Origin of the sequence: Agrobacterium leguminum, from assembly GCF_015704895.1 — a bacterium.
GTDB classification, from domain to species: Bacteria; Pseudomonadota; Alphaproteobacteria; order Rhizobiales; family Rhizobiaceae; genus Agrobacterium; species Agrobacterium leguminum.
The window spans coordinates 227,600-285,270 of the sequence record NZ_JADQWB010000002.1 but is presented as its reverse complement, the minus strand read 5'-3'; the positions used below and the strand labels follow the sequence as shown (position 1 = coordinate 285,270).

The 57,671-nt window shown below is 60.1% G+C and carries 52 protein-coding genes and 2 tRNA genes (2 of these 54 running past the window's edge); 35 read left to right on the top strand and 19 right to left on the bottom strand.

What is annotated here, in order from left to right:
* Positions 1–552: the beginning of a DNA recombination protein RmuC gene (locus I3J13_RS04285; RefSeq protein ID WP_031234343.1), read on the bottom strand. 642 nt of this gene lie to the left of the window's left edge; only the first 552 of its 1,194 coding nucleotides appear in the window; it begins with the start codon at positions 550–552; the stop codon falls past the left edge of the window.
* Positions 553–700: 148 nt separating this feature from the next.
* Here I3J13_RS04285 and def point away from each other — a divergent pair, with 148 nt between their 5' ends.
* Genes def through truA form a run of 3 tightly spaced genes read left to right on the top strand, consistent with a single transcriptional unit; the run spans position 701 to position 2,997 of the window.
* On the top strand, positions 701–1,213 hold the full coding sequence (gene def / locus I3J13_RS04280) for a peptide deformylase (protein ID WP_003503724.1): 513 nt from the start codon (positions 701–703) through the stop codon (positions 1,211–1,213).
* 45 nt (positions 1,214–1,258) lie between these two features.
* Positions 1,259–2,194, top strand: a complete 936-nt coding sequence (gene fmt, locus I3J13_RS04275; protein ID WP_196378087.1) for a methionyl-tRNA formyltransferase — start codon at positions 1,259–1,261, stop codon at positions 2,192–2,194.
* On the top strand, positions 2,194–2,997 hold the full coding sequence (gene truA / locus I3J13_RS04270; protein WP_080852738.1) for a tRNA pseudouridine(38-40) synthase TruA: 804 nt from the start codon (positions 2,194–2,196) through the stop codon (positions 2,995–2,997). The genes fmt and truA overlap by 1 nt, the downstream gene beginning before the upstream one ends.
* A gap of 22 nt (positions 2,998–3,019) precedes the next feature.
* Here the strand turns inward: truA and I3J13_RS04265 are convergent, their stop codons facing one another.
* Genes I3J13_RS04265 through dapD form a run of 3 tightly spaced genes read right to left on the bottom strand, consistent with a single transcriptional unit; the run spans position 3,020 to position 5,666 of the window.
* Positions 3,020–3,616: a hypothetical protein gene (locus I3J13_RS04265; protein WP_003520047.1), complete on the bottom strand. Its 597-nt coding sequence runs from the start codon at positions 3,614–3,616 to the stop codon at positions 3,020–3,022.
* Positions 3,600–4,796, bottom strand: coding sequence for a succinyl-diaminopimelate desuccinylase (dapE, locus tag I3J13_RS04260; RefSeq protein WP_196378086.1), 1,197 nt, complete (start codon positions 4,794–4,796; stop codon positions 3,600–3,602). Before dapE ends, I3J13_RS04265 begins: the two co-directional genes overlap by 17 nt.
* A gap of 15 nt (positions 4,797–4,811) precedes the next feature.
* Positions 4,812–5,666 carry a 2,3,4,5-tetrahydropyridine-2,6-dicarboxylate N-succinyltransferase gene (gene dapD, locus I3J13_RS04255; protein WP_196378085.1) on the bottom strand — a complete coding sequence of 285 codons (855 nt, stop codon included), beginning with the start codon at positions 5,664–5,666 and terminating at the stop codon, positions 4,812–4,814.
* Positions 5,667–5,804: 138 nt separating this feature from the next.
* Here dapD and I3J13_RS04250 point away from each other — a divergent pair, with 138 nt between their 5' ends.
* Together I3J13_RS04250 and I3J13_RS04245 are read left to right on the top strand one after the other, a co-directional pair.
* Positions 5,805–6,671: an LOG family protein gene (locus tag I3J13_RS04250; RefSeq protein ID WP_031234344.1), complete on the top strand. Its 867-nt coding sequence runs from the start codon at positions 5,805–5,807 to the stop codon at positions 6,669–6,671.
* Between the two features lie 166 nt (positions 6,672–6,837).
* Entirely contained in the window at positions 6,838–9,171 is a 2,334-nt protein-coding gene (locus tag I3J13_RS04245) for a methyl-accepting chemotaxis protein (RefSeq protein WP_196378084.1), read from the top strand.
* Positions 9,172–9,242: 71 nt separating this feature from the next.
* Here the strand turns inward: I3J13_RS04245 and I3J13_RS04240 are convergent, their stop codons facing one another.
* On the bottom strand, positions 9,243–10,187 hold the full coding sequence (locus tag I3J13_RS04240; protein ID WP_174055947.1) for a nucleoside hydrolase: 945 nt from the start codon (positions 10,185–10,187) through the stop codon (positions 9,243–9,245).
* A gap of 206 nt (positions 10,188–10,393) precedes the next feature.
* On the opposite strand from I3J13_RS04240, the gene I3J13_RS04235 reads away from it, so the two are divergent.
* Positions 10,394–10,819, top strand: coding sequence for an Hsp20 family protein (locus tag I3J13_RS04235; protein ID WP_080791469.1), 426 nt, complete (start codon positions 10,394–10,396; stop codon positions 10,817–10,819).
* Positions 10,820–10,875: 56 nt separating this feature from the next.
* Positions 10,876–11,133, top strand: coding sequence for a BQ00720 family protein (locus I3J13_RS04230; RefSeq protein WP_003520040.1), 258 nt, complete (start codon positions 10,876–10,878; stop codon positions 11,131–11,133).
* A 41-nt stretch (positions 11,134–11,174) separates the two neighbouring features.
* Here I3J13_RS04230 and I3J13_RS04225 read toward each other — a convergent pair whose 3' ends face one another.
* Both I3J13_RS04225 and I3J13_RS04220 read right to left on the bottom strand, forming a co-directional pair.
* On the bottom strand, positions 11,175–11,792 hold the full coding sequence (locus I3J13_RS04225; protein WP_196378083.1) for an EF-hand domain-containing protein: 618 nt from the start codon (positions 11,790–11,792) through the stop codon (positions 11,175–11,177).
* A gap of 100 nt (positions 11,793–11,892) precedes the next feature.
* Complete coding sequence (locus tag I3J13_RS04220) at positions 11,893–12,606, bottom strand: pyrimidine 5'-nucleotidase (protein ID WP_035263943.1); 714 nt, start codon at positions 12,604–12,606, stop codon at positions 11,893–11,895.
* A 106-nt stretch (positions 12,607–12,712) separates the two neighbouring features.
* On the opposite strand from I3J13_RS04220, the gene I3J13_RS04215 reads away from it, so the two are divergent.
* Positions 12,713–13,630 carry a DMT family transporter gene (locus I3J13_RS04215; protein WP_196378082.1) on the top strand — a complete coding sequence of 306 codons (918 nt, stop codon included), beginning with the start codon at positions 12,713–12,715 and terminating at the stop codon, positions 13,628–13,630.
* A gap of 46 nt (positions 13,631–13,676) precedes the next feature.
* On the opposite strand, the gene argB is transcribed toward I3J13_RS04215, so the two are convergent.
* Positions 13,677–14,561 (bottom strand): acetylglutamate kinase, encoded by an 885-nt coding sequence (argB, locus tag I3J13_RS04210; RefSeq protein WP_003503698.1) that lies wholly within the window; start codon positions 14,559–14,561, stop codon positions 13,677–13,679.
* A 270-nt stretch (positions 14,562–14,831) separates the two neighbouring features.
* Here argB and I3J13_RS04205 point away from each other — a divergent pair, with 270 nt between their 5' ends.
* Positions 14,832–15,209, top strand: coding sequence for a hypothetical protein (locus tag I3J13_RS04205; RefSeq protein ID WP_020812283.1), 378 nt, complete (start codon positions 14,832–14,834; stop codon positions 15,207–15,209).
* A gap of 12 nt (positions 15,210–15,221) precedes the next feature.
* Here I3J13_RS04205 and yihA read toward each other — a convergent pair whose 3' ends face one another.
* The 4 genes from yihA to rpmH are packed head-to-tail and all read right to left on the bottom strand — an operon-like array spanning position 15,222 to position 18,231.
* Entirely contained in the window at positions 15,222–15,875 is a 654-nt protein-coding gene (gene yihA / locus I3J13_RS04200; protein WP_196378081.1) for a ribosome biogenesis GTP-binding protein YihA/YsxC, read from the bottom strand.
* Positions 15,872–17,674, bottom strand: coding sequence for a membrane protein insertase YidC (gene yidC / locus I3J13_RS04195; RefSeq protein WP_003520032.1), 1,803 nt, complete (start codon positions 17,672–17,674; stop codon positions 15,872–15,874). Before yidC ends, yihA begins: the two co-directional genes overlap by 4 nt.
* Positions 17,674–18,057, bottom strand: a complete 384-nt coding sequence (rnpA, locus tag I3J13_RS04190; RefSeq protein WP_065654558.1) for a ribonuclease P protein component — start codon at positions 18,055–18,057, stop codon at positions 17,674–17,676. The genes yidC and rnpA overlap by 1 nt, the downstream gene beginning before the upstream one ends.
* A gap of 36 nt (positions 18,058–18,093) precedes the next feature.
* Positions 18,094–18,231, bottom strand: coding sequence for a 50S ribosomal protein L34 (gene rpmH, locus I3J13_RS04185; RefSeq protein WP_003493611.1), 138 nt, complete (start codon positions 18,229–18,231; stop codon positions 18,094–18,096).
* A 351-nt stretch (positions 18,232–18,582) separates the two neighbouring features.
* Between rpmH and I3J13_RS04180 the strand changes: the two genes are divergently transcribed.
* From I3J13_RS04180 to I3J13_RS04100, 17 genes are all read left to right on the top strand, one after another.
* Positions 18,583–20,631 (top strand): methyl-accepting chemotaxis protein, encoded by a 2,049-nt coding sequence (locus I3J13_RS04180; RefSeq protein ID WP_196378080.1) that lies wholly within the window; start codon positions 18,583–18,585, stop codon positions 20,629–20,631.
* A 249-nt stretch (positions 20,632–20,880) separates the two neighbouring features.
* The gene (locus I3J13_RS04175) at positions 20,881–22,299 is read left to right on the top strand and encodes an ATP-binding protein (RefSeq protein WP_003520029.1); all 1,419 of its coding nucleotides are present in this window, start codon (positions 20,881–20,883) and stop codon (positions 22,297–22,299) included.
* Between the two features lie 217 nt (positions 22,300–22,516).
* Positions 22,517–22,593, top strand: a tRNA-Arg gene (locus I3J13_RS04170).
* Positions 22,594–22,767: 174 nt separating this feature from the next.
* Positions 22,768–23,580 (top strand): class I SAM-dependent methyltransferase, encoded by an 813-nt coding sequence (locus I3J13_RS04165; protein ID WP_196378234.1) that lies wholly within the window; start codon positions 22,768–22,770, stop codon positions 23,578–23,580.
* A 216-nt stretch (positions 23,581–23,796) separates the two neighbouring features.
* Entirely contained in the window at positions 23,797–24,942 is a 1,146-nt protein-coding gene (locus tag I3J13_RS04160; protein ID WP_196378079.1) for an ABC transporter ATP-binding protein, read from the top strand.
* The gene (locus I3J13_RS04155; RefSeq protein ID WP_196378078.1) at positions 24,939–25,865 is read left to right on the top strand and encodes a carbohydrate ABC transporter permease; all 927 of its coding nucleotides are present in this window, start codon (positions 24,939–24,941) and stop codon (positions 25,863–25,865) included. Before I3J13_RS04160 ends, I3J13_RS04155 begins: the two co-directional genes overlap by 4 nt.
* Positions 25,865–26,686, top strand: a complete 822-nt coding sequence (locus I3J13_RS04150) for a carbohydrate ABC transporter permease (protein ID WP_003520023.1) — start codon at positions 25,865–25,867, stop codon at positions 26,684–26,686. Before I3J13_RS04155 ends, I3J13_RS04150 begins: the two co-directional genes overlap by 1 nt.
* A 42-nt stretch (positions 26,687–26,728) precedes the next feature.
* Entirely contained in the window at positions 26,729–28,021 is a 1,293-nt protein-coding gene (locus tag I3J13_RS04145) for an ABC transporter substrate-binding protein (protein WP_003503651.1), read from the top strand.
* Positions 28,022–28,086: 65 nt separating this feature from the next.
* A complete protein-coding gene (locus I3J13_RS04140) occupies positions 28,087–28,887 on the top strand; it encodes a phosphodiesterase (RefSeq protein WP_196378077.1) in 801 nt (266 codons plus the stop codon).
* Positions 28,888–29,175: 288 nt separating this feature from the next.
* Complete coding sequence (locus I3J13_RS04135; RefSeq protein ID WP_196378076.1) at positions 29,176–30,672, top strand: acetyl-CoA hydrolase/transferase family protein; 1,497 nt, start codon at positions 29,176–29,178, stop codon at positions 30,670–30,672.
* 186 nt (positions 30,673–30,858) lie between these two features.
* Entirely contained in the window at positions 30,859–32,181 is a 1,323-nt protein-coding gene (locus I3J13_RS04130) for an alpha/beta hydrolase (protein WP_196378233.1), read from the top strand.
* A 126-nt stretch (positions 32,182–32,307) separates the two neighbouring features.
* Positions 32,308–33,345, top strand: a complete 1,038-nt coding sequence (locus I3J13_RS04125) for a 4-hydroxyproline epimerase (protein WP_196378075.1) — start codon at positions 32,308–32,310, stop codon at positions 33,343–33,345.
* Positions 33,346–33,458: 113 nt separating this feature from the next.
* Positions 33,459–34,496 (top strand): dihydroorotase, encoded by a 1,038-nt coding sequence (gene pyrC / locus I3J13_RS04120; RefSeq protein WP_080856948.1) that lies wholly within the window; start codon positions 33,459–33,461, stop codon positions 34,494–34,496.
* A 167-nt stretch (positions 34,497–34,663) separates the two neighbouring features.
* On the top strand, positions 34,664–35,362 hold the full coding sequence (locus I3J13_RS04115) for an orotate phosphoribosyltransferase (protein WP_003520012.1): 699 nt from the start codon (positions 34,664–34,666) through the stop codon (positions 35,360–35,362).
* A 100-nt stretch (positions 35,363–35,462) separates the two neighbouring features.
* A complete protein-coding gene (locus I3J13_RS04110; RefSeq protein ID WP_196378074.1) occupies positions 35,463–36,389 on the top strand; it encodes a carbohydrate kinase family protein in 927 nt (308 codons plus the stop codon).
* Positions 36,390–36,513: 124 nt separating this feature from the next.
* Positions 36,514–37,479, top strand: a complete 966-nt coding sequence (locus I3J13_RS04105) for an acetylxylan esterase (protein WP_196378073.1) — start codon at positions 36,514–36,516, stop codon at positions 37,477–37,479.
* Positions 37,476–38,204 (top strand): esterase family protein, encoded by a 729-nt coding sequence (locus I3J13_RS04100; protein WP_196378072.1) that lies wholly within the window; start codon positions 37,476–37,478, stop codon positions 38,202–38,204. The genes I3J13_RS04105 and I3J13_RS04100 overlap by 4 nt, the downstream gene beginning before the upstream one ends.
* Positions 38,205–38,265: 61 nt before the next feature.
* Here the strand turns inward: I3J13_RS04100 and pgi are convergent, their stop codons facing one another.
* Both pgi and I3J13_RS04090 read right to left on the bottom strand, forming a co-directional pair.
* Positions 38,266–39,891, bottom strand: coding sequence for a glucose-6-phosphate isomerase (pgi, locus tag I3J13_RS04095; RefSeq protein ID WP_196378071.1), 1,626 nt, complete (start codon positions 39,889–39,891; stop codon positions 38,266–38,268).
* A gap of 139 nt (positions 39,892–40,030) precedes the next feature.
* Positions 40,031–41,743: a long-chain fatty acid--CoA ligase gene (locus tag I3J13_RS04090; RefSeq protein WP_078051306.1), complete on the bottom strand. Its 1,713-nt coding sequence runs from the start codon at positions 41,741–41,743 to the stop codon at positions 40,031–40,033.
* 359 nt (positions 41,744–42,102) lie between these two features.
* On the opposite strand from I3J13_RS04090, the gene I3J13_RS04085 reads away from it, so the two are divergent.
* The 6 genes from I3J13_RS04085 to I3J13_RS04060 all read left to right on the top strand — a co-directional run bounded on the left by I3J13_RS04085 (position 42,103) and on the right by I3J13_RS04060 (position 49,956).
* On the top strand, positions 42,103–43,158 hold the full coding sequence (locus tag I3J13_RS04085; RefSeq protein ID WP_196378070.1) for an ABC transporter ATP-binding protein: 1,056 nt from the start codon (positions 42,103–42,105) through the stop codon (positions 43,156–43,158).
* Between the two features lie 149 nt (positions 43,159–43,307).
* The gene (locus I3J13_RS04080) at positions 43,308–44,324 is read left to right on the top strand and encodes an extracellular solute-binding protein (RefSeq protein ID WP_196378069.1); all 1,017 of its coding nucleotides are present in this window, start codon (positions 43,308–43,310) and stop codon (positions 44,322–44,324) included.
* 73 nt (positions 44,325–44,397) lie between these two features.
* Positions 44,398–46,074, top strand: coding sequence for an ABC transporter permease (locus I3J13_RS04075; RefSeq protein ID WP_020810553.1), 1,677 nt, complete (start codon positions 44,398–44,400; stop codon positions 46,072–46,074).
* 179 nt (positions 46,075–46,253) lie between these two features.
* Positions 46,254–48,443: a TonB-dependent siderophore receptor gene (locus I3J13_RS04070; protein WP_196378068.1), complete on the top strand. Its 2,190-nt coding sequence runs from the start codon at positions 46,254–46,256 to the stop codon at positions 48,441–48,443.
* Positions 48,444–48,552: 109 nt separating this feature from the next.
* Entirely contained in the window at positions 48,553–49,434 is an 882-nt protein-coding gene (locus tag I3J13_RS04065) for a helix-turn-helix transcriptional regulator (protein ID WP_196378067.1), read from the top strand.
* Positions 49,435–49,563: 129 nt separating this feature from the next.
* A complete protein-coding gene (locus I3J13_RS04060; RefSeq protein WP_020810556.1) occupies positions 49,564–49,956 on the top strand; it encodes a PRC-barrel domain-containing protein in 393 nt (130 codons plus the stop codon).
* 95 nt (positions 49,957–50,051) lie between these two features.
* On the opposite strand, the gene I3J13_RS04055 is transcribed toward I3J13_RS04060, so the two are convergent.
* The 4 genes from I3J13_RS04055 to I3J13_RS04040 form a co-directional block, all read right to left on the bottom strand.
* Complete coding sequence (locus I3J13_RS04055; RefSeq protein WP_003519998.1) at positions 50,052–50,294, bottom strand: DUF982 domain-containing protein; 243 nt, start codon at positions 50,292–50,294, stop codon at positions 50,052–50,054.
* Positions 50,295–50,611: 317 nt separating this feature from the next.
* Positions 50,612–50,770: a YqaE/Pmp3 family membrane protein gene (locus tag I3J13_RS04050; protein WP_020811433.1), complete on the bottom strand. Its 159-nt coding sequence runs from the start codon at positions 50,768–50,770 to the stop codon at positions 50,612–50,614.
* Between the two features lie 803 nt (positions 50,771–51,573).
* A tRNA-Thr gene (locus I3J13_RS04045) sits at positions 51,574–51,649 on the bottom strand.
* A 136-nt stretch (positions 51,650–51,785) separates the two neighbouring features.
* Positions 51,786–52,748, bottom strand: coding sequence for an NAD(P)H-dependent flavin oxidoreductase (locus tag I3J13_RS04040; RefSeq protein WP_020811427.1), 963 nt, complete (start codon positions 52,746–52,748; stop codon positions 51,786–51,788).
* 255 nt (positions 52,749–53,003) lie between these two features.
* Here I3J13_RS04040 and I3J13_RS04035 point away from each other — a divergent pair, with 255 nt between their 5' ends.
* Positions 53,004–54,149, top strand: a complete 1,146-nt coding sequence (locus I3J13_RS04035) for a hypothetical protein (protein ID WP_196378066.1) — start codon at positions 53,004–53,006, stop codon at positions 54,147–54,149.
* 48 nt (positions 54,150–54,197) lie between these two features.
* Here I3J13_RS04035 and ppk2 read toward each other — a convergent pair whose 3' ends face one another.
* Positions 54,198–55,079, bottom strand: coding sequence for a polyphosphate kinase 2 (ppk2, locus tag I3J13_RS04030; protein WP_196378065.1), 882 nt, complete (start codon positions 55,077–55,079; stop codon positions 54,198–54,200).
* A gap of 233 nt (positions 55,080–55,312) precedes the next feature.
* Here ppk2 and phoR point away from each other — a divergent pair, with 233 nt between their 5' ends.
* Complete coding sequence (phoR, locus tag I3J13_RS04025) at positions 55,313–56,584, top strand: phosphate regulon sensor histidine kinase PhoR (RefSeq protein ID WP_196378064.1); 1,272 nt, start codon at positions 55,313–55,315, stop codon at positions 56,582–56,584.
* A gap of 195 nt (positions 56,585–56,779) precedes the next feature.
* On the top strand, positions 56,780–57,671 hold the 5' portion of the coding sequence (locus tag I3J13_RS04020; protein WP_035265067.1) for a substrate-binding domain-containing protein. Its footprint extends 143 nt past the window's final position; the window shows 892 of its 1,035 coding nt (coding positions 1–892); the start codon lies at positions 56,780–56,782; the stop codon falls past the right edge of the window.

Sequence of the window (57,671 nt, the reverse complement as noted above, 5' to 3'; positions counted from 1 at the left end):
GGTGCAGTCAGGCCGATAACCGTTCGAAAGCGTCGGCTGCAACTGGAAGGCCCCGGCCGGAAGCGCATCGGCAATCAGCGTCTCCATGCGGGCCTGTCCGAAGGCGCCGCGTGTCTGCTTGTTGGAAAGGATGGCCTGCAGCCCGACTACATCCTTGGCCAGATCCTGAATATTGCCCTGCGCGGCGTCGATGACCGCGAGGCGCTCCTGCAGGCGGCTCAGATTCTCATGCGTCGACCGGGTCTGCTCCGTCAGTGTTTCGCCAAGGCGCTGCGACATGCCGTCGAGGCGCTGGTTCAGCGTCTGGCTCATCTCGGTCTGGCGGGTGCCGAGCGTTTCCGCCATGGCGGCGATGCGGCCATGCAGTTCGGACTGTGTTTTCAGGAGGTCGGAGATTTCGCCATCGGCACCCGCTTTTTTCGCGCGGCTCGCCGTCACCAGCCAGGTGGTGACCAGACCGAAAACCAGAGCCGCGAGCAGCGCGCCGAAGCTGATGTCGACGGAGCCGGCCCGTAACGCGGGATCGAGGAGAACGGAGAAATCTATGCTCATGATTAAATCTAGCAGGTTTCTTGTGATTCGGAAGATCAAAACAAGAACATTCCTGCGGCGGAAATGAGTCGGGCGGGGCGGATGCCGGAGGCGGTTTGAACCTCGTGTTTTTTATTTCCTCCGCGCAAGAGATACGTTATGGGAAGCCATGACCATCAAACCGCTTATCATTTTGCCCGATCCCGTGCTGCGCCAGCAATCGAAGCCCATCGAAAAGGTGGATGCCGAGGTGCTGCGTCTTGCCGACGACATGCTGGAAACCATGTACGATGCGCCGGGTATCGGCCTCGCCGCCATTCAGATCGGCGTGGCGCGCCGCATGCTGGTGATCGATGTTGCGCGTGAAGGCGAGGAAAAGACCCCGATCGTCTTCATCAATCCGGAAATCCTCAAGGTGTCGGACGATGTCTCGACCTATGAGGAGGGTTGCCTCTCCATCCCCGATTATTACGCCGAGGTGGAGCGTCCCGCGTCGCTCACGGTGCAATATGTTGGCCGTGACGGCAAGCAGCAGACGGTCGAGGCGGATGGCCTGCTCGCCACCTGCCTGCAGCATGAGATCGATCACCTGAACGGCGTTCTCTTCATCGACCATATTTCGCGGCTGAAGCGCGACATGGTCATCAAGAAATTCACGAAAGCGGCCCGCGCAAAGATCTGATCCGTCCTCTCTGGACCGGAATGGACGATAGGGCAGGGGGCGACGATGGCTCTTCGCATCATTTTTATGGGTACGCCGGAATTTTCCGTTCCCACCCTGCGTGCACTGGTGGAGGCCGGCCACGAGATCGTTGCGGTCTACACCCAGCCGCCGCGTCCCGGCGGCCGTCGTGGCCTCGATCTGCAGAAGTCCCCGGTGCATCAGGCCGCCGAATTGTTGGGCCTGCCTGTGCTGACGCCGGTGAACTTCAAGGCAGAGGAAGACCGCCAGCAGTTCCGGGATTTCAATGCCGATGTCGCGGTTGTGGTGGCTTATGGGCTGCTGCTGCCGGAAGCGATCCTCAGCGGCACGCGCCTTGGCTGTTATAACGGCCATGCCTCGCTGCTGCCGCGCTGGCGCGGCGCTGCCCCCATTCAGCGGGCCATCATGGCCGGCGATGCCGAGACCGGCATGATGGTCATGAAAATGGAAAAGGGGCTCGATACCGGCCCCGTCGCGCTGACCGCCAAGGTCGCGATCGATGAGAACATGACCGCCGGAGAATTGCATGACAGCCTGATGCTGGCCGGAGCGCGGCTGATGCGGCAGGCTATGGACGAGCTGGAATCCGGCGACCTGCCGCTTGTCACGCAGGCGGAAGAAGGCGTGCTCTATGCCGCGAAGATCGACAAGGGCGAGACCCGCATCGATTTTTCGAGGCCGGCGCAGGACGTGCATAATCACATTCGCGGCCTTTCGCCGTTTCCCGGCGCATGGCTGGAAATGGACATCGGCGGCAAGGCGGAACGCGTGAAGGTTCTGGCCTCCGAACTGGCAAGCGGCATGGGAGAAGCGGGCGCGGCGCTCGATGACGCCCTTACCATTGCCTGCGGCAGCGGCGCCGTGCGGCTCACCCGTCTGCAGAAGGCGGGCGGCAAGCCGATGTCGGCGGCAGATTTCGTGCGCGGCACACCGGTTCCGACCACAACGAGGCTCGGCTGATGCCACGTTTCCGCATGACCGTCGAATATGACGGCACGCCTTATTATGGCTGGCAGAGACAGGATAACGGCCCCTCGGTTCAGGGTGCGCTGGAGGCTGCGGTTCGCTCGTTGACGGGAGAGAGCGTCTCCATTCGCGGCGCCGGCCGCACCGATTCCGGCGTGCATGCCGTCGGGCAGGTCGTCCACGTCGATCTTTCCCGAGACTGGGAGCCCTACAAGCTTCGCAACGCCCTCAATGCGCATCTCGCCATGGCGGGCGAAGCCGTGGCCGTCCTCGATACCGCTTCCGTGACCGAGGATTTCGACGCCCGGTTTTCCGCCCTTCGTCGGCACTACCTTTACCGCATCATCTGCCGCAAGGCCCGGCTGGCGCTGGAGCACAAGCGGGCATGGTGGGTGTCGAAGGACATGGACCATGAGCGCATGCATGAAGCCGCCCAGATGCTTGTCGGCCGGCATGATTTCACGACCTTCCGCTCCGTGCATTGTCAGGCGAACAGCCCGGTGCGCACGCTCGACCGGCTGGATGTGACGCGCACCGGCGATCTCATCGAGATACGTGCGACCGCGCAGAGCTTCCTGCATAACCAGATCCGCTCTTTCGCCGGCACGCTGAAACTGGCGGGCGAAGGCACGATGACGCCCGAGGATGTGCGTGCCGCACTGGAGGCGCGGGATCGCAAGGCCTGCGGCCCGGTCGCGCCGCCGGACGGTCTCTATTTCATGCAGGTCGATTATCCCGACGTCATTCCGCCGCGTCGCAGGTACCCTGAAGCCGATATGGCTGAGGACGCGGACTGACCGCTAAAACCGAGGCAGGTTCTCAGGCCGGATAAACGCCGAGAAAACGCTGCAGCGCTTCCGACAGAAGCATGCCGGGCACCAGCAGCGTCATGACGATGGCCGAGACGAGCAGCGACTGGTCGCGGATGAAGAACCGCACGATCCGCGAGAAGGCGAAGACCAGCGACAGAAGCAGCGCCAGCCAGAGAATGGCGATCAGCCCCTGCAAGGGCGGCAGGAAGAATGCGATCAGGATCAGAACCGCATAGGCGTAGGAAAACGGCAGGGACAGCCAGTTCATGGTGGTGACGAGCGGCGCGAATTTTTCCCGTGCGCCGAAGGCAAACAGCAGCATGCCGATCAACAGCAGCGGCACGATCCAGCAGATGGCCTCAACCATTGCCAGACGGAAGAAGAAGATGAAGCCCGTTCCGGTGCCGGGCGGATAGCTGGCGAGGAAGGCGGCGCGCAGCCACAGCCAGGAAACCAGCATGGCCGGCAGGCACCAGAGGGCGGAATAGAAGGACCGCCACATGCCGCGCTCGGAGAGGTCCAGATAACGTGCGCCATTATGGTCGCCGAGCAGCAGAAGCCACAGACCCGTCAGATAGAGCCTTATTTCACTTGCCGTCGGCATGGGCGAACCAGCGTTCGATAAAGGTCTCGTAAATGCGCGTCAACGTCTCGAGATCCGCAACCGCCACACGCTCGTCGACCATATGCATGGTCTGCCCGACGAGGCCGAATTCCACCACCGGGCAATAATCCTTGATGAAACGCGCATCCGAGGTGCCGCCGGTGGTCGAAAGCTTGGGTTCCTTGCCGGTCACGGCTTCCACCGCGCCGGAAAGCGACGAGATGAGGGCATTGTTCCGGGTAAGAAAGACATGGGCCGGGCGGTCCGCCCAGACGATGTCGTACTTCACCGGTGCACGGTCGGGGCGAAGCTCGCCTTCTGCTGCGGCGGCATCGAGGCGGCGGATGATTTCCGCGCGCAGGCTCTCTGCAGTCCACGTATCGTTGAAACGGATGTTGAAGGAGGCTGTCGCCCGCGCCGGGATCACATTGGTGGCGGCATTGCCGGTATCGACTGTCGTTACTTCCAGATTGGAGGGCTGGAAATTGTCGGTGCCATGATCGAAGGGCGGATGCATCAGCGCATGGGTCAGTTGCAGCAAACCGCGAATGGGGTTGTCGGCGAGATGCGGATAGGCGGCATGTCCCTGCACGCCATGGACCGTGATGCGGCCGGAAAGCGATCCCCGGCGGCCGATCTTGATCATGTCGCCAAGCTGGTCGGGATTGGTCGGTTCGCCCACCACGCAGGCATCCCATGTCTCGCCCTTGGCGGCCGCCCATTCCAGCAGCTTGGAAGTGCCGTTGATCGACGGGCCTTCCTCATCGCCTGTAATCAGGAAGGAAACGGAGCCCTGCGGCTTGCCGTGTTTTTCGATATGGCGGGCAATGGCGGCAACGAAACAGGCGATGCCGCCCTTCATGTCCACTGCACCGCGACCGAACATTTCGCCGCCGGCGATTTCGGCCGCAAAGGGCGGATGGCTCCATGCGGCCTCATCGCCCACCGGAACGACATCCGTATGGCCCGCAAACATCAGATGCGGGCCCTCGGTGCCGAGCCGGGCATAAAGGTTCTCCACGTCAGGCGTTCCCGCCTCGCTCGCCACCATCCTGTCCGCCTGGAAACCAAGCGGCGAAAGCAGGGTGTCGAGCAGGGAAAGCGCGCCGCCTTCCGCAGGCGTCACCGAAGGGCAACGGATGAGGGCGGCGAGATTGGCAACGGGATCGGTCGTGGTCATGGCAGTCGCTTTATATCAGTCGCGCAGAAGCTCGTTGATGCCGGTCTTGGAGCGGGTCTTTTCATCGACGCGCTTGACGATGACGGCGCAATAGAGGCTCGGGCCCGGTTCGCCGTTCGGGAAAGGCTTGCCCGGCATGGTGCCGGCAACCACGACGGAATAGGGCGGCACTTCGCCATAGGTGATCTCGCCGGTGGCGCGGTCGACGATCTTGGTGGACTTGCCGATGAACACGCCCATGCCGAGAACCGCGCCTTCACGCACGATGCAGCCTTCGACGACTTCCGAACGGGCGCCGATGAAGCAATTGTCCTCGATGATGGTCGGGCCGGCCTGAAGCGGCTCCAGAACGCCGCCGATGCCGACGCCGCCGGAGAGGTGCACATTCTTGCCGATCTGCGCGCAGGAGCCGACAGTTGCCCAGGTGTCTACCATCGTGCCTTCATCGACATAGGCGCCGAGATTGACGAAGGAAGGCATCAGCACCACGTTCTTGGCGACATAGGCGGAGCGGCGCACGACGGCGTTAGGCACGGCACGGAAACCGGCGGCGCGGAACTGGTTTTCGCCCCAGTTTTCGAATTTCGACGGCACCTTGTCCCACCAGGTGGATTCGCCCGGTCCGCCGGTGACGATCTCCATGTCGTTCAGGCGGAAGGAGAGAAGCACGGCCTTTTTCAGCCACTGGTTCACCTTCCAGTTTCCGCCAGCCTGCTTTTCGGCCACGCGTGCCTTGCCGCTATCGAGAAGTTGAAGAGATGTGTCCACGGCGTCGCGAACCTCGCCCTTCGTCGATACGTTCACACCATCGCGGTTGTCGAAGGCGGTTTCGATGATGGTTTCGAGGGAGGTGAGATCCGTAAGGCTCATGGAAAATTCCTTAAAGTCGCGTGGTGTTCGTGGTCACGGATGGTCCCGCGCCGCTGGAAGGCTTTGGTCATTTGATCTAAGGGAGTGTTGGAAAGGCGTCAATGTGATTTGGGTGATTTGGCGCGTCAGACGAAAGGCATGGAAATGACACGACTGAAAAACGGCAAGTTGCGGCGCAAGGACGGGGTATGGGACCCGTTGAAGCGCAGTGCCGTGGACAAGCAGCAGGCCGAGGTCGTTCAAAAAACACCGCAGTCGGATTCCCCGTCCTATCGCCTCGCCTATGTGGACATGGATTTTCTCTGCCGCGAGGAATTGCGCCCCGTCAGGCTTCAATTGGAACTGCTGAAGACGGAAATGGCGCTGACCGAGCGCGGCATCAAATCCACCGTCGTCATGTTCGGCGGCGCCCGCATTCCCGAACCCGGCGGCGAAGCCTGGGCGGCGCGCAACGAGACGCAGAAGCGCAATCTGGAGCAATCTTCCGTCTATTACGACGAGGCGCGTAAATTCGCCCGTCTCTGCACCGACTATGCCGCGAAATCCGACCATCTCGAATATGTCGTGGTCACCGGCGGCGGTCCCGGTGTCATGGAAGCGGGCAATCGCGGCGCTGCCGATGCCGGCGGCCCGTCCATCGGCCTCAACATCGTCCTGCCGCACGAGCAGGCGCCGAACCCCTATGTGACGCCGGAGCTGAGCTTCAACTTCCACTATTTCGCCATTCGCAAGATGCATTTCCTGATGCGGGCGAAGGCGGTGGTGATCTTCCCCGGCGGTTTCGGCACGCTGGACGAATTGTTCGAGGCCCTGACGCTCATCCAGACGAAGCGCATGGAGCCCATTCCGCTCATCCTGTTCGGCGAGAAATTCTGGCGATCAGTGATCAATTTCGAATTCCTGGCGGATTTCGGCACCATCGCGCCTGAAGATATGAATCTTCTGCATTTCGCCGAAACGGCCGACGATGCATGGAAAATCATCTCGGCCCACTACGAACACTGATTATGCTTGGCGCGACGAAGTAATTTTAGGGCTTAATTAGCAATCTTCTTCTAATTTTGCCCCGTCGCGCTGCAGCGCACTGTCCCCTGCGGACGGGCCTCCATGACGGAGATTTATCATCCGTTGACGTCAGCCTTTTCGGGCGGGCGATTTGATCGAGGCCAAAATGTTCAATTTCCAAGTGAAGTCGCTTGCGACCAAGCTGATCCTCGTAACCGGCTGCGCCATCACCACGGTTCTCGTTGCATCGAATTCCTTCCTCATTTCCCAGACGAGTGAGCGCGTGCACGCGCTGACCATGGATCAGGCCAATACCGAAGCGCGCGCCATCGCCAACGTCATCGCCGCCGATGTCGGTGAACTCGGCAGCGCCGCGCGCTCCATGGCCGGCGTCATCGGCCGTGCGCATCAGGCGAAATCGATGGATCGCCCCGGCATCGTCAACATCCTCAAGGCCAATGTCGAGCAGAATGCCTTTGCTTTCGGAAGCTGGTTCTGCGAGCAGCTCGGTCTCTTTGACGGACAGAGCAAGGAGATTGCGGGCAGGCTCGATCTCGGCACCAATGAAAACGGCGCGTTTGCGCCCTATTGGTCGAAGACCCAGAAGGGCGACATCCAGTTCTCGACCTTCAAGAATGATTACGCGGCGGAATGGTATGCGCTTGCCTCCAAATCCGGCAAGGGCGCCATTACCCAGCCCTATCTCGCGGAAGGCACGGAAGTACCCACAACCATGACCTCGCTTGCCTATCCGGTCATGTCGGACGGCAAGATGATCGGTGTGGCGGGTGTGGATATCTCGTTGGCCTCGCTGTCGCAGAAGCTGCAGGCGCTGCATCCTTTCGAGACCGGCCGTGTAACGCTCGTTTCGCAGGGCGGCCAGTGGCTGGTGCCGCCGACGCCCGCGCAGAACATGAAAGCCTATGACGGAGACGGTGCGAGCACCGTTCAGGCGGCGATCACGTCAGGCAAGCAGGGCCTTATCGAAAATCTAGGCCTCGATACGGACGCGCCCTATAATCGTCTCGTTTATCCCTTCGCCGTTCCGGGTCTCAACGCGACCTGGGTGGTGCTGGTGGATATTCCCCATCAGGCCCTGAACGCACCGGTTCAGGAACAGACCTATATGATGATCATCGGCGCGATTGTCATTCTCGCCGCCGTCATCACCGCGCTTTATTTCGCCGTGCGCCATTTCGTCCGCAATCCGCTTGCCTCGCTGGTTTCCGACGTCAGGACGCTGAGCGACGGTCGCTACGATGTGCCGGTTTCCGGACAGGAGCGCCGGGATGAGACGGGTGCGGTGGCTATCGCGCTGGAAGGTTTCCGTGCAAAGCTTGCCGGCATCCGCGAGATGGAGGCCGAAGCCGAGGCCCAGCGTGGTCACGCGGAAACGGCGCGCCAGCGCTCGGAATCCGAGCGTACTGAAAACAGCCGCATGCAGCAGCACATTGTCGGCGTGCTGGGTGCTGGTCTCAATGCGCTTTCGCAGGGCAATCTCACCTACCGTATCGAGGACGAGTTCCCCGGCGAATATGCGAAGCTGCGCGAGGACTTCAACTCGGCGCTGGCGAGCCTCGAGGAAACCGTTTCCACCGTCAACGCAACCGTCGTCAGCATCGGCAACGGCACGGGCGAGATCACCCGCGCCGCCAGCGATCTTTCGCACCGCACGGAACAGCAGGCCGCAAGCCTGGAAGAAACCGCTGCCGCCCTCAATGAGCTGACCGCGCAGGTTAATTCCAGCGCGGAAAACGCCGCAGAGGCGGCCGGAGCCGTCAGCCATGCCTGCGACGATGCGGGTAAGTCGGGTGAGGTCGTGCAGCAGGCCGTAAACTCCATGGAAGGCATCGCGCAATCATCGGCCGAAATCTCGCGCATTATCGGGGTTATCGACGAGATCGCCTTCCAGACCAATCTTCTGGCGCTGAATGCGGGCGTGGAAGCCGCCCGCGCCGGTGATGCCGGCAAGGGCTTTGCCGTCGTCGCACAGGAAGTCCGCGAACTGGCGCAGCGGTCCGCCACCGCCGCCAAGGAGATCAAGGGTCTCATCAACACCTCGGCCATGCAGGTGGGCGAGGGCGTCCAGCTGGTCGGCAAGGCCGGTGAGACGATGAAAAAGATCGCCGATCAGGTTCTGCAGATCAACCAGCTGATACGGCAGATTTCCGCTTCCGCCAGCGAACAGGCGGTCGGCCTCAAGGAGATCAATTCCGCCGTCACGCAGATGGATCAGGTCACCCAGCAGAATGCGGCGATGGTGGAAGAAACCACGGCGGCCAGCGTGACGCTGAACAGCGAAGCCGAAACGCTGAAGTCGCTCGTTGCCGGTTTCTCCGTTTCCGGTGGCCATTCCAGCCAGCAACTGCGCGCCACGGCGGCGGCAATGCGCGCACCCGCCGCTCCGGCGCAGGCGTCGGGCCGCCCGGCCACGCCGCGCTCCCGTCCGAGAACCAGCGGTGCAAACGCTTTGGCGCAGGATGACTGGACGGAATTCTGACGCGCCATTTCAGCCTCAAATGAAAAGGGCCGCTGGTATCGCCAGCGGCCCTTTTTTAATGTCCGCTTCCATCAGAGACGGGCGAAACGTTCCGTCAGCAACTCGAAGAAGCCGTCGGCATCCACATTGCGCATCACGCGGGCATTGGCGGGCCGTTCGGTAACATTCCACCAGTCCACCACGGTCATGCCCATGGTGAGTTCCGAATGGACCTCGATTTCGACATTGCACTCGCGACCCTGAAACAGTTCGGGTTTGACGAGATAGGCAATGACGGTCGGATCATGCAGCGGGCCGCCGTCCGAACCGTATTTCTCGATGTCGAAACGCTCGAAGAATTCCAGCATTTCCGCCATGGCTATGGCCGGCCGCGTGCCAATGTCGCGAATGCGGTTGACCCGAGCCTTGGTCGTCAGCAACTGATGGGTGACATCGAGCGGCATCATGACGATCGGCATACCGGAGCGGAAGACGATATCGGCGGCCTGCGGGTCGACATAGATGTTGAATTCCGCCGCCGGCGTGATGTTGCCGCCCTCGAAGAAGCCGCCGCCCATCATCACCAATTCCTTGACGCGGTCGGCGATTTCCGGCGCCTTCAGGAGCGCCAGCGCCACATTGGTCAGCGCACCGAGCGTGCAGAGCGTTACGGTGCCGGCGGGTTCCCGCATCAGCGTTTCGATGATGAAATCGACCGCGTGCTGCTTTTGCGCTTCCATGGTCGGCTCATCGAGAACCGGGCCGTCGAGGCCGGTGCTGCCGTGAACGTGCTCGGCGGTGATGGGCTTGCGCACCAGCGGCTTCTCGGCGCCCTCATAGACGGGAATATCGGTGCGGCCGCACAATTCGCTGATGATGCGGATGTTGCGACTGGTGAGCTTCAGCGGAACGTTGCCGGCGACGGCGCACAATCCGAGAATGTCGATTTCCTCCGGGCTTGCGAAGGCGAGCATGATTGCCGCCGCGTCGTCCTGGCCCGGATCGGTGTCGATAATGATTTTTCTGCGTTCTGCCATGTCTTGCCCGCCGTTGAGATGAGCGCTTTTTTCGAGCGGCGGGTGCTCACTTGTCAAGCCTCATTCCCCGGTGTCCCCTTTGCTCGTCGCCGCGTCTTGCGTATTGCGGTTGTGCTTCCCATATTGCAGGGGCCGGTGTGATTGACCGGCGAGGTTGCCGGAAGCGGGACCGCGAAACGTCGCTTGGTTGCAAGGACAAAAGAGACATGAGCCGCATGACGCCATTCACCCACCCGCTTTTGCTGGGTTTTGATGCCATGGAAAAAACGCTGGAGCGCATGGCGAAGGCCAATGACGGCTATCCTCCCTATAATATCGAGCGCCTGCCGGGCAGTGACGATGTGCCGGAACGTCTGCGCATCACCATCGCGGTTGCCGGTTTTTCGCAGGACGATCTGGATGTGACGACGGCCGATAATCAGCTCGTCATTCGCGGACGCCAGCAGGAACAGGAGAAGCGCGATTTTCTCTATCGAGGCATCGCGGCGCGCCAGTTCCAGCGGGTTTTCGTGCTTGCCGATGGCATGCAGGTCAGGGAAGCGCGCCTGCGCAACGGCCTTCTTTCCATCGATCTGGTCCGGCCGGAAATTTCAAACGTGGTGAAGAAAATTAATATTTCCGTCTCAGAGTAGAACGTGAACGCCGGAATCCGACACGAATCGCTCGGCGTGAAGAAGGAGGCTGAAATATGCTGTTGAAAGAAGCGCATGCGCGTCTCACCCAATCCCAGCTCGCCCATATCGGCGAAGGAGAAGTGGGATATATCCGCAAGATCCGCGCGGAAGACGTCAGCCGCTGTTTCCCGGAAGCGCCCGATCTCGATCCGCAATTGGACCTTTGGGCGCTGTTCGGTGCAGATGGTACGCCGATCCTCCTGACGGACAACCGGTCCAGTACGTTTTTCAAGGCTGCCGAAGACGATCTCCAGACCGTCAGCCTGCATTGAAGAAAAAAGCCCGCTTTTGAGCGGGCTTTTTCTTTGGCGGGTTAAAGGAACGGGCGGTCCGGCATGTCGTCGATGGAAATGACGCCGTCCTTGTTCTTGTCCAGCCGTTCGAACATCTTTTCGCCGGCGGCGGTGAATTCGGCCTTGCTGACCTGACCGTTCTCGTCGGTATCGGCCCAGCGGATCAGCGCGAAACCTGCGCCCTTGCCGCCATGCTTGCCCCAGCCCTGATGGCCGAAACGGCCGCCATGTTCGCGCTCGGCATGTCTTTCGGCGCGCTTGCCCTCGGGGCCTTTGCCGTCTTCGGCTTTGGCGTCCTCACGCTCGGGGCGCGGGTTGGCGGCGCGGAAAGCTTCCATCTTCGCCTGGCGATACTCACGCATTTCCTTCGGTGTGATCGAGCCGTCTTTGTCCTTGTCGATCTCGGTGAAGAGCGCGTCCTGACGGGCGGCGAATTCCTCCTTGGAAATCTTGCCGTCCTTGTCGGTGTCAGCTACCTTCAGCAGGTGAACGAAGGCCGCTTCCTGGCGGATCGGCATGCGCTCGCCATGGCCTTTGCCCGGAGCGGGCGGGGCGGCAAAGCTTGCCGTCGCGGCCGTGCCGATCAAAAGGGCTGCGCCAAGAGCAGACAGGGCGATTTTTCGTGTGGTCATCGTCATTACCTTTCTTTGGTGTCCCTGAAGAGAAGATAGTGACGTCCAATGCGCCTCACCACTTAAACATCCGTAAGGTGCATGAAGCTTCGGTAATGTTCGCTGCTCAGCCTGCGATGGTTTTCGTCAGGAAACCGGTTAGGTCGTCGGTGATGTAGTCGATATGCGCATCCGTAACGGCGGGGATTTCCCAGCGTTCCATGATGATGCCCTCGAGATTGGCGGGGACGAGCAGAACGGTCTTCATGCCGAGCGCCTTGGGCGCCGCGAGATTGCGCGGCAAATCCTCGAACATGGCGGCTTTTTGCGTGTCGAGTTTCGCAAGCGCCGCGAACTTCTCATAGGTCGCGCTGGCCGGTTTCGGCAGATAGCCTGCGGCGACGATATCGAAAATATCCTCGAAATGATCGAGAATGCCGAGCGCACCGGCGGCCGCCTGCGCATGTTTGACGCTGCCGTTGGTAAGGATGAATTTGCGGCCCGGCAAAGCCTTGATTGCCTCGCCGAGTTCCGGATGCGGCTTCAGCGCCGAATAATCGATGGCATGGGCGCGTTCCAGAAACTCGTCCGGGCTGATGCCGTAGTGGATCATCAGCCCCTGAAGCGTCGTGCCGTGGTCGTGATAATAGCGTTTCTGCAGCGCTCGGGCCTCGTCGGGATCGAGCTTCAGAAGCTCCGCCACATAGGCCGTCATGTTACGGTCGATCTGCGAAAACAGATTGATGTGATGCGGATAGAGCGTGTTGTCGAGATCGAAGACCCATTCGCTCACATGGTCGAAATCGGCGGCTTCGGGCAGGTTTTTCGGCTTTGTGTCCATGGGCTGCTTTATGCCCGTTTCGAAGGCCGAAGAAAATCGAAAAGACGACGATTGATCAGAAAATCGGGCTTGGCTGCGGCCTCCGGTGCATGATACCGCCAAAGCCATGGAACTCTGGATAGGCATCACTTTCGCAAGCGCGTTCTTGCAGAACCTGCGCTCGACCCTGCAGAAGCACCTCAAGGGCATGATGGGCACAACGGGCGCGACCTTCGTGCGCTTCGTGTTCGGCATGCCTTTCGCTCTCGCTTATCTTGCTTTCCTGCATTTCGGGCTCGGTCGCCCTCTGCCGGTGCCCAACACGTCCTTCGCCGTGTGGGCGACGGTCGGCGCCATGGCGCAGATCGCCGCCACCTTCCTGCTGGTGCACCTGTTCTCGTTCCGCAACTTCGCGGTTGGAACGGCCTATTCCCGCACCGAGCCGGCGCAGGCAGCGCTGTTCGCGCTTATTTTCATCGGGGAAAGCGTCAATGGCGGCACATTGGCGGCCATCGCCATCTCGGTTGCCGGCGTCATGCTGATTTCGGTGGCGCGCACGGAAGTAACGCCCGCTTCCTTCTTCACGTCGATCTTCAGCCGGACAGCGGGTATCGGCCTTGCCTCGGGGGCTTTCTTCGGCCTGTCATCGGTCGCTTATCGATCGGCCTCGCTTGCGCTTGCGCCGAGCCTTCCCGCTCCGGACGCGATGATACAGGCGGGCTTTACCCTCGTTGTCGTCATCGTCATGCAGACAGTGTCGATGTTCCTGTGGATCGTCTGGCTCGAGCGGGAAGAGTTGCGGCGCATCGCCAGGGTGTGGAAACCATCGCTTGCGGTCGGTTTCGTGGGCGCTACGGCCTCGTTCGGCTGGTTCACGGCGATGACCCTGCAGCAGGCCGCCGTGGTGAAGGCATTGGCGCAGGTTGAGATGCTCTTCGCCTTCGCCTCGACCGTGCTTTTCTTCAAGGAGAAAATCAACCGGCTCGAACTCTCCGGCTGCCTGCTGATTGTCGTGGGCGTGCTGTCGCTTCTGGCATTCGGCTGAATGCCTGTCGTGGCGGACAGGCTTGCCGTCCGCCACCTGAAGCCTATCAGGGCACGATGAGCGTGCCGGCGCCTTCCGTGAAGATTTCCAGAAGGACGGAGTGGGGCGTCTTGCCGTTGAGGATCACCACGCCCTGAACACCGGCCTTGATGGCGTCGATGCAGGTCTCGACCTTCGGGATCATACCGCCGGAAATCGTGCCGTCCTTGATGAGCGCACGCGCCTGCGAGACGGTGAGTTCCTTGATGAGTTCCTTGTTCTTGTCGAGAACGCCGGGAACGTCGGTGAGAAACAGCAGACGCGAGGCGTGAAGCGCACCCGCAATCGCGCCGGCGAAGGTATCGGCGTTGATATTGTAGGTGGCACCATCGCGGCCAGGCGCGACCGGGGCGATGACCGGGATCATTTCCGACTTGGCGAGCAGGTCGAGCAGGGTGCGGTCGACTTCGGTGACTTCGCCGACGAAGCCGAGATCGAGCACACGTTCGATATTGCTGTCGGGATCGATGACGGTCTTTTTCGCCTTTTCGGCGAAGACCATGTTGCCGTCCTTGCCGCACAGGCCGATGGCCCATTCGCCCGTCTGGTTGATGAGGGCGACGATTTCCTTGTTGATCGAACCGGCCAGAACCATTTCGACGATCTCGACCGTCTTGGCGTCGGTGACGCGCAGTCCGCCCTCGAATTTCGATTCGATGCCCATCTTGGTCAGCATCGCGCCGATCTGCGGGCCGCCGCCATGTACGACGATGGGGTTAATGCCCGATTGCTTCAAAAGGGCGATGTCTTCCGCGAAAGCCTTGCCGAGCGTGGAATCCCCCATGGCGTGACCGCCATATTTCACCACGATGGTCTTGTTCTCGTATTTCTGCATGAAAGGCAGAGCCTGTGCGAGCAGCCGCGCCTGAGTTTCGCTTTCGGAAGACGTCATCTAAAAACCTCGGTCTGTGGTTGCGGCCGTTGAAAGCCTGTCACCGCTCTAAAGCAAGTCTTTGACGGATGAAATAACCTCCTGGCCTTATTGTGTCGGCAGCGGTCAAATTTCTTTTTTTTGGCTGTCCCGGCCCCGTAATGAGATTGACATAAAGGCCCAATGGGACCAGCCTTGCAGGGGAAAGGGGAGGGGTTAATTCAGGGCGACATGGATGTCGCGCGCCGCGGGAGCGATGCTGACCTGAACGACCGAGGAGCGAGAGACCACATGACGGCACCCGATCGAGACAAGCAAAGCGGTTTGCGGGATGAAGTCCTTGCGGGCGAATATGTGCTGGGTGCCCTGCCGCCGGAAAGCATGGCGGAACTTGCCAAGCGCGTCAAACGCGACCGCCAGTTCGCGGCCATGGTCAGGCGCTGGCGGGACAATCTGGCGGAAACCGAATATCGCGAAAACGCGACCGTCGCCGCGTTGCTGGAACGGGACCCAAGCCGCTCCGGCCTGCCATTCAGGGGCCAGCCGCTACGGGGTGGCAGCATGTTCGCAGCCATGCTTTCGGAGGTCTGGCATTCCGTGCGCTTCTGGCGCCTTCTGGCGTTGACGGCGACGCTCTGGACCGCCGTTCTGCTTTTCACCATCGCCTGAGAGGCGTGCCTCTCAAAGAGAGATCGTTCTGACGATCTCGGCCCGCAGGCTATCCAGCCCGAATGATTTTTCCGAGGATGTGGCGAGAACTTCCGGATAGGCGGCGGGACGCTTGCGGATTTTCTCCAGCGTTTCGCCGATCAGCCGCGGAACGCCGGCATCCTTGATCTTGTCCGTCTTCGTCAGCACGATCTGGTAGGAAACGGCCGCCTTGTCGAGCAGGGTCAGAACCTCCTCGTCGTTCTTTTTCACGCCGTGGCGGGAATCGATCAGCACGTAAACGCGCTTCAGCGTCGCACGGCCGCGCAGATAATCGAAGACGAGCTTCGTCCAGGCGTCGACCTGATCCTTGGGGGCCTGCGCATAACCGTAACCGGGCATGTCGACTAGCGCCATCGGCGGCAGATCGCCCGCTTCGCCGGAATACCCATCCGGAACGAAATAGTTCAGTTCCTGCGTGCGTCCGGGCGTATTGGACGTGCGGGCAAGCCCCTTGTGGCCCACCAGCGCATTGATGAGCGAAGACTTGCCGACATTCGAACGACCGGCGAAGGCAATCTCCGGCGGGCCTTCGGGCGGCAGGAATTTCATTGCGGGAACGCCGCGAATGAAAATCCAGGGTCGCCCGAACAGGGGCTTTTCGGTTGCCGTGCCGGTCTCATTCATTTCGATTGCACCGGCTTTCGCTTGAACAGCCCCTTGATGTTATCGAACAGCTCGATCTTGGCGCCCTGGCGCTTCATGATGACGGCCTGCTGGGTGATGGAGAGCGTATTGTTCCATGCCCAGTAGATGACCAGACCGGCCGGGAAGGAGGCCAGCATGAAGGTGAAGATCAGCGGCATCCAGTTGAAGATCATCGCCTGCGTCGGATCGGGCGGCGTCGGGTTCATGCGCATCTGCAGGAACATGGTGATGCCCATGACAAGCGGCCAGACACCGATCATCAGGAAGTGCGGAACATCATAGGGCAGAAGGCCGAAGAGGTTGAACAGCGACGTCGGATCCGGCGCGGAAAGGTCGTGAATCCAGCCGAAGAACGGCGCATGCCGCATTTCGATGGTGACGTAGATGACCTTGTAGAGCGCGAAGAAGACCGGGATCTGCAAAAGCATCGGCCAGCAGCCGGCAACAGGATTGATCTTCTCTTCCTTGTAGAGCTGCATCATCGCCTGCTGCATGGCCATGCGGTCATCGCCATGCTTGGCCTTCAACTCTTCCATCTTCGGCTGCACGCGCTTCATGTTCGCCATGGAAGCATATTGCTTGCTGGCGAGCGGGAAGAAGAGAGCCTTGACGACGATGGTGGTGAGCAGGATCGCCACGCCGAAATTGCCAAAATAACGGAAGAAGAAATCCATCAGTTTGAACATCGGCTTGGTGATGAAGTAGAACCAGCCCCAGTCGATCAGAAGGTCGAACTTCGGAATGGCGTAGGTCGTCTCGTAACGGTCGACCAGCGGCACTTCCTTGGCGCCAGCGAAAACGAGGCTCTTCAGCTCGATCGACTGGCCGGGCTCGACCGTCAGCGGGTCGCTCTTGAAATCGGCCTGATAGCTCGGCTGATTGCCGGTAATATGCGAATAACGGGTTTCGAACGGCGTCGTCTGCGGCGGAACGATGGCTGCGGCCCAATATTTGTCGGTGATGCCGAGCCAGCCGCCGGTCGCCTTGGCAACCGTTACCGGTGCTTCTTCGACGTCCTTGTATTTTTCTTCCGTCAGGCTGCCGTCTTTGCCCGAGACGCCGAGGAAACCTTCATGGATGACGAAGACCGGGGGAACTGCGGGCTTGTTGTTGCGCGTCACACGGCCATAGGTGGCGAAGGAGATCGCCGCCTGTCCAGGGTTCTCCACCTTGTCGGCAACGGAGATCATGTAATGCTCGTCGATCGAAACCGTGCGGGAGAAAATCACACCCTTGGAATTGGTGTAGGTGAGGGTGACCGGGGTGGTTTCCGTCAGCTTGTCGCCGCTTGCCAGCGTCCAAACGGTGGTCGGGCCGGGAACGCCGCCGACTTCCTGTGCTGCAACGTAACCGAGTTCGGTGAAGTAGCCGTCCTTGGTGTCGGAGGGCGAAAACAGCGTGATGATCGGGCTCGAGTCATCGACGGTCTCATGGTAGTCCTTGAGCCGGATGTCATCGAAGCGGGCGCCGGTAAGGTTGATCGAGCCGGCGATGGCGTTGGTCTCGATGGCCACACGCTGGGTTCTCGCAATCGACTCTTCGCGGGTCGCCGTGGCGGCAGTCTGCGGTGAGGAGGCGGGCGGTGCGCCTTCGACGGCAGCACCTGGTGCGGCGCCCGGCGCCGGCTGCTGTTGCTGCGTCGTCTGCTGCTGCGCCTGGCGGGCCTCTTCGGCGCGGCGCTGCTGCTCGATACGCGGATTCATGTAAAGGAATTGCCAGGCGAGGACGATGACAACCGAAAGGGCTATCGCGATGAAGTAATTACGGTTCTTTTCCATCATTCTTTCCTGGAGCGGGTCTCCTGGGACCGTTTCGGTTTCGCCGTTCCTTCAATTCGCTCGTTAAGGAGAGACTGAAGTTTCGGGAAGGCCGTATCGAGCACGTCCCTGCGGGCGACAATCACATAGTCATGACCGGGCTTCATTGCGAATCCGGCAGAAAGCCTGACGGCTTCCTTGAGACGGCGGCGCATGCGATTTCGCTCGACCGCGTTGCCTTGTCTTTTCGTTACGGTAAAACCGACGCGAGGCTCGGTTTCCGGGGTTTTCCGGTCAAGCACTTCCAGAAGAAAGGTGCCTCCCCGCCGTTTTTCTCCTGCCTGAACGGCAAGGAAATCCGACCGGTTTTTAAGCCGGCCGGGCAGTTTTCCTGTCTTACTCATGTGCCCGCGACTTTCACCGGGTCACAGAGGCGGCAATTAAGCCGAAAGACGAGCGCGGCCGCGCGCACGGCGGGCTGCGAGAACCTTGCGGCCGCCGGCGGTAGCCATACGGGCGCGGAAGCCATGGCGACGCTTGCGGACAAGCTTGGACGGTTGGTAAGTACGCTTCGACATTTATTTAATACCGCGGTGTGCGGCCCTTCTTGAATTTGCAATAATTTGCAAGAGCGTTTCGTTTTTTGCACGGCTAACCCCGCCTGGGCGAGCTTTCAATGGCCGAGCGTGCGCGGCTTATAAGGGTATAGGCCGAGCAAAGTCAATTGCCGAAGGGGTTTTCGCGCTTCACCTTTTGCGGAAAACGCACCGCCATCTCCTTCGCCGACTGCCGATAGAGGCCGATTCCGGCGCGCAATCGATAAAATCTGAAATTCTTTCTTAACGCAGCATTGATAAATCTTGTGACGCGAAAAGTTATGCCAGCTTCCCATTTTCATCGCGCGGCTGGTTTTTGTTGGGGGAACGAAGTTGAGAATTCGCGGTCGTATCAATCTACTTGTCGGGCTGATGAGCCTTGTGGCCTGTACCATTGGCGGGCTGTCCATCTATGCGATCAACGAATTCCGGGTTCGGTCGCATCATTTCGAGGAAACCGCCGAGAGGGCCTACAAGGGCGAGGCGCTCAACCGTCTGGTAACGGCGGTCGTCATGGAGGCACGCGGTGTCTACGCGGCAGCCGATGTGGCGGCAGCCACCCCCTTTGCCGACGGCATGGTCAAAAACCTCGACGCCATGGAAAAGCTCATTGCCAGCTGGGCGCCGCTCGTGCCGGCGGAACAGCAGGCGAGTTTCGACAAGCTTGTCGGTCGGTCCAAGGAATTCCGCACCTTCCGTCTGGAGACCGTGCGACTGGCGAAGGAAAACGGGCCGCAGGCGGCCAGCCAGCAGGGCAATAACGAGGCGAACCGCGCCAACCGCAAGGCCTATCAGGCGGAGATCGACAGCGTCGTGAAAAACGACCTTGCCGAGCTCGAAGTCGTGAAGGCGGGAGTCGATTCTTTCAGCACCGCCATATTCTGGGTGATCGTCGCGGTGACGGTTGCCGGTGTCGGCGCGGGAGCCGCCTTCGGCCTCTACATCGGAACGCGGCAGCTCAGCGCGCCGATCCGCAGGGTTTCGCAGGTGATGAATGCCGTGGCCGATGGAAATCTCGACGCGGACGTCCCCTATCTCGGCCGCAACGACGAAATCGGCGAAATGGCTGCGGCCGTCGAGGTCTTCAAGAAAAACGGCAGCGAAGTGCGCCGCATGAATGCGCAGGAAGCCGCCATGCGCGCCAAGAGCGACGATCTGCAGGCCGGCATGGCCATCGTCGTCGACGCTGCGGCCCAGGGCGATTTCAGCCGCCGCATCAACAAGGATTATGGCGACGACAACCTCAATCGTTTCGCCGCGACGATCAATTCGCTCCTCACCGGCGTCCATAATGGCGTATCCGAGACCAGCCGCGTCATCGAAGGCCTTGCGCGGGGCGATCTGACGGAGAGAATGGATGGCGAGTTCCGCGGCGTCTTCGCCGAACTCCAGGGGAACGTCAACCAGACGCTGACGAAGCTGCGCGAGACGATGCGCGAAGTGCGCGGTAGCACGGAAGGCATCAGCGGCAACGCAAACGAATTGCGCTCGGCGGCCGACGACCTGTCGAAGCGGACCGAACAGCAGGCGGCGGCGCTGGAGGAAACCTCCGCCGCTCTGGATGAGATTACCGCCGTCGTCCGCAATTCGACCGATCGTGCGCAGGAAGCCAGCGCCATGGTTGCCGAAACGAAGCAGAAGACGGAAGAGTCCGCCAATGTCGTGCGCGATGCCGTGTCCGCCATGGATCGCATCGAGCACGCCTCGCGCGAAATCAGCCAGATCATCAATGTCATCGACGAAATCGCCTTCCAGACGAACCTGCTGGCGCTGAATGCCGGTGTGGAAGCCGCCCGTGCGGGTGAAGCGGGCAAGGGCTTTGCCGTCGTCGCTCAGGAAGTGCGAGAACTTGCGCAACGATCCGCAACGGCCGCGAAGGACATCAAGGCGCTGATCACCAAATCCGGCGAGGAGGTCGGGCGTGGCGTATCGCTGGTGCAGAGAACCGGCGGCGCACTGAGCGAGATCGAGACCCGCGTTCTGGCAATCAACGAGCACATCCATTCGATCGCCACGGCAGCCAGGGAACAGTCCACCGGCCTGCATGAGGTGAATACCGCCATCAACCAGATGGACCAGGTAACGCAGCGCAACGCCGCCATGGTGGAGGAGACCTCGGCCGCAACCCATAAGCTGAGCAGCGAGGCCGACCATCTCGTGACGCTCGTGGCGCGCTTCAACGTCGGCGCGGAGAATGTGCAGCGCAGCCCCCGCATCGAGCAGCCCGCAAGGCCGATGACGGCCTCCGCTGGACCGGTGGCAGTCTCCGGCAGGACGCAGGCGGTGGCGTCTCCGGCCCGCAAATTGATGAACAGCGTCAGCCGCGCCCTCAATGCCCAGCCTGTGGCAGCACCCGCGCATGGCGACTGGCAGGAATTCTAGGCGACCAGCGGTCCGCTTCAAACCGAATTATCTTCGAACGCCGCCCCTGCCGAGCGGCGTTTGTTTTTCCGGCAATGAAAACCTTTATTTTGCAGCGCATTGGAAAAATATCCATTAGGTCCTATTATCATCGCTGCATATAAACCGAGCCGTTCCACGCAAGCAGCGGCGCGCATACAGGATCATGGCCCGGTGTTTTCTAAAGGCGTAGACAGCTTGGACCGCACGCAAGACGATCCGGTGCATTGCATGCCGGGATTGACCGCCGGTCTTTCGGGACGGCTGCTGCTGCTCACGGTCATCTTCGTGATGATCGCCGAAGTGCTGATCTTCGTGCCTTCCGTCGCCAATATGCGTCTTTCATGGTTGCGCGACCGTCTGAACACGGCTGCGGCCGCCGGCGCTGTCATCGACGGCCTGCAGGCCGAACTGCCGCGAAGCGTGCAGAACGACACGCTGATGGCGACAGGGGCGAAGCTTATCGCGCTGCGCAAGGACGGCACCTCACGCCTGCTCGCCGTGGCGGAAACGCCGCCGGGTGTCGATGAGCAATATGATCTTTCCGACGTTTCGCAGGTGGCGGCGGTGCGGGACGCCTTTTCCACCCTGCTGTTCGGCGGCAACCGCGTCATCCGCGTTTTCGATGTCGTCGGCGACAGCGACACGATCATCGAACTGGTGCTCGGCGAAAACAAGCTGCGGGCGGCAATGCTTGCCTATGCCCGCAACGTTTTCCTGATTTCCATCGTCCTGTCGCTGATCACCGCAGGCCTGATCTTCATTTCCATCAACCGCATCATGATCCGGCCCATACGCCGGCTGACGCTCGGCATGCAGAACTTTTCGGAGGATCCGGGCAATCCCGAGCGGATTTTCGTGCCCGAGCAGGGGGCAGACGAGCTGGCGGTTGCGGGCCGCCACCTTGCCGACATGCAGACTGAACTGCAGAAAACCCTGCGCCAGCAGAAGAACCTCGTGGATCTCGGCCTCGCGGTCTCCAAGATCAATCACGACATGCGCAACATCCTGTCTTCCGCGCAGCTCATGTCGGACCGTCTGGTGGATGCCAAGGATCCGATGGTCAGGAGCTTCGCGCCGAAACTGCTGCGCACCATCGACCGCGCCGTGGCCTATACCGGCGAAGTTCTGGCCTATGGCCAGGCGACTGAAGGCGCACCGAAACGCAAGATGGTGCAGTTGAGCCTTCTGGTGCGGGATGTGCGCGATATTCTGGCGCTCGATCCGGATAGCGGCATCGAGTTTCAGGACAGCGTGCCATCCGACCTCACGGTCGATGCGGATTCCGAGCAGCTTTTCCGGGTCATCCACAATCTCTGTCGCAATGCCGTTCAGGCCCTGCAATCGGATACCGCGAATGCCGCGCTTCGGCATCTCTCCATCTCGGCCCAGAGGGCCGGCAGCGTCGTCAGCATCGTCATCGACGACAATGGACCGGGCATGCCGCGCAAGGCCAAGGAGAACCTGTTTTCCGCTTTCAGGGGTTCGGCCCGCTCCGGCGGCACGGGCCTCGGGCTGGTCATTGCCCGCGAACTCGTGCTTGCCCATGGCGGCACGATCGCGCTCGTCGAAAAGCCCGGTCCCGGCACGCAGTTCCGCATCGAGATCGCCGACCGCGCCGCTTCCGTACAGGCGGCCAGAACCGCCTGAAAAACCTGCTCCGCAGCCGGTTAGCGCAATCATTCTCCTCGCCCAAACGGACATGGTATCTGGCCCGTGGAAAATGACCCTCATGGAATTTCCAATAAAATCAATGTGATACATGAATTGCTGCGGAAAAATGACAATTTCGAAGCGAAATCGCTTGCATTCGGAATGAGGACGTTTTAGAGGATCGCCACGCCACCGGAAACGACCGGAACGGCACGCACCCGTAGCTCAGCTGGATAGAGCACCAGACTACGAATCTGGGGGTCAGGAGTTCGAATCTCTTCGGGTGCGCCATTTCTCTTCCCATAAAATGAAGTCCTGAAACAATCGCCTTCACGCGCGATATGGCTGATATCGGCAAGTCCGTTCAGGCGGATGCTTCGACGCTCCGCAGGACCGCGTGAATTCCGAACGTCCCGAATATGTGCTAAAGTCACCCGGTCATCAGCTGTTCCCGGGGTGAAAGCCATGTTGGAAGCGGACAAGGTGTTTGCGGGTTCGATTCCGGAAAATTACGACTGCTATATGGTGCCGCTGATTTTTGCGCCATTCGCCGCCGATCTGGCGCGTCGGGCGGCGGCCTTGATGCCGATTGATATTCTGGAAATCGCCGCAGGCACCGGCGCCGTCACGCGCGAATTGGCTTCCCGATTATTGCCCGCGGCAAACTATGTGGTAACCGACCTCAACCAGCCGATGCTCGATTTTGCGGCGTCGCAACAGGCGCCGGATCGCCGCATAAAATGGCAGCAGGTGGATGCCCAGACACTGCCTTTTGAAAGCGCCGTTTTCGATCTCGTCTTCTGCCAGTTCGGCGCTATGTTCTTTAATGATCGCTTGTCGGCTTATCGCGAGGCAAAGCGGGTATTGAAGCCCGGCGGACATTATTTATTCAATGTATGGGACCGCATCGAGGAAAATCACTTCGCGGATGACGTGACGAACGCCCTGGCGCGCCTGTTCCCCGACGATCCGCCGCGCTTCATGGCCCGTACCCCGCACGGTTATCATGACACGGCACTCATTCGCCGCGAGCTGGAGGAGGCCGGTTTTTCCCGCGTGACGATTGAAACGGTGACCGCGCAGAGCCGCGCCTCTTCACCGCGCATTCCGGCCATGGCTTATTGTCAGGGAACCGTGCTTAGGACGGAAATAGAGGCGAGAGCACCGGGACGGCTCGACACCGCGACAGATTGCGCCGCCGCAGCCATTGAAGCGCGGCATGGCGGTGGCGCGGTTGCCGCGAAAATTCAGGCGCATGTGATTCTCGCCGCCGTTTAAACCGGCGCTGCCGACCCGGTTCTCAGTCTATAAATGCCTGCGGAGAATATTTGAGCAATACCCCCTAAATATTAGTGGTTTTGGGTGGAGGCCTATACCAAAGGGTTTTCCGATAGTCCAAGATTACCGGGCTTTCGAGTGTCATCGAACTTTCCGCAAACCTTCGTCATATTGTCATACAATATAAGCATATGCGCTCCAGAAAAGGAGCGCAGAATGACGCCACAATCACTTGAACTTGCGGGCATCGGCAAAGGCTTCGGGGCTGACGATGTTCTGAAAGAGATCGATCTCTCCATCCGTCCCGGAGAGTTTTTGTCTCTCGTCGGCATGTCGGGCTGCGGCAAGTCCACGCTTCTGCGTATCATTGCGGGGCTGGAAACACCGGATCGCGGTTCGGTCTCCATCGGCGATCAGGATGTGACTGAGGTTGATCCGAGCGATCGCAACCTGGCGATGGTTTTCCAGTCCTATGCCCTTTATCCGCATATGAGCGTGCGCCAGAACATTGCCACACCGCTCAGGATGCGGCGTCTGCCCTTTGCCGCCCGCCTGCCGCTGGTCGGACGGTTTGCGGCCCCGGCGGAAACGCTGAGCCAGATCGACGCCGCCGTGGAACAGGCGGCCGAGACGCTACAGATCGCGCATCTGCTGGATCGCAAGCCTGCGCAGCTTTCCGGCGGCCAGCGTCAGCGTGTGGCGCTTGCCCGGGCGCTGGTGCGTTCGCCTGCCGCCTTCCTGATGGACGAGCCGCTCTCCAACCTCGATGCGAAGCTTCGCGCCCACATGCGTGAAGAACTGGCCGGCCTGCACCGTCGGCTGGGGGCGACCTTCATCTATGTCACCCATGACCAGATCGAAGCCATGACCATGTCCGATCGCATCGCATTGATGTCGGAAGGCCGCATCGAACAGCTCGGTACGCCGGACGAGCTTTACCGCAAACCCGCAACGCTGACGGTCGCGCGTTTCATCGGCACGCCATCGATCAACCTGCTGCCGGTCGAAATCGACGCGCAGGGTAAAGTCACAGCCTTTGGACGCGATCTTGGCATCGAGGGTGTGGGCCGCGATGCCGGCCCGGCGACGCTCGGCCTTCGTGCCGAAGATTTGCGCCCGGGCGAAGAAGGTTTTGCCGTGCGGGTGGTGCGCAGCGAAACCCACGGCGCCGACCGCTTCGTGAGCTGCCGTCTGCTGAGCGACGAGACGGTCGCCATCACCCTGCGTCAGGGCGCCGGCGATGCCGTGGGCGCGGATATGAATGGCGTGATGAATCTCGGCTTTGCGCCGGAACGCGCGCATCTTTTCGCGGCCGATGGCCTGCGTCGCAAGGTGACGGTGCGCGAACGGGTGCCGGCATGACGGCGGTCGATTTTTCCACAGCCGCGCGCGCGAAGGCTCGCCGGCGGCTGTCAAAGGCGGACCGGCGGATGATCTGGCGCGGCCTGATATTCGCTGCCCCTGCAAGCCTGCTGCTTCTGGGGATCTATATCGTTCCGATGCTCGTTCTGGCCGGTTTTTCCGTCACCGACTACCAGCTCGGTTCGCTCTCCACCCGCTTTGTCGGCCTCGGAAACTTCGTCAAGGCGTTTCAGGATCCGGTCTTCCTGCGCTCTCTGGCCAACACCGCCATCTATGCGCTCATCGTCATTCCCTTCGGTGTGTTTCTGGCGCTCGGCGTGGCTTTGCTCGTTTATAACCGCAAGCGTAGCCGGGCTTTCTGGGAGGTGGCTTATTTCCTCCCCGTCACCGCAACCCTCGTCGCCATGGCGACCGTGTGGCAGTTCCTGCTGCATCCCTCGCTCGGTCCGGTGAATGCGGCGATCAAATGGCTGGGCTTCGAGCCGGTCGCCTTCCTCTCCAATCCCGTCCTCCTCATCCCCACCATGGCGCTGATGGGCGTCTGGCAGATACTGGGTTTCAACATGGTGCTGTTCCTTGCGGGCCTCACCGCCATTTCGAAGGATCTGCACGAGGCGGCGCGGCTGGATGGCGCCAAAAACCCGATCGACCGCTTCCTGACCGTAACTTGGCCGATGCTTGGGCCGACGACCATGTTCGTGGTGGTCACCACCTCCATCTCGGCCTTCAAGGTATTCGAGACGGTGGCTGTCCTGACGAAGGGCCGCTTCGGATCGGAAACCCTGCTGTTCGATCTCTATCTCGAAGGTTTCGAATATTCGAACACCGGTTATGCCGCCGCGCTGACGATTATCTTCCTCGCGATCGTGCTGGTCCTGTCTATCGGCCAGACGCTGCACATGGACCGGAAGGTGCACTACTGATGGCCGCACTCCGCAAATATCTCCCACATCTCGTGCTTGCCCTTGGCGCTTTCGTGATGCTCCTGCCGTTCTACTGGATGGTATTGACCTCGATCCGCTCACCAGCAGAGATTTTCGATGTCTCGCTTTGGCCGATCCCGCAAAAATTCGACGCTGTGGATAATTATGCCCGGGCGGCGGGTCAGGTGCCGATGGCGCGTTTCATGCTCAACGGCGTCATCGTCTGCGTCGGCATTCTCGTCGTGCAGATCCTGACGTCGGTTCCGGCTGCCTATGCGCTGGCAAAGCTCCGGTTCCCGGGCCGCAAGCTGCTGCTGGGCCTCGTCATTGCGGCGCTCTGCGTTCCCATTCAGGCGCTCGCTCTCCCGCTTTTTGTCGGTCTCGCCAAGACGGAGCTTCTGAATACCTATTTCGCGATGATGATGCCGTTCTTCCTTTCGGTCTTCGCCATCTTCCTGTTCAATCAGTCCTTCCGCAGCTATCCGAATGAGATCATCGAGGCTGCCCGCATGGACGGGTTCTCGGAAATGGAGATTTGCTGGGGACTGGTCCTTCGCGGATCGCTGCCTTCGCTCGCCGCTTTCTCGATCTTTTCGCTCGTTGCCCACTGGAACGACCTTTATTGGCCGATGATCGTGGTCTCCGACACCAATCTCGCCCCGCCGCCGCTTGGAATGATGCTCTTCGCCGATGTCGAATCCGGCGCGAATTACGGTGCGCTGATGGCGGGCGCCACACTGATTACCGCGCCGATGGTGCTGTGCTTCCTCCTCGCACGGCGGCACTTCATCGCCGGTATTACGATGACCGGCGTCAAGTGACGCCGTTCAGATTTCCTCCTCCCAACCTCTCTGGAGACTGACATGAAACTCAACCGACGCGCTGTGATGGGCGGTCTGGCTCTCGGCATGGCTTTTGCGGGCCTCGCTCAGCCGGTTCTGGCCAATGAAATCACGCTCAACGTTCTTTACAACCTGCCGGGCTTCACCAAGTTCCATCAGCCGCTGGCCGATGAATTCATGAAGAAGAACCCGGACGTGAAGATCAACTTCCTCGCTCCGGCCGCCGGTTATAATGAAGGCCAGCAGCAGGTTCTGCGCTCCGCCGTAACGGGCAATCTGCCGGATGTTTATTTCTCGGGTTACAACCTGACGGCGGAACTCGTTCACACGCTTGCACCGCGCAACCAGATCACCGATCTCGGCCCGTTCATTCAGGCTGAAGGCGGTCAGGCCTTCCTCGACAAGAACTACAGCCCGAAGATGGCTGCACTCGGCCAGATCGACGGCAAGCAGTATGGTCTGCCGGTCAACGCCTCCTCGCCGATCATCTACATCAACTCCGACCTCGTCACCAAGGCTGGCGGCGATCCGGACAAGATGCCGACGACCTTTGCGGAACTCATTGCTCTCGCAAAGAAGATCAAGGCTCTCGACCCGAAGTTCGCCGGCATGAGCTACGACATCAACGGCTGGCCGGATGACTGGTTGTGGCAGGCGCTCATCGTCGAACAGGGCGGCAAGCTCGTTGACGAGAAGGCCAAGACCGTTGGCTTCGACAACGAGATCGGCCTCAACGCCCTGAAGATGACCCGTCAGTTCGTCACCGAAGGCGGCCAGAACCTGCTCGACTGGGATCAGTCGCGCCAGCAGTTCGGTGCAGGTCTCACCGGTTTCATCTTCTCGACGCCTGCCCATGTTCAGACGATCCAGGGTCTGGTCGGCGACCGCTTCAAGCTGAAGACCGCGACCTTTCCGCTCGACAACAAGGAAAAGGGCGGCGTTCCGACCGGCGGCAACTCGGCTGTTATCCTGACCCAGGAAAAGGCCAAGCAGGACGCCGCCTGGAAGTACCTGAAGTGGATCACCGGTCCGGAAGCGCAGAACACCATCGTTCGCATCACCGGTTACCTGCCGACCAACAAGCTGGCCACCGGCCCGGACTTCCTCGCTCCCTATTATGTCGAGAACCCGAATGTGAAGACCGCTTCGCTTCAGGCTGACCGTTCTCTGCCCTGGGCCGGTTATCCGGGTGGCGATTCCGTCCGCATCTGGCGCACCCAGCGCGACATCATCGGCACCGTCATGCGCGGTGAGGTGACGCCGGAAGCCGGTCTCAAGCAGATCGTCGAGCAGACCAACGCCCTGCTGAAATAAGCAAAACCATCGAAAAGGCTGCGGGAAATCCGTTCCCGCAGCCATTTTGCGCAGAAAGACCTGTTATGAAGATCATCCAGATCACCGACACCCATCTCGTACCCCCCGGCATTGCTGTAAACGGCGTCGACCCGGAAAAGCAGCTGCGCGCGGCGGTGGCCGATATTGTCGAAAAACACGCCGACGCCGATCTTCTTGTGATGACGGGTGATCTCTGCAATTACGGCGAGCCGGAAGCCTATGAGCTGCTTCGCGACATCCTCGCGCCCGTTTCGATCCCCGTGCAGTTGATGCTCGGCAACCACGACCGCCGCCCGGAATTCGTGGCCGCCTTTCCGGAGCAGCAGCGCGACGATAACGGCTACATCCAGTCATTCATCGATACCGAATTCGGCCGGCTGCTGTTTCTCGACAGCCACGAGGCCGATGTGATCGGCGGCATGTATGGTGCGGATCGTCTGGCATGGCTGGAGAGTGCGCTGGAAAGCGCGGGCAACCTGCCGGTGACGGTGTTCATTCATCACCCGCCGATGGATTGCGGCATCCGCCATTTCGAACATATCGGCATGCATGATGACGGTGCTGTCATGCGCCGTCTCGCCGCTCATCCGGCCGGTATACGTCATATCATTTTTGGCCATATCCATGTGCCGATGGCAGGTACGACCGCCGAAGGCATCGCCTACAGTTCCGGTCAGGCCTGCGCGCACCGTTTCATCACCGATATCGATGTTGTCGATCCGCTGTGGACGGGCGGCAATCCCTGCTACCGGGTCATAAGCCTGGGCGCATTCGGTCTGCGTGCCTATGATGCGGAAGTGGGGCAGGTCGTGCTCGGTCAGGCGCCTGTCTGTGAAGGCCCCTGACACCGGACGTTTCCTGTTGCACGGAGATGACCTTCGCCTCGTCGCCTGTTGCCGGTGGTGAGGGAGGGATTTTTGACGATTGCAAGGCTGCGGTGGTGAGAAGACCCCGTGGCCTGTCGCGCCGATGCGCCACTTCTGGTTTGTTGAACGGATGTGATGCGTCGAAACCATGGTTCCGTGCGCACCCTTGATCTATGTCAGTTTCATCGATGAAACTGCACGCCATAGTCGCCGAAAGGTGGCCAGCCGAATGCCGTGCCATCGTGATGACAGATCATGGAGAATTGCATGCTTGAAAAGCGTATCCGCAACGCGTCCCTCTTGAACAGGATCGTCAGCGCCGAAGAGGCTGCCAGTCTCATTCAGGACGGCATGACGGTGGGCATGAGCGGTTTTACGCGCGCCGGCGAAGCGAAGGCGGTGCCGCTGGCCTTGGCCGAACGCGCCAAGACGAATCCCATGAAAATCACCCTGATGACCGGTGCGTCGCTCGGCAACGATCTCGACAAGACCATGGTGGAGGCGGGCATGCTGGCGCGCCGTATGCCGTTCCAGTCCGATCCGGCTTTGCGCAGGGCGATCAATGACGGCAAGGTGATGTTCATCGATCAGCACCTTTCCGAAACGGTCGAGCAATTGCGCGGCGGTCAGATCCACGGGGTCGATATCGCCATTGTCGAGGCTGTGGCGATCACGGCGGAAGGCGGCATCGTGCCAACCACTTCCGTCGGCAATTCGGCAAGCTTCGCTATTCTGGCCGACAAGGTGATCGTTGAAATCAACCTGTCGCAGCCCGAGGTGCTGGAGGGGTTGCACGACATCTTCATTCCCGCCAAGCGCCCGACCCGCATGCCCATTCCGGTGGTGGCGACGGATAGCCGTGTCGGCCTGCCGTTCATTCCGGTGCCACCGGAAAAGATCGCCGCCATCGTGCTGAGTGACAAGAGCGACAGCTTTTCGACGGTGCTGCCGCCGGATGACGAGACCAAGGCCATTGCCGGCCATCTCACCGAGTTCCTGCTGAACGAGGTGCGTCACGGCCGCATGACCCATGAGCTCCAGCCACTCCAGGCCGGCATCGGCACCATTGCCAATGCCGTGATGCACGGTTTCATCGATACGCCGTTTCACGATCTCAAAATGTATTCGGAGGTCCTGCAGGATTCGACTTTCGAACTGTTTGATGCGGGCAAGCTCACCTTCGCCTCGGGGTCGTCGATCACGCTGTCTTCCGCCATGAACGAGCAGGTGATGCCGCGACTGGCGGAATATAAGAGCAGGCTTATCCTGCGGCCACAGGAGGTCAGCAACCACCCGGAAGTCATCCGCCGCCTCGGCATTATCGGCATCAACACGGCGCTGGAATTCGATATCTACGGAAACGTCAATTCCACCCATGTCGGCGGAACGCACATGATGAACGGCATCGGCGGCTCGGGGGATTTCGCCCGCAACGCCTATATGTCCATCTTCGTCACCAAATCGATCGCCAAGGGCGGGGCCATTTCAAGCGTCGTGCCGATGGTCAGCCATGTCGATCATACCGAACATGATGTCGATATTCTCGTCACCGAAATCGGGCTTGCCGATCTGCGTGGGCTGGCGCCTCGCGAGCGCGCGGCGGTCATCATCGCGAATTGCGTGCATCCTGATTATCGCGATGCGCTGACGGATTATTACCAGCGGGCGGTGGCGCGGGGCGGACATACGCCGCATCTCATCGAAGAAGCGCTCTCCTGGCATGCGGCTCTGCGCGAAAGGGGCACGATGCTGCCGCAGAAATAGGCCTGCATTTTAGAAGGCGCCCCGTTGCCGGTGTGACAGCAGCGCAATTGGGTCCGTTTGGACACACCGGGGCGGAAATTGTCCGCTTCCGTGCTGTGGTTGCTGGCGCGTCTGTTCCGCCTCCGGTAGAAAATCCTCTCCCCCGGCTGCTGTCTGGCTGCCTCTGGGTTGTAGGAGAGTAACGTGATGCCCATTCGCTTCGTGGCCATGATCGCCATTGTCGCCCTGCTCGCCGGCTGCGGGGGGCGTCCGATCGGGGTCATGACGCCGACGGGGCAGACCGTGGCGGGAACCACACCGGTCAATCTTCTGGTCGCCACCACCCGCGCACCATCGGAAAACGCCGCCGTGCTTTTTGGCGGCGAGCGTGGAACGGGTCTGAAGGTGGATGCGGTGACGGTCTCCATTCCGCCCAATGCCAACCGCAAGGTGGGGCAGGTGCAATGGCCGAAGAAACTGCCGCCGAATCCGCTGAAGGATTTCACCACGGTTGCGGTAGAGCCCATTCGCTCCGAAGCGGAGACACGAAGCTGGATCAGCAAACATATCCAGAAGGATCGCCGCGTGCTGGTCTTCGTACATGGTTTCAATAACCGTTACGAAGAATCCGTCTATCGCTTCGCCCAGATCGTCCATGATTCCGGCACGGATGTCGTGCCGGTGGTCTTCACCTGGCCGTCGCGGGCGAGCATTTTCGACTATAATTACGACAAGGAAAGCACCAACTACTCGCGCGATGCGCTGGAGGAGATGCTGACGCGACTCGCCAAGGACAAGTCCATCGGCGAGGTCACGGTCATGGCCCATTCCATGGGCACCTGGCTTGCGGTGGAGGCGCTGCGCCAGATGGCCATCCGCAATGGCCGGGTCGATCCGAAGATCGGCAATGTCATTCTTGCCGCGCCGGATCTGGATGTGGACGTGTTCAGCCGGCAATTCGCAAGCCTCGGCAAAACCCCGCCGAAATTCACTCTGTTCGTTTCGCAGGATGATCGCGCTCTCAGCCTGTCACGCCGTATTTCCGGCAATGTCGATCGTCTCGGCCAGATCGACCCATCGGTCGAACCCTATCGCAGCGAGCTTGAAAAGGCCGGCATCACCGTTCTGGATTTGACCAAGCTGCAATCCGGCGACCGCCTGAACCATGGCAAATTTGCTGAAAGCCCTGAAGTTGTCCGCCTGATCGGCGACCGCCTTATCGCCGGGCAGACGGTGACGGATTCCGATGTCGGTCTGGGTGAGGCGCTGGGTGCCGTCAGCATCGGGGCTGCGCAAACCGTCGGAACGGCGGCGAGCGTCGTGGTCAGCGCGCCGATTGCGGTGTTCGATCCGCGCACGCGTGAAAATTACGGCAGGCAGGTGGAACGGCTCGGCCGCTCCGTGGAAAACACCGTCGGATCGGTGGGCGATACGGCCGGTTCCGTGGTGGACGATCAGGCTGTTCAGTCGTCGAGAGTGAATTGCGAGGCGACCGCCAACCGAAATCGGGCGGAATGCCGTAGCCGCTAAATCGTGATTAAAAGGGCGGCTTCGAACTTTCCGCGTTTTCGAGGCCGCACCCTCGCAGATTTGTATACAGCTTGTATTTTTATCTGTATGGTCGGGTCAACAACCCAACTTCCGGAGTAGACCCCCATGCGTTGGAAACGCACCCTCCAGCTTCTCGATGTTCATTGCGAAGGCGAAATCGGCCGTGTCGTCACCGGCGGCGCGCCGAAAATTCCCGGCAACACGGTGGCCGAACAGCTTCACTGGATGAATACCGATCCGCAGGGTGAGGCGCTTCGTCGCTTCCTGACGCTGGAGCCGCGCGGCACGCCGATGGGATCGGTCAATCTTCTCCTGCCGCCGAAGCACCCGGATGCGCACGCGGCCTTTGTCATTCTCCAGCCGGATCAGGCGCATGCCAGCTCCGGTTCCAATTCCATCTGCGCGACGACGGCGCTTCTGGAAAGCGGCATGGTGGAAATGCAGGAGCCGGAAACCGTTATCATCCTCGAAACGGCCGCCGGTCTGGTCAAGGCCACGGCCACCTGCCGCGACGGCCGTTGCGAAAAGGTCAAGCTGACCATGGTGCCGTCCTTCGTGCATGAGCTGGATGTCAGCATCGACACGCCCGAATGGGGCAGGGTGACGATGGATATTTCCTATGGCGGCATTTTTTATGCGCTGGTCGATGTCCGCCAGATCGGCCTGACGATCGAAAAGGCCAATGCGGCCAAACTGGTCTCGGCGGGCATGATCCTGAAGGATCTGGTCAACCGTGAAATGACCGTCGTTCATCCGGAAATCCCGGCCATTTCCGGCGTTGCCTATGTCATGTTCCGCGATGTGGATGCGGATGGTTCCATCCGCACCTGCACCACCATGTGGCCGGGCCGGGCGGATCGTTCGCCCTGCGGCACAGGTAACTCCGCCAATCTCGCCACGCTTTATGCGCGCGGCAAGGTTAAGGTGGGAGACGGGTATAAATCCCGCTCGATCATCGGTTCGGAATTCGATGTCGGCCTTTCCGCCGTCACCGAGGTGGCCGGCCGCCCGGCCGTCATTCCCACCATTGCCGGGCGCGGCTTCACCTTTGGGCTGCATCAGGTCGGTCTCGATCCGTTTGATCCACTGGCCGATGGTTTCGCCATGACGGACGTATGGGGCCCAGAAGCGGGCAACATCTGAGGCATGCTTTAAAAAAATGACATTTACAGCCGCCGGATGAACTTTGGCGGCTGTTTTCCCGCGGCAAAAGATGCTAAGCGGGCGCCAATTCCGTCATGCTCCGAGGTATCCCGATGAAGTCGCTCACCCTGCGCCGCCCTGATGACTGGCACCTGCACCTGCGTGATGGGGCAATGCTGGAAGGGGTGATCGGGGATACGAGCCGCCATTTCGCCCGCGCCATCATCATGCCGAACCTGGTGCCGCCGGTCGTCACCACGGCCGATGCCCGCGCCTATCGCGAACGCATCGTCAAGGCCATTCCCGCGGGTGATCGTTTCGAGCCGCTGATGACCCTCTATCTGACCGAGGACACGCAGGCCGACGATGTGGAAGAAGGCAAAAAAAGCGGCCTCATCACCGCCGTAAAGCTTTACCCAGCCGGTGCGACCACCAATTCCCATGGCGGTGTGCGCGATTTCAACAAGGCCATGCCGGTTCTGGAACGCATGGCGAAGATCGGCCTGCCGCTTTGCGTGCATGGTGAGGTAACGACGCCGGAAGTCGATATTTTCGACCGCGAGAAGGTGTTCATCGATACGGTTCTGGAGCCTCTGCGCCAGCGCCTGCCGGAACTCAAGGTGACGATGGAGCACATCACCACCCGCGATGGCGTGGACTATATCAAGTCGTCCAAGGCCAACATCGCCGGCTCCATCACCACCCACCATCTCATCATCAACCGCAATGCCATTCTGGTCGGCGGTATCAAGCCACATTATTATTGCCTGCCCGTCGCCAAGCGCGAGGAGCACCGGCTGGCGCTGCGGGCTGCCGCGACTTCGGGCGATGCGCGCTTCTTCCTCGGCACGGATTCCGCTCCGCATGTGGACCCGCTGAAGGAATGTGCCTGCGGCTGCGCCGGCATCTATACCTCCATCAACACCATGAGCTGTCTTGCCCATGTCTTCGAGGATGAAAATGCCCTTGATAAGCTGGAAGCCTTCGCTTCGCTCAATGGCCCGGCCTGGTATGGCCTTGCGCCGAACGAAGAGACCATCACGCTGGTCAAGCGCGAGGAAGCGGTGGCCTTTCCTGAAAAAATCGAGACGGGCGCCGGGCCGGTCACCGTGTTCGATCCGATGTTCCCGCTCCATTGGGATGTGAGTTGATTTTTTAGTAACCGCCGGCACTGCCGGCGGTTTTGTTATGGTCCCCAGGCATTCGCCCTTCTGCGCCGCCTGCGGATACCTGCAATGCTGAACCGAGACGTTGTGCTTTCCGAAAACCGATCCGGGTTTTCGGAGCGATAAACCAAGGCCGAAAAAGGAGAACGCCTATGAACCATTTCACATTCACTGACCGCGCCGTCGTTGCGGAACTGGTTGCGAAGATGTTGTGGGAAATCAAGGCGGTTCACTTCAATTCCGAAAGCCCCTATACCTTCGCTTCGGGCATGAAGAGCCCGGTTTACATCGATATGCGCAAGCTCATCTCCTTCCCGCGCATCCGCTCGGCGGCGATGGATTTTGCGGCGGCGGCGGTGATGCGCGAGGCCGGTTTCGAGAAGTTCGACTGTGTGGCAGGTGGCGAGACGGCGGGCATTCCCTTCGCCGCTTTCCTTGCCGAGCGCCTCGGCCTGCCGATGATCTATTGCCGCAAAAAGCCGAAAGGCCATGGCCGCAACGCCCAGATCGAAGGCCATATGCCGGAAGGCGCTCGCGTTCTCGTCATCGAGGATCTGACGACGGCCGGCGGCTCGATGTTCACCTTCATCGACGCCATCCGTGCGGCGGGCGGCATTGTCGATCACGGCATCGCGCTGTTTTATTACGGCATCTTCGAAGAAGCTGAAGCGCGCTTCGCCAATGGCAATGTCAAGCTGCATTACCTGACCACCTGGCGCGATGTTCTGGCGGTTGCCCGGGCTGAAAAACTGTTCGACGAAAAGACCCTCTCCGAGGTCGAAGCCTTCCTCGATAACCCGCTGCCGTGGTCGGCAAAACGCGGCGGTGTCAGCGAATTGCCGCAATCTTAATTTCGGATGCGGCCAGCCCGGTTTTGCGGCTGGCCTTCCGATCGATCTTCGTCTAAATCGATTTAAGTCCATTTGATTTGCTGTTTTGAGGAGGACCGTAATGATCCTGTGTTGTGGTGAAGCCCTGATCGACATGCTGCCCCGGCAGACGACGCTGGGTGAGGCGGGTTTTGCCCCCTATGCAGGCGGAGCGGTCTTCAACACGGCGATTGCGCTTGGGCGTCTCGGCGTTCCATCCGCCTTCTTCACGGGTCTTTCCGATGACATGATGGGCGATATCCTGCGGGAAACCCTGCGCGCCAGCAATGTCGACTTCAGCTATTGCGCCACCCTTTCGCGGCCGACCACCATCGCCTTCGTGAAGCTGGTGGATGGCCATGCGACCTATGCCTTCTATGACGAGAACACCGCCGGCCGGATGATTACCGAGGCGGAGCTTCCGGCACTGGGCGCGGATTGCGAGGCGCTGCATTTCGGTGCGATCAGCCTCATCCCGGAGCCCTGCGGCAGCACCTATGAGGCGCTGATGACGCGCGAGCACGAAAGCCGCGTCATCTCGCTCGATCCGAATATTCGCCCCGGCTTCATCAAGGACAAGCAGTCCCACATGGCCCGCATTCGCCGCATGGCGGCCATGTCGGATATCGTGAAATTCTCGGATGAGGACCTTGCCTGGTTCGGACTGGAAGGCGATGAGGACACGCTTGCCCGCCACTGGCTGCACCATGGTGCTAAACTCGTCGTCGTCACCCGTGGCGCCAAGGGCGCGGTGGGGTATAGCGCAAATCTGAAGGTTGAAGTGGCCTCCGAGCGGGTGGAAGTGGTCGACACCGTCGGCGCGGGTGATACCTTCGATGCCGGTATTCTCGCCTCGCTGAAAATGCAGGGCCTTCTGACCAAGGCGCAGGTTGCCTCGTTGACGGAAGAGCAGATGAGGAAGGCTCTGGCGCTGGGCGCGAAAGCTGCTGCTGTGACGGTTTCGCGGGCGGGCGCGAATCCGCCCTTTGCGCATGAAATCGGTTTGTGATGAGCGCGGTTGAACCATTTTGAAAAGGTGGTTCAACACTCTTCCCGGCTTTAGAACCGTAAAAAACCGTTATTTCGATATTATGAAGCTTGTGTCCGCTGTTTTTTCACGAAACAAGCATCGCATGAGCGTTCCCAAGTCCCATCTTTTCGATTTCGACCCGACCTATGGCATGCAGCGCGAGCAGCTGCTGGCCATCACCCCGCCCGAAGCGCCGCCGGGCTTCGATGATTTCTGGAAAAAGCGCTATCGCCGCGCGCTCGCCACGGATCCCCGGCCGGTGCTGCGCAAAAGCAGGCTCAGTGACCCCCGGTGGCATGTCCTCGATATGACCTACACCTCCACCGGCGGTTTTCGCATCGGCGGGTGGCTGCTTTTGCCGCGCGAAGGGCAGGTGCGTCGCGGCCTCGTTGTGGGCCATGGTTATGGTGGGCGAGGGGAACCCGATTTCGACGTGCCGGTGGAAGAAACGGCCGTGCTGTTTCCCTGTTTTCGCGGGCTGTCGCTGAGCGCCTGTCCGCCGATCTCGTCCGATCCCGCCCTTCATGTTCTCTATAATATCGACAGGAAAGACGACTACATCATCGGCGGCTGCGTCGACGATCTGTGGGTTGCCGTTTCCACGCTCATCAGCCTCTATCCGTGGTTGGAAGGGCAGGTGGGTTACAGCGGCATCAGTTTCGGCGGCGGCATCGGTGCCCTGGCCATCCCTTTCGACGAGCGCATAGACCGCGGCCATCTTGTCGTGCCGACGTTCGGACACCGGCCGTTCTGGCTGACGCTACCCACCGTCGGCAGCGCGGATGCGGTCCAGACCTATCAGAAGACCCATGCCAACCTGCTTGAGACGCTGCGCCTGTTCGATGCCGCCTGTGCCGCCACCCGCATAAAAGTGCCGATGCTGGTCGCACCCGCGCTTTTCGACCCGGCGGTCGCGCCGCCCTGCCAGTTCGCGGTGGCCAATGCGCTGCCAAAATCAAAATTTAATGAAATATTCATCCTCGACGCCGGGCATTTCGATTACCCTGACAGCGCATCGCAAGATGCGGTCCATAAGGACAAGGTCAGACGGTTTTTCAAGGTGCCATGAAACGCGAATATCTCCGCTGGTATAGTCAAAGGCTCCATCGCGACATGGAGCTGTTAATATTCGGACATTCCGGCGCCAAGGTGCTGATGTTTCCCACCCGCGACGGGCGTTTCTTCGAATATGAGGAACTGGGTCTTGTCGGCAGTCTGGCCGACAAGCTGGAGGCGGGGCACCTTCAGCTCTATTGCATAGAGGGGCTGGCCAGAGAGACCTTCTATGCGGCCGGGCATCATCCCGCCGATCGCATTCGCCGGCACGCCGCCTTCGAAGACTATATTCTGAACGAAGTGCTGCCGCTGATGGCCGAGAAAAACCCGAATAGCGATACGATCGTGCAGGGTTGCAGTCTGGGTGCGTTTCAGGCCGCGAGCCTCGTCTTCCGCCACCCGCATCTTTTTCGCAAGCTCGTCGCCTTTTCCGGCCGTTATGACCTGACGATGAAGGTGGAATCCTTCGGCGATCTGTTCGACGGCTATTACGACGACGACATCTATTTCCACATGCCGAGCCATTTCCTGCCGGGCCTCGCCTGCCCGTGGCGGCTTGATCACCTGCGCCGCATCGACATGGTTTTCACCATAGGCGATGCCGATCCGTTTCTGGACAACAACCATCACCTCAGCCGGGTTCTATCGGACAAGCAGGTGGGGCATCGGATGCATGTCTGGGATGGCCGCGCCCACCGGGCGGGCGCGTGGCGCAAGATGGCGGCGCTTTATATTTGAGCCGCCACATTAAAAAAGCCGGAGGTGTCTCCGGCTTTTTAGATAACGGTCGTAACGTCCCTCAGCCCGCCAGTCCCGACAGCGCCTTCACCAGACCCTGTGTCGAGCTGTCATGGCCGGCTGCACTTTCCTTGCCTTCAACGACGGGAAGCAGGCCGGTCGCCAGTTCCTTGCCAAGCTCCACGCCCCACTGGTCGAAGGAGTTGATGCGGAACAGCACGCCTTCGACGAAAACGCGGTGCTCGTAGAGCGCGATCAGGCGACCGAGCGCGAACGGCGTCAGCTTGTCGTAGACGAAGGTAATGGAGGGGCGGTTGCCGGTGAAGACGCGATGCGGCGCGATGAAATCAGCGAGTTTGTCTTCCATGCCCTTGGAGGTGAGCTGGGCTTTCGCTTCGGCGAGCGTGCGGCCCTTCATCAGCGCTTCCGATTGCGCCAGGCAATTGGCGATGAGAAGCTGGTGCTGGTGGCGCAGTTCGGGCTCGAAACCGTTGGCGGCGATCATGAATTCGGCCGGAATGACGCTCGTGCCTTGGTGGATGAGCTGGTAGAAGGCGTGCTGGCCGTTGGTGCCTGGCTCGCCCCAGACGACCGGGCCGGACTGACCTTCGACGGGCGTGCCGTCGATGGTGACGCCCTTGCCGTTCGACTCCATGTCAAGCTGCTGCAGATAAGCCGGGAAACGCGACAGACGCTGATCATAGGGCAGGATCGCCCGTGTCGGATAATTCAGCACGTTGCGGTTATAAAAGCCGATGAGACCGAGCAGCATCGGCAGATTTTCGCGGATCGGCGCTTCGCGGAAGTGCCTGTCCATGGCGTGCGCACCATCCAGGAACTTGCCGAAATTATCCGGCCCGATGGCGATCATCAGCGGCAGGCCGATGGCCGACCAGATCGAATAACGTCCGCCAACCCAGTCCCAGAAACCGAAGATGCGGTCGCTTTCGATGCCGAAGGCGGCAACCTTTTCCAGTGCGGTGGAAACGGCGGCGAAGTGATGCTTGACAGCTGCCTCACCCAGTTTCTCGGCGATGAAACGGCGCGCGGTGGCGGCGTTCGTCATCGTCTCGATGGTGGTGAAGGTCTTCGACGCGACGATGAACAGCGAGGTTTCCGGGTCGACGAGCTTCAGCGTGTCGGCGATATGGGCGGCATCGATGTTCGAGACGAAATGCGCGCGCGGGCCGTCATGGAAAGGCGCGAGCGCCAGCGTCGCCATCACGGGGCCGAGATCGGAACCGCCAATGCCGATATTGATGACGTCGGTGATCTTCTTGCCAGTCGCGCCCTTGAGAGAGCCGGAGCGGATGGCATCGGCAAACTTGCCCATGGCGGTAAGAACGGCGTTCACGTCAGGCATCACGTCCTTGCCGTCCACGAGAACCGGCGTATTGGAACGGTTGCGCAGCGCGGTATGCAGCACGGCGCGGTCTTCGGTGAAGTTGATTGCCTTGCCGGAGAACATCTCCTCGCGCTTGGCCTCGACGCCGCCTTCGCGTGCGAGCTGTTCGAGAAGCGTGACGATTTCCTCGTTCACGGCGCATTTGGAATAGTCCATCAGCAGGTCATCGAATTTGGCGCTGAAACGGCTGAATCTCTTGTCGTCGGCCGCAAAGGCGGCGCGAAGATCGGTTGCGGCTGTGCTGCTCGCCGTTGCTTTCAGTTTTTCGATGGTGGCCTGCATCTTGTGCTCCTCGGCTTCCGTGGAAGGATGAGGAAACTATTCTTTTTCAGGCGGCCAAATCAAGGCGACTTTGATAAAAGAAAAGGGCCGGGACGAAAGAAAGAGCCGGTCGCCCGGCTCTCCCTATTGCGCGAGACAATCAGTTCAGATTGCGCAATTCGCGCCGCAAGATTTTGCCGACATTCGATTTCGGCAACTCGGTGCGGAACTCGATGATTTTCGGCCTTTTGTAGTTCGTCAGGTTCTTGGCGCAGAAGGCCTTGAGCTCGGCTTCCGTGAGCGACTGGTCCTTCTTGACCACGAAAAGCTTGACGGTTTCGCCGGAATGCTCATCCGGAACACCGATTGCGGCACATTCCAGCACGCCCGGATGGCTGGCGGCCACTTCTTCCACCTCGTTCGGATAGACGTTGAAGCCCGAAACAAGGATCATGTCCTTCTTGCGGTCGACGATCTTGGTGTAACCACGCTCGTCCATGAAACCCATGTCGCCGGAGCGGAAGAAGCCGTCGGCGGTCATGGCTTTTGCGGTTTCATCCGGCCGCTGCCAATAGCCGGCCATGACCTGCGGCCCGCGAATGCAGATCTCGCCGACTTCGCCTGTTGGCAGGCTGTTGCCGTCCTCGTCGCGAATATCGATTTCGGTCGAGGAAATCGGCAGACCGATGGTGCCGCTGAATTCCGTCGAATCCAGACGATTGACCGTTGCAACGGGCGATGTCTCGGAGAGGCCGTAGCCTTCGGCAATCGGGCAACCGACGATGGAAAGCCAGCGTTCCGCAACGGGCCTTTGCACCGCCATGCCGCCGCCGAGAACCAGAATAAGCGACGACAGATCGAGCTTGCGGAAATCTTCATTGTTCATCAGCGCGTTGAAAAGCGTGTTGATGCCGGGGAAAACATGCGGCTGATAATGCGTCAGCTCCTTTACGAAGCCGGGAATATCGCGCGGATTGGCGATCAGCAGATTATGACCGCCGAGCGCAATGCCCATCAGCGAATTCACCGTCAGTGCGAAGATGTGGCAGAGCGGCAGCGCGCAGATGAAGTTGAGAACTTCCGGGCGGTCCTTTCGGCCGTTGAAGGCGGCGTCCAGCCACAGGCTGATCTGAAGCTTGTTGGCCAGAAGATTGGCATGGGTGAGAACCGCACCCTTGGATACACCCGTTGTGCCGCCGGTATATTGCAGGAAGGCGATGTCCTGCGCCGTGAGGCTGACCGGCTTCAGCGAAAATCCCTGACCTTCCTTCAGCATCGCCTTGAAGCTGATGGAACCGGGGATGGCGTAGGCGGGCACCAGTTTCTTGACCTTGCGAACCACCAGATTGACGATATGTCCCTTCAGGCCGAGGAGATCGCCCATCGCTGCGACGACCACATGCCGCACCGCGGTTTTAGGCACCGCCTGCTGGGCCACATGGGCGAAGTTTTCCAGAACGAAGATCGCCTTTGCGCCGGAATCCTTGAGCTGGTGTTCCAGCTCGCGCGGGGTATAGAGCGGATTGACATTGACCACGATCATGCCCGCCCGCAGGATCCCGTATACCGCGACGGGATTTTGCAGGATATTCGGCATCATCACGGCAACCCGGTCGCCTTTTTCCAGCCCTCTGGATTGCAGCCAGGCAGCGACCGCGCGGGTTTCAGCGTCCAGTTCCCGATAGGTCAGGGACTTTCCCATGCTGGAAAAGGCCTTGCGGTCGGCAAATTGCGCACAGCTCTTTTCGAGAAGTTCGACAAGGGAGGCATGGGCGGATGCGGGGATTTCGGAAGGTACACCCGGCGGATAGGATGCCAGCCAACGCTTCTCCGCGCTGACGTTTTCCGGGTGTCCCAGGGACAGTTCACTCATGCTTCTCCTCCCAGAGTCTTTGTCGCGCCGCGCATTCCTTGAAACGCGTGAAGGGCGCTTTCGGCTGCCTGATGTTCACGAAGCTCCCGCATTCAGCCGGCTCAATCGGCCAGGTTGAGGGAACTCCCTGTGGCGTCACCGGATCGACCGCTCCTCTCGCTCCCCGGTGACGAATGATAGACGCGTAATCCATTGACGTCCATCTCGTCGGCAAAGCCTATTTAACTCTAACGTAAACGTCAATATTGCTGCCGCACATCTCGCCAACTCGTGAAGGGAAAAGCATTTTGCCCGGCTTTTTTGACTTTAATCCTGATTTGAGCGATCAACATAATTCGCAAAGCAGGGCAGGATTGGAAATGGCAGGCAGGGCAGCGCTTGAACTGAAATCGGTCGGGAAGAGATTCGGCGAGACGGAAGTGCTGTCCGATATCGATCTTTCTGTCGAACGCGGCGAAATCATTTGTCTGGTGGGACGCTCCGGCTGTGGAAAATCGACCCTGCTGCGCATCGTGGCGGGCGTGGAGACACCGGACCATGGCAGCGTTTCCCTGAACGGCGCTGTCGTTGCCGGTCCCGCTGTTTTCATCGAGCCGGAAAAGCGCAATATCGGTTTTGTCTTTCAGGATTATGCGCTGTTTCCGCATCTGACTGTTGAGCAGAATGTCATGTTCGGTCTTCGGTCTTTGCCGAAGGTGGAAGCCCGCCGCCGCGCCGTAGAGATGATTGAACATGTTCACCTGCAGGAACTGGCGAAACGTTATCCGCATACGCTTTCGGGCGGCGAGCAACAGCGTGTGGCGCTTGCCCGCGCGCTTGCCCCACAGCCGGGCCTGCTCCTGATGGACGAACCCTTTTCCAATCTGGACAGGGGATTGCGCGACAGCGTGCGCGAGGAAACGCTCGGCCTGTTGCGGCAACTGGGCACGACGGCGATCATGGTGACGCATGATCCGGAAGAGGCGCTTTCGGCAGGCGACCGTGTGGTTCTGATGCAGCGCGGGCGCATCGTACAGAGCGGCACGGGTTACGAAATCCACGATCATCCCAAAACCCGTTATGCCGCCGATTTTTTCTGCGCCTTCAACAAGATCGAAGGCCGGGTAAGACAGGGCCGCGTCGAAACGCCGCTCGGGCTTCTGGGCGATGCGTCCGATCTGCCTGACGGTCTCGCTGCCGTTGCCTATGTTCGCCCAAATGCGATTTCGATCATCGAGGACGGTGCGGCGAAAGAAGGAATTGCCGGCGAAATATCGAGCCGTGTGTTCCTCGGGGAGATCGAGCAGCTTGGCATAGCCGTGCCTGGACTGTCAGCCGATCTGCGTGTCAGGACGATGCAGCGCACACCCGCCCGGACGACGGCGGTGCGCTTCGGTATCGATCCCAAGGGAGTGCTGATATTTACTGCAAGTTGAGTGAGCGGATTTGTATGTTTATTTCCGCTCCATTTTCAACTCTTGGTGATCGAATCCGCGCGAAAAACAGAGAAATAAAACTTGATTTGGGTCATCAGGTATGATGTCTGCTCCCTCTATATTGCCGCTATCGGAGAGGGAGACAAAACATGACGAAATTTACCAGATTTGCCCTGCTTGCCAGCACGGTTGCCTTTGCGGCCGGAACGGCCAGCGCCGCGGAACTCAACATTTACACCACCCGCGAACCGGGCCTGATCCAGCCGCTGCTGGAATCCTTCACTGCCTCGAGCGGCGTCAAGGTCAACACCGTGTTCCTGAAGGACGGTCTTGCCGAGCGCGTTCTGAGCGAGGGCGCAAGCTCGCCCGCCGACGTTCTGATGACGGTGGATGCCGGCAACCTCGTCGATCTCGCTGAAAAGGGTGTCACCCAGGCGGTGGAATCCGAAACCCTGACCAAGGCCATCCCGGCTGAACTTCGCGACGCCAAGGGCCATTGGTTCGCGCTCTCCATGCGCGCCCGCGTTCTTTATGCGGCGAAGAATGTCGATCTCGCCTCCTTCAACTATGAAGATCTGGCGGATGCGAAGTGGAAGGGCAAGGTCTGCATTCGCGCCGGCCAGCACCCCTATAACACGGCGCTCTTTGCCGACTACATCGCCCATTACGGCGCTGCGGACACCGAAAAGTGGCTTGCCGGCGTCAAGGAAAACCTCGCCCGCAAGGCAGGCGGCGGCGACCGCGACGTTGCCAAGGACATCCTCGGCGGCATTTGCGATATCGGCATCGCCAACTCCTATTATGTCGGCCTGATGCGCTCGGGCAAGGGCGGCGAGGAGCAGGTGAAGTGGGGCGACGCCATCAAGGTCGTTCTTCCGACCTTCAAGAATGGCGGCACGCAGGTCAATATCAGCGGCGCGGCTGTGGCCAAGAATGCACCGAACAAGGCGGAAGCCGTCAAGCTTCTGGAATATCTCGTCTCCGACGAAGCCCAGAAGATCTATGCTGAAGCCAACTACGAATATCCGGTCAAGCAGGGTGCGGCTCTCAACGAGATCATCGCTTCCTTCGGCACGCTGAAGATCGACAACAAGCCGCTGACGGAAATCGTCTCGCACCGCAAGCAGGCGAGCGAGCTGGTCGACAAGGTCGGTTTCGACAAGTAAGGGCCAATCAGCGATAACATGGTGGAAGGCGTTCGCATTTGCGGGCGCCTTTCCGCGTATTTTCTGAAAGCACATGAATCCAGACGCCATCCAGCCATTGACACCTCGTGCCCGAGCCAGGTTTTCATCCTCCTTCTGGTGGCTGTGCCTCTCCGTGCTGGCGGTTTGCGGCGCCATGGTGCCGGTTCTGGCGCTTGTATCGCAGGCGTTGCAGGGTTCTGAAGGCCTGTGGGCGCATCTCGGCTCGACCGTGCTCTGGACGGCGCTTCCGGATACGGCGATCCTTCTCGCCGGGGTCGGGCTGCTGGCCGGTGTCGTCGGAACCTATGCCGCCTGGCTGGTCACCGCCTATGATTTTCCCGGCCGCAAAATATTGGAATGGGCGCTGCTGCTGCCGCTGGCCATGCCCACCTATATCGTCGCTTACGCCTATCTGGATATTCTGCATCCCATCGGACCGGTGCAGGGTGCAATCCGCTGGCTGCTCGGTTATTCCAGCCCGCGCGAATTTCGTCTGCCGGACATAAGGTCCATGACGGGCTGCATTGTCCTTCTCGGCTTCGTGCTGTTTCCCTATGTCTATATTCCCGTCCGCGCCATGTTCCTGACGCAGGCGGGCAACCTGCTGGAAGCGGCACGCACGCTCGGCGTTTCCAGACGCGCGGCTTTCTTCAAGGTGGCAGTGCCGCTGGCGCGCCCGGCGATTGCGGTCGGCATCAGCCTTGCCCTGATGGAAGCGCTCAACGATATAGGCGCATCGGAATTCCTCGGCGTCCGCACGCTCACCGTTTCCGTCTACACCACCTGGGTCACGAAATCAGACCTGCCGGGTGCGGCGCAGATCGCGCTCTCCATGCTGTTCATCGTTGTCGCCCTCGTGGCGCTGGAGCGCTGGGCGCGGCGCAAGCAGCGTTATGCGGTTTCGGCGCAGAAAAGCAGGGAACTGGAGCCGCTGCGGCTCAACGGCCTGAAGGGCTGGGCCGCTTTCGTACTCGGCGGCCTGCCGGTCCTGATCGGCTTTGTGGCACCCGCCAGCTATCTCGTCATCGAGGCATGGAAACGGTTCCGTTTCAGCGGCCTGTCCGCCCGCTTTGCCGATGAAGCTCTGAACACCATCGTCTTTGCCGGACTGGCGACGGTTATCACCCTTATCCTCGGCCTTGCGGTTGCTTACGCCATGCGCCTTGCACCGGGGCGTCTCTCGCTCTGGTCCTACCGGCTTTCGACGGTCGGATATGCGGCCCCCGGCACGGTCATCGCCATCGGCGTGCTGATCGCGCTCGGCGGCTTCGACCGGTTTGTCGACCAGACCATGCGTGATTGGTTCGGCATCTCTACCGGCCTCATCTTCATCGGCAGCGGTGCCGCGCTGATCTATGCCTATTCGGCGCGTTTCCTCACCATTGCGGCGGGCGGTGTGGATGCCGGCCTCAGCCGTATCCCGCAATCCTTCGATCACGCCTCGCGAACGCTCGGGCGATCCGCGACGCAGACATTCCGCCAGATTCATCTGCCGCTATCCAAGGCGTCGCTTGCGGCAGCGGCGCTGCTGATCTTTGTCGATTGCGTCAAGGAGCTTCCCGCCACGCTCCTGTTGAGGCCGCTGAATTTCGAAACCTTCGCTACCCATCTTTATGGCGAAGCGGCGCGCGGCACCTATGAGGAAGCGGCAATCGCAGCGCTGGCAATCGTCGTCATCGGCATGCTTCCGGTCATGCAGCTTGCAAGGATCGGCCGGCGCAAGGGCTGATATCGAAGCCCTGTCCGATAAATGACGGGCGCAAAACTGTGCGAGAGGCCAATAAGCTTCAAATCCCGCCAGAAAACGACAAGCATCCTGCCTTAATCCTGATGTAAATACTCAGCTTAATTGAGGTGCCGCGGCCTGTCGAATTTGGACATCGGCCGCGATCTGTTTCGGGGCATATCTTGAAAAATTTGCATGGGATGTTTTTGAGCCGTCTGGCTTTGGGCACGGCCGCCGTTGTTTTACTGGCGCCAGCGATGGGCCACGCGCAGGATACGACCGTTCTGCAGCAGATTACCGTTGAAGGGCAGGGCGCGGAAAACGCGACGGGTCCGGTCCGGGGTTATGTTGCGAAGAAAAGTGCGACCGGTTCGAAAACCGAGACGGAAACCAGGGATATTCCGCAATCCGTATCGGTCGTCGGCCGCCAGGAAATGGATGACCGCGGCGCGGTGACGAAAATCGACGAGGTACTGCGTTATACCCCCGGTGTGACGGCGGAGCCCTTCGGCACGGACCCGGATACGGACTGGATTTACATCCGCGGTTTTCAGGCCACCCAGACCGGCGTGTTTCTGGATGGTCTGAACCTGTTCAGCTACGGTTTCGGCGGTTTCCAGATGGATGCCTACGGTCTGGAGCGCGTGGAAGTTCTGAAAGGCCCCGCCTCGGTGCTTTATGGCGGCGCCAATCCCGGCGGTATCGTGCAGATGGTCCGCAAGCGCACGCAGGATGAGCCGGTGCGCGAAACGGAAATCGGCATCAATAATTTCGGCAATGCCTTCTTCGGCTTCGATCTCGGCGACAAGGTCGATAGTGAAGGCGTGTGGAAATACCGCGTCACCGGCAAGGTCACCGGCGGCGACAATTACACCGATTATTCCGAGGATTTGCGCGGCTTTATCATGCCGCAGATCACCTTCGAGCCGGAAGCGCAGACGAGCGCCACGCTCTACGGCTATTTCTCGGCGCTCGATCAGGTTCATATCGGCAACGGTTTCCTGCCCTATGTCGGCACGGTGGTCGACGCGCCCTTCGGCAAGCTCGACCGCAAGGCCTTTTATGGCGAGCCGGATATCGACAATGGCCGCGTCTACCAGTCCATGGTGGGTTACGAGGTCAGCCACGAATTCGACAATGGCTGGAAGATCAGCCAGAACGCCCGTTATGGCCACCTCTACAAGCACGAAACCGGACCCTATGCCGGCGGTTGGGCCAATACAGATGCAAACGGCCAGCCGATCCTCGATGCCACCACCAACGACTATATGCTGACCCGCTTCGGTTACGATGGCGTGTCGAAAGTCGACAGTTTCGGCGTGGATAACCGGGTCGAAGGCCAGTTCGATACCGGCGCGGTCAATCACTCGCTGCTCTTCGGTCTCGACTATAAATATTACCGGCTGGATCAGGTGCAGGCCTGCTGCGGATCGAATGCAATCGGTGCGCTCAATCCGGTCTATGGCTCGACGCAGGGAACGAATTTCGTTTATGCCGACAATATCGTGACCCAACAGCAGATCGGCATCTACGCGCAGGACCAGCTGCGTTTCGGCGATGGCTGGCTGGTCACGCTGAATGGCCGTTACGACTATGTCGACACCGAGCTGAACAACAGGCTCCCTGCGGGCATTTCCCGTCGCTCGAATGACGATGCGCTGAGCGGCCGCGCCGGTCTCGCCTATGAATTCGACAATGGCCTGACACCCTATGTCTCGGCGGCCACTTTCTTCAATCCGCTCATCGATACGCTTGCGGATGGCACTCCCGCTTCGCCGGAAGAGGGACACCAGTTCGAGGCCGGTATCAAATATGAGCCGACCTTCTTCGACGGCAGCATCACGGCCTCCGTCTTCAAGCTGGTCAAGGACAATGCCATCGTTTCCTATACGGCCGGCGGCGTGACCACGAGCGGTCAGTTCGGGCAGGTGGAATCCACCGGCTTCGAGCTGGAGGCCAAGGCCAATCTCAGCGAGAACTGGAAGGCGCTCGCCTCCTATTCCTATACGGATCTGGAGATTACCCGCGATGCCAATCCCAATCTGATTGGCAAATCGCCATGGATCGTGCCCGCCCACACCGCCTCGCTGTGGCTGGACTATGCCTTTACCACGGACGCGCTGGAAGGCCTCAGCCTCGGCGGCGGTGTAAGGTATCAGGGCAAATCCTGGGCGGATGAGGCAAATACGCTGCGCGTTCCGGATGCCGCCGTCTTCGACGCCGCAATCCGCTACGAGAAGAACGACTGGACCGCATCGATCAACGTCGCCAATGTCTTCGACAAGGAATATGTGAAGAGCTGCGCCGGCGTCTCCGTCTGCGGCTGGGGCGATAGCCGCACCATCACCTTCAAGCTTTCCAAGAAGTGGTAAGGCTTGGCTGAAGGCCGGCAGTTGCGGGGAAAGCAGTTTGCCACTATAAACATGAATAGATTTATCATGTTTATAGTGGCGCCATGGCGCCCTGCGGGATCGAGAGGCCATGGCTTTCCGCGTGCGGATGGAAAATGAGATCGAGGGCTTTGCCGTCATCGGCGGGCCGCGCTCGCGGGTCTGGAACGGCATCGTCGCCGATCTCTGGGATGTGCGTTGCGCCCCGAAGGCGGGCGGCCGTTATGTCGGCAAGGATCCGCGCTTCGTTTTCCTGCTGGACATGGACGGGACGGATGACGGCCGGTTCATGATGAACCGCTGCCGCCGCGACAATTACGGTTCGTCAAAGGCGAACCGTATTTCCTTCGTGCCTGCCGATCTGGATGTGCATGCCGAACTGAGCAACGTCTCCTTCGTGCGCCACCTCGATCTGCATTTCGATGCGGGATTGCTGGGTGCCCGGCTGGTGCAGGGCTTCGATCCGCACAGCCTGCTCGATCCGCATCTAATGTTCGAGGATGAGCGCCTGCTGGCGCTGGCGCGACTGATTGCCGCCGAATGCGATAATCCCGATCCGCTGCATGACCTTTATGGCGAAAGCCTCGTGCTGGCGCTATTGACGGATTTCCTGAAAGTGAAACGGGAGTCGGTCAAAAAACGCAGCAAGCTCGCCGCCTGGCAGTTGAGGGCGGCGACGGATTACATCCGCGAACATTGCCTGCGGTCGATCCGGCTGGAGGAGCTGGCGGAACTCACCAACCTGTCGCAATCGCATTTCAGCCATGCCTTCAAGGCCTCCACCGGCGTGCCGCCCCACCAATGGCAGATGCAGGCGCGCATCGATCGCGTCAAGGAACTGATGATGCGGACCGACATGGCGCTGACCGACATCGCCATTGCCGCCGGGTTTTCGGATCAGGCGCATTTCTCCCGCGTCTTTCGCAAGATGGTCGGTGTTTCTCCCTCCGTCTGGCAGAAAATTCGCCAATAAAGGCGCGTTTTCGTTCCATTCTCCTTCAAAAAATTCCCACCGCAGCGCCTGAGACGCCGCGGAACGAATTGTCCGTCGAGGTGTTTACCAGACGTGACACAAACGAGGAAAATCAAGGAGGAAAGGCACATGATGCATCAGGAACCCCGCGCCGGACAGGACCCCTATGTCAAGGATACGCCGAGCCTGATCGCCAGCGACAAGGTGGAAGGCACCCGTGTTTACGGAGCCGACAGCAAGCATATCGGCTCGATCCAGCGCATCATTCTGGAAAAGCGCGGCGGGCGCGTGGCCTATGCGGTGTTGAGCTTTGGCGGCTTCCTCGGCATCGGTGACGACTATTACCCGCTGCCCTGGGAAAAGCTGCATTACGACGAAGAACTCGACGGCTACCGCATCGATCTCACCAAGGAAGAGATCGAAAACGCGCCGCACTTCGCCAATCTCGATGATAACGACCTGCTGAACGCCAAGGACCGCAAGGTCTACGATTATTACGGCGTCGCACCCTATTGGATGTAAGGCCCAGGGAAAAAGCGCTTCCGGCTGTTTGATCACCGAAAGCGTCGCAAATAAAAGAACGGCTCCTTTTCAGGAGCCGTTTTCTTTTGAGTGCGTCAATGCGGGTTTTTCTGCATCTCGGAAACCGCATCTGTGAAGCACTTTCGTGCTTCTTCGGGCGATTTACGTCCGTCAAGGGCGGCACGGCAGGCGCTTCTCGCTCTCACGAAGCTCAATCCGCCAATTTTGGGCCAGCCTTCGGTCAATAATGTCAACGCTTCGAAGGGGCCGGCGATGACACTCTTGCCATTCGCCTCGAGATTGACCTCGACAGGCTCTGTCCATCTCTCGTTCTTCATCGTGCACCTCCCAGAGCAACGCGATCCCGAAATACACCCGACAGCGAAGCAACCCATGAACGCAGCCGTGTGTCACTGCTGCTTAGGATATGCGCAAGCGATCGAATTGACAACGGGGATCAGCGGAAGCCGAAAAACGACAGGATCGCCAGAACGATGACGACGAGGCCGACGATGTAGATGATCTGGTTCATGATTTTCTCCTTGGCTGGTGTCATCACCATAACGTGAGGGAGAAGACGAGGTTCCAGCAGCCAATAAGAATTTAATCACGTACTAAAATGTTGCGGACGTCCCATCGCCGATGAGAGCGGATATCACCTCCGCAGGATCACCCAGATCGCGTGGATAATGCCGGGAACATAACCGCACAGCGTCAGGAGAATATTCAGCCAGAAATGCAGGCCGAGCCCGACCTGAAGAAACACGCCGACGGGCGGAAGGATGATGGCGATCAGGATACGAATGACGTCCACGATGACAGGCTTTCCAGTTGTTTATGACCTGCCGGAGAACGTGTGGTGGGCGGTTTGGTTTCAAGTGACCGTCTTTTACGGTGACTAACAGGCGTCGGGTTTAATTTTCGGAAGCCGCAGAAGCCTGGGCGGTGAGTTCGCCGTAGCTGCAAAAGCACCGCCGCCTTGATAATACAAGGGAAAACACAGACTATCAAAATCTGTGATAGGGCTGAGAAAGCCGATCGCTTCGGTCAGTCCGGATAAATTGCCCGACCATTCGGCAATATGACCGGCGCGTTGCGTACATCGCGGCGACCTCCGCTGCTAGGCTCCGTCCGGGGCTGTGGCGGCTGTGGCCGATTGCGCCATTCGCTTACGCTCCGGTCCTGGCCCCGGTCCCTGTCGCGTCGATCCCGCCACTCTCTTCGTTCTCCCCAGTAACGGCGGTCGTAATCCCGGTAGTAGCGGTCGCGATCATAAGATCGATAGTACACACCGGTCGTATAGTAGCCCCCCGTGCGATAGCCGGGATCATCGACGCATCCGGTCAGAACGCCTAGCGACACCAGACAAATTGCTGCGCTCAATAGCTTCATGATTTCTGCTCCCAATAACGGACTCAAACGCGTGATGAAGTCCGCGGTTCCATTGGCGAATACCCTGAGGCAAGCGCTCTTAACCGGACCTGAACAGGCAAGCGGCGGCTCAATTCAGCGGCAAGATAGAGATGTCGTATCGAGGGCCATCACGTTGCGACGACGCTCCATAAGGCCGCCCAAGGCAATGATTGGCAATTTTGAAGTTGATTGGGATTTGGAAAATGGTGCCGCTTACGTGACTCGAACACGTGACCCCGTCATTACGAATGACGTGCTCTACCAACTGAGCTAAAGCGGCCCGATTGTGACCCGTTTGTTGCGGATCAGCTTCATGGCGGGCTGATACAGGCAATGCTGACGGATTTCAAGCCTTGAATGTGCTGGTTTTGAAATTTCCGCAAAAAGCTTTGCCTGTCCATTGTTTGCCGGAGACTTCAGCCTTTCCCGCAGATGCGCTTTTTGGCTGTTTCATATTCATTTGCCAGACGATCGACGAGCGCCGCCACCGGTTCCACCGCCTTGACGGCGCCGATGCCTTGCCCCGCGCCCCATATGTCTTTCCAGGCCTTCGCGCCGCCGGAGACGGTTTCGAAGTCCATTTTCGAAGGATCGGCTTCGGGCAGATTGTCGGGGTCCATGCCGGAGGCGACGATCGAGCTTTTCAGGTAGTTGCCATGTACGCCCGTGAAGTAGTTGGAATAGACGATATCCTTCGCCTGCGCGTCCACAATCGCCTGCTTGTAGCCTTCGGAAGCGCGCGCTTCCTCGGTGGCGATGAAGGGGGAGCCGATATAGGCCATATCCGCGCCCATGGCCTGCGCTGCGAGAATGGAGCCGCCATTGGCGATGGCGCCGGCCAGCAGCAGCGGGCCGTCGAACCATTCGCGGATTTCCTGAACGAGGGCGAAGGGCGAAAGCGTGCCCGCATGTCCGCCGGCACCCGTCGCCACCGCGATAAGCCCATCCGCGCCCTTGCGAATGGCGGAGCGGGCATGGCGGTCGTTGATGACGTCATGCAGCACGATGCCACCATAGGAATGCACGGCCGCATTGACCTCCGGCACCGCGCCAAGCGAGGAAATCACCACCGGCACCTTGTATTTCACGCAAAGGCCGAGATCGTGTTCCAGCCGCCGGTTGGACATGTGCACGATCTGGTTGACCGCGAAGGGTGCCGCCGGGCGCTCGGGATTGGCCCGGTTGTGAGCGTCAAGCTCCTCGGTGATCATTGCCAGCCACTCGTCGAGCTGGCTTTCGGGCCGCGCATTGAGCGCTGGGAAAGCGCCGATGACGCCGGCCTTGCATTGCGCCAGCGTCAGCTGCGGATGTGAAATGATGAATAGCGGTGATGCTATGACCGGAAGACGCAGATTGTCTTTCAGCACGGACGGTAGCATGTCTCCTCCCACGAATTACGTTTACGCGCACGTAAGTCAATATCGCGTTCAGCAGCAGATTGAAAGCGAAAACAGCGTGGCATTTGCCTCTCGAATCTGCGTTCGTAGCGCCACAATGAATTGATTTTCCCCAAGGCAATCCGGTCTTTATCACAAACGATGCTTGCGGAGGGGCGGTATAGCCGTTACCGAATCGTGAACCCATGGCGCAGCGCCGCATATTTTTTGCAAAGCGCAATAGAACAAGGATCGGTCGTGAGCGGACTGGAAACGGCAATCAGAAATGCTCTGGAAAAATCGGACAGATCGAACGCCGAAGTTCGTGCACGGATTTACCAATCCTCCCGCCAGGCACTGGAAGCGGGCCTGCGCAAGCAGGGCATAGACGATCCGCAGGTTGTCTCCCAGCAGCGCCAGCGGCTTGAAGGCCTGATCCACCAGATCGAGAATGAAGAGCGCAACCGGCTTCTGGACAGGGTGGAGCAGCAATTGCGCCCGCCCGCACCGGAAAGTCCGGCGCAGGACGATCACTCGGTCGATCCCGTTTCGCAGCCGTCCCACCACGGCGATATGGGTGTTGAGCCGGAGCTGCGTGGTGAAACGCGCGATGTGCGGCCGGGCGCTGCCGCTGCTCCGGAACCGCTGAGTGCGGGGCAGCGCAATGGCAAGCCGCCGAAGAGAAGCTCTCGCGCGGGCGATGCTTCGCTTGCCTTCCGTCCGGAAGGCGCGGTTGGCCGCCGCAAGCGCCGGGGGCTTTTCGCCAGGCTTTTCATCTACGTGACGCTTCTGGCCTTTATCGGTTTCGGCGCCTGGTGGGTCTATTCCTCAGGCCTCCTGCTGTCGCCGGAGCAGCGCGATACCAGCGTGCCCAATCCGCCGGCGCAGGTGCAGGCGGAGGATTTCAACGGGACGGAGCCCGCGCCGAGCCTTTCCGCCGGCCGTGGTTTTTCCGATGACTGGGTGGAAGTCTTCAATGCGGAGCGTGGCAGTTCCGGTGTTTCGGCCGGCCCGCGTGCCAATGTCGAAAACATCGCCACACCCGCCGGCAAGGCGATAAAGGTGACCTCGAGGAGTGTCTCGCAGGATGGCGCCGTCAGCGTCGAGGTTCCGGTGGAGGTGATGCGGGATATGGCGGGCAAGTCCTCCACTATTTCGATCACGCTGCAATCCTCCAGCGACCGGCAGACCCAGGTGTCCGTCGCCTGCGATTTCGCGACATTGGGCGATTGCTCCCGCCACCGCTTCACCGCCACGGCCGAGCGCGCGGACATGCTGCTGAACACGACATTCGAACGATCTCTCGCCCCCAATGCGCCGGGCAGGATCTTCATCAACAGCGACATCGATGGCAGCGGCCGCCCGGTCAATCTTTATTCCGTGCGCATTCTGCCGGGCCAGTAAGGGAAAACAGGCGTCTCGAATGGAGGCGCCTGTCAGCGTCTCCCGGTCCTATTTGAGAAAATCCGGCCCCGATCCCAAAATCTTGTCGTCGATTTCGCCGATTGCCTTTTTGTCCTTGCCCTCATAATCGAGCGCAAGAAGAATGTGACGGATGAGGTTCATCCGCGCGCGGCGCTTGTCGTTGGCGCGCACCACCGTCCAGGGGGCGGCATCGGTGTGGGTCTTTTCCAGCATTTCGTCGCGCTTCTGCGTGTAGTCGTCCCATTTCGTCAGCGCGGCTATGTCCATATCCGAAAGCTTCCAGCATTTCAGCGGGCTGTGGCGGCGGTCATGGAAGCGTTCGATCTGCGTTTCGCGGCCGATGTCGAGCCAGAACTTGAACAGATGAACGTCCTCATGGACCAGCATCTTTTCCAGGCGCGGTGTTTCCTTGAGGAAACGCTTGTGTTCCTCCGGCGTGCAGAAACCCATGACCGGCTCTACGCCTGCGCGGTTATACCAGGAGCGGTCGAAGAGAACGAATTCGCCGGCGGTCGGAAAATGCGAGATATAGCGCTGGAAATACCATTGGCCGCGTTCGGTTTCCGTCGGTTTGGTCAGCGCCACCACACGGGCATAGCGGGGGTTGAGATAGGCCCGGGTCGCGAAGATCGCGCCGCCCTTGCCCGCCGCATCGCGGCCCTCGAAAACCGACATGACCCTTTTGCCGGTGGCCTGCAGCCAGAACTGCACCTTGACCAGCTCCACCTGCAGCGCCTCGAGGGCGCTGTCGTAGTCCTCCCGCTTCATCTTCTTGTCGTAGGGAAAATCGCCTGCGGAAAGTTTCTTTTCCTCAACCCAGTCAGGAAGAACCGGATCGTCGATGTCGAAGCTGCGCAGTTTGCCGCCAATGGTGATCTCGACCGTCCGCTTCTTCGTTTCTTCGCCCATGGTTTCCTCCGGCTGTTGTTGTGTAAAGGCAACTCGACGCCAATGAGTTCACATCCATTGCCAGAATTCAAGTGAAACAGGACCGCTTGACCGGGGTGCGGCGGCGGCAGCGATTGCGGCGTCGATTTTGCGCATATACGTTGTGGAAAATGCGCGATGATGAATCTCTGTCATGAAGCTGGCCTATGAGATTTCGATGCGCTGTCAGATGAAAGTGGAAAGAGCAGGCTGAAATGGCAGTCATGGAAGGCGATGGTGGATTAAGGCGTTTGGGAAGGAAGCTCGGCCGAAACTGGTTGCCCGTTCTCATCGTCAGCATGCTCGCCATCGTGGCCGTTGCGGAGCTCAACACGCCCTATATGCCCGCCGCCCTGTGGCTTTGCGCCGTCATTGCCATCCTCGCCGCTCGGGAGGGGCCGGCGGCGGCTTCCGCAAAGGACGGGAGCTCGGTTGCGGCGGCAGATGAGCAGGAAATGCCCGGCGAAAGCGTCATTTCCGGCGTAAGGGCGGGCCTCGCGGTTCTGGATACCCCCGTTTTCATTCTCGACAGGAACGCCAGCGTGCTGTTTCAGAACGGCGCGGCCGAGCGCGCCTTCGGCCAGCTGCCCGCCGGGGCGCATATTTCCGCCCGGTTGCGCTCTCCCGGCCTCTTGGATGTCATTCGCGAAACCATCGCCACCGGCCAGCCCAACCAGGTCGAACATTCGGAGCGCTTCCCTTCCGAACGGGTCTTCATCGTCCGCATCGCCCGTGCGGATGTGGGAGAGGGGGCAGGCCCGCCATTCTACATCCTGTCGTTCCGCGACGTCTCGGAGCTTCGCCGCATCGACCGCATGCGCAGCGACTTCGTCGCCAATGCCAGCCATGAATTGCGCACGCCGCTCGCCTCGCTGCGCGGTTTCATCGAAACCATGCAGGGGCCGGCGCGCAACGACCCGAAGGCGCAGGAACGTTTCCTTGCCATCATGCTGGATCAGGCAACCCGCATGAGCAGGCTGGTGGACGATCTCATGTCCCTGTCGCGGCTGGAATTGCGGGCCAACATCGCGCCCGACCAGAAGGTCGATCTCGTTCCCGTCATCGGCCATGTGCGCGATACCCTGCTGCCGCTTGCCGACGAGCTGGATGTGACCATCACGCTGCATCTGCCCGACCGGCCGGCAGAGGTGCAGGGGGACCGCGACGAGCTGGTGCAGGTATTCCAGAACCTCGTTGAAAATGCTTGCAAATACGGCCAGGAAGGCAAGGTCGTGGATGTCTGGCTGCGGGCCGAGCCCGGCAAGCCGGTGGAGGTGAGCGTCATCGACAAGGGGCCGGGCATTCCCGCCGAACATGTGCCACGCCTGACGGAGCGTTTTTATCGTGTCAGCGTCGCCGACAGCCGCTCGAAAAAGGGCACGGGTCTCGGGCTTGCCATCGTCAAGCACATCCTCACCCGCCACCGCGCCCGCCTCATCATTAAATCGGAATTGGGCAGCGGCACGGACTTCACTGTGAGATTCTGACATAAAATATGCATCTGCTTTTAATGTCGTGGATATTTATAAATAAAATCAATAATTTAGATTGTCACAAATCTTTCGTCAAAGTGACATAAAAGGATGGGGCTACGGTGGTTAAGAAAAGGTCGCCGAGCGCAAGCTAAGAGCGAGTGTCGCTATCGGCTGCGTCCACAACAAAGCCCACGACGGGAGAGACAAATGAACATCGTTAAATTTTCCGCAGCAGCTCTAGTGGCTTCTGTCGCCTTCGCTGGCGCCGCCGCTGCTCGCGACCAGATCCAGGTTGCCGGTTCCTCCACGGTTCTGCCCTACGCCAAGATCGTTGCCGAGACCTTTGCCGAAACCTTCCCGAACTTCAAGGCTCCGGTTGTTGAGTCCGGCGGCACAGGCGGCGGTCTGAAGGCGTTCTGCTCCGGCGTCGGCGAAGGCACCATCGACATTGCCAACGCTTCGCGCAAGATCAAGAGCGACGAACTGGCCGCCTGTAAGGCTGCTGGCGTTGCCGACGTTCAGGAAGTGAAGATCGGCTACGACGGTATCGTCTTTGCTATGGATTCTTCCAACAAGGACATCAAGCTCGAGCCGAAGGACCTTTACCTCGCTCTCGCCGCTGAAATCGTCAAGGACGGCAAGCTCGTTGCCAACCCCTACAAGAAGTGGTCGGAAATCAACAAGGAACTGCCGGACGTCGCGATCGCCGCTTACATCCCGGGCTCCAAGCACGGCACGCGCGAAGTCTTCGAAGAGAAGATCATGGCTGACGGCTGCAAGGAAGCCGGCGCCACCGACGCCATCAAGAAGATCGTCACCGACGCCAAGCAGGCTGCTGCCAAGTGCGTTGCAGTCCGCAAGGACGGCGCTGCAGTCGACATCGACGGCGACTACACCGAAACGCTCGCCCGTATCGACGCCAACAAGACCGGCCTCGGCGTTTTCGGCCTCGCTTTCTATGAAAACAACGCCGACCGTCTGAAGGTCGCGACCGTTTCGGGCGTCGTTCCGTCCACCGAAACCGTTGCCAGCGGCAAGTACCCGGTTTCCCGCCCGCTGTTCTTCTACGTGAAGAAGGCTCACCTGGGCGTTATCCCGG

Coding starts and splice junctions, on each gene's coding strand:
- rnpA (WP_065654558.1), bottom strand. CDS start 18,057: ATGAGTAAGACAGGAAAACTGCCCGGCCGGCTTAAAAACCGGTCGGAT.
- I3J13_RS04245 (WP_196378084.1), top strand. CDS start 6,838: ATGTTCAATTTCCAAGTGAAGTCGCTTGCGACCAAGCTGATCCTCGTA.
- yihA (WP_196378081.1), bottom strand. CDS start 15,875: ATGAATGAGACCGGCACGGCAACCGAAAAGCCCCTGTTCGGGCGACCC.
- I3J13_RS04225 (WP_196378083.1), bottom strand. CDS start 11,792: ATGACGATGACCACACGAAAAATCGCCCTGTCTGCTCTTGGCGCAGCC.
- I3J13_RS04090 (WP_078051306.1), bottom strand. CDS start 41,743: ATGAGTGAACTGTCCCTGGGACACCCGGAAAACGTCAGCGCGGAGAAG.
- I3J13_RS04215 (WP_196378082.1), top strand. CDS start 12,713: ATGGAACTCTGGATAGGCATCACTTTCGCAAGCGCGTTCTTGCAGAAC.
- dapD (WP_196378085.1), bottom strand. CDS start 5,666: ATGAGCCTTACGGATCTCACCTCCCTCGAAACCATCATCGAAACCGCC.
- I3J13_RS04235 (WP_080791469.1), top strand. CDS start 10,394: ATGAGCCGCATGACGCCATTCACCCACCCGCTTTTGCTGGGTTTTGAT.
- I3J13_RS04150 (WP_003520023.1), top strand. CDS start 25,865: ATGGCCGCACTCCGCAAATATCTCCCACATCTCGTGCTTGCCCTTGGC.
- dapE (WP_196378086.1), bottom strand. CDS start 4,796: ATGACCACGACCGATCCCGTTGCCAATCTCGCCGCCCTCATCCGTTGC.
- def (WP_003503724.1), top strand. CDS start 701: ATGACCATCAAACCGCTTATCATTTTGCCCGATCCCGTGCTGCGCCAG.
- I3J13_RS04135 (WP_196378076.1), top strand. CDS start 29,176: ATGCTTGAAAAGCGTATCCGCAACGCGTCCCTCTTGAACAGGATCGTC.
- I3J13_RS04105 (WP_196378073.1), top strand. CDS start 36,514: ATGAGCGTTCCCAAGTCCCATCTTTTCGATTTCGACCCGACCTATGGC.
- rpmH (WP_003493611.1), bottom strand. CDS start 18,231: ATGTCGAAGCGTACTTACCAACCGTCCAAGCTTGTCCGCAAGCGTCGC.
- I3J13_RS04265 (WP_003520047.1), bottom strand. CDS start 3,616: ATGCCGACGGCAAGTGAAATAAGGCTCTATCTGACGGGTCTGTGGCTT.
- I3J13_RS04240 (WP_174055947.1), bottom strand. CDS start 10,187: ATGGCAGAACGCAGAAAAATCATTATCGACACCGATCCGGGCCAGGAC.
- I3J13_RS04040 (WP_020811427.1), bottom strand. CDS start 52,748: ATGCTACCGTCCGTGCTGAAAGACAATCTGCGTCTTCCGGTCATAGCA.
- I3J13_RS04230 (WP_003520040.1), top strand. CDS start 10,876: ATGCTGTTGAAAGAAGCGCATGCGCGTCTCACCCAATCCCAGCTCGCC.
- I3J13_RS04165 (WP_196378234.1), top strand. CDS start 22,768: ATGTTGGAAGCGGACAAGGTGTTTGCGGGTTCGATTCCGGAAAATTAC.
- phoR (WP_196378064.1), top strand. CDS start 55,313: ATGGCAGTCATGGAAGGCGATGGTGGATTAAGGCGTTTGGGAAGGAAG.
- I3J13_RS04110 (WP_196378074.1), top strand. CDS start 35,463: ATGATCCTGTGTTGTGGTGAAGCCCTGATCGACATGCTGCCCCGGCAG.
- I3J13_RS04145 (WP_003503651.1), top strand. CDS start 26,729: ATGAAACTCAACCGACGCGCTGTGATGGGCGGTCTGGCTCTCGGCATG.
- I3J13_RS04155 (WP_196378078.1), top strand. CDS start 24,939: ATGACGGCGGTCGATTTTTCCACAGCCGCGCGCGCGAAGGCTCGCCGG.
- I3J13_RS04130 (WP_196378233.1), top strand. CDS start 30,859: ATGCCCATTCGCTTCGTGGCCATGATCGCCATTGTCGCCCTGCTCGCC.
- I3J13_RS04160 (WP_196378079.1), top strand. CDS start 23,797: ATGACGCCACAATCACTTGAACTTGCGGGCATCGGCAAAGGCTTCGGG.
- truA (WP_080852738.1), top strand. CDS start 2,194: ATGCCACGTTTCCGCATGACCGTCGAATATGACGGCACGCCTTATTAT.
- I3J13_RS04115 (WP_003520012.1), top strand. CDS start 34,664: ATGAACCATTTCACATTCACTGACCGCGCCGTCGTTGCGGAACTGGTT.
- I3J13_RS04065 (WP_196378067.1), top strand. CDS start 48,553: ATGGCTTTCCGCGTGCGGATGGAAAATGAGATCGAGGGCTTTGCCGTC.
- I3J13_RS04085 (WP_196378070.1), top strand. CDS start 42,103: ATGGCAGGCAGGGCAGCGCTTGAACTGAAATCGGTCGGGAAGAGATTC.
- pgi (WP_196378071.1), bottom strand. CDS start 39,891: ATGCAGGCCACCATCGAAAAACTGAAAGCAACGGCGAGCAGCACAGCC.
- I3J13_RS04175 (WP_003520029.1), top strand. CDS start 20,881: ATGCCGGGATTGACCGCCGGTCTTTCGGGACGGCTGCTGCTGCTCACG.
- I3J13_RS04220 (WP_035263943.1), bottom strand. CDS start 12,606: ATGGACACAAAGCCGAAAAACCTGCCCGAAGCCGCCGATTTCGACCAT.
- pyrC (WP_080856948.1), top strand. CDS start 33,459: ATGAAGTCGCTCACCCTGCGCCGCCCTGATGACTGGCACCTGCACCTG.
- yidC (WP_003520032.1), bottom strand. CDS start 17,674: ATGGAAAAGAACCGTAATTACTTCATCGCGATAGCCCTTTCGGTTGTC.
- I3J13_RS04060 (WP_020810556.1), top strand. CDS start 49,564: ATGATGCATCAGGAACCCCGCGCCGGACAGGACCCCTATGTCAAGGAT.
- I3J13_RS04140 (WP_196378077.1), top strand. CDS start 28,087: ATGAAGATCATCCAGATCACCGACACCCATCTCGTACCCCCCGGCATT.
- I3J13_RS04250 (WP_031234344.1), top strand. CDS start 5,805: ATGGAAATGACACGACTGAAAAACGGCAAGTTGCGGCGCAAGGACGGG.
- fmt (WP_196378087.1), top strand. CDS start 1,259: ATGGCTCTTCGCATCATTTTTATGGGTACGCCGGAATTTTCCGTTCCC.
- I3J13_RS04125 (WP_196378075.1), top strand. CDS start 32,308: ATGCGTTGGAAACGCACCCTCCAGCTTCTCGATGTTCATTGCGAAGGC.
- I3J13_RS04205 (WP_020812283.1), top strand. CDS start 14,832: ATGACGGCACCCGATCGAGACAAGCAAAGCGGTTTGCGGGATGAAGTC.
- I3J13_RS04075 (WP_020810553.1), top strand. CDS start 44,398: ATGAATCCAGACGCCATCCAGCCATTGACACCTCGTGCCCGAGCCAGG.
- I3J13_RS04080 (WP_196378069.1), top strand. CDS start 43,308: ATGACGAAATTTACCAGATTTGCCCTGCTTGCCAGCACGGTTGCCTTT.
- argB (WP_003503698.1), bottom strand. CDS start 14,561: ATGACGTCTTCCGAAAGCGAAACTCAGGCGCGGCTGCTCGCACAGGCT.
- I3J13_RS04100 (WP_196378072.1), top strand. CDS start 37,476: ATGAAACGCGAATATCTCCGCTGGTATAGTCAAAGGCTCCATCGCGAC.
- ppk2 (WP_196378065.1), bottom strand. CDS start 55,079: ATGGGCGAAGAAACGAAGAAGCGGACGGTCGAGATCACCATTGGCGGC.
- I3J13_RS04055 (WP_003519998.1), bottom strand. CDS start 50,294: ATGAAGAACGAGAGATGGACAGAGCCTGTCGAGGTCAATCTCGAGGCG.